The following is a 57,671-nucleotide window of genomic DNA, read 5'->3' as shown; positions in this document are numbered from 1 at the left end:
TGGGTTTTGTCAACGATATCGTCAATATAAGCAACACAGACATCTGTACGTGTGCGGCGGCCCACCTGGTGCATCTCATATTTCAGACCCGGATCGCGAATCCGTCTTCTGACCAGAGCGACGTTGCTCAGCAGCGTCTCTGTGAACCCGTCCCTCGCTCCGCGCACCACCCGTTCAATAGACGGCTCATCGGGACTTCGCGAGGGATAAGAACGGGTATCCATGATGATAACTTCGGTCTCGCCCTCCAGAAAAATAACGCTCATTCCCGAAAGGACCTTGTTGATGCTCTCGCTTAATAATTCCCCTTTCTCCACCTGCACGTGAGGAATGTACTCTGTCATAAAGCTGGCCAGGACATCCGCGGAAATATTCTCTGGAACAAGATACGTCAAGCGCTTAAGGATTTCATCGATGATCACATCCTTAGCGAAACCGCTGATGCACAGCATTGCCGCCTTACGGCCGCCGAAGGTCATCTCCCGGAACACCACATCAAAAGAGGAACCCAATCCCATTACTTCGGTAAGGGTGTTCTTGGTATCCTCCAGCTTATGCGGGATTTTATCATCCCCCTGCCAATATATGACGGACTGCTCGAGGGAATCGGATAACTCAGCATCCCGTTTCTCCTGACGGGGATCCTTGCTTTTCTTGTCCTCTGAATTGCCCTCATTATTCTTGCCTGCACTTTTTACTGTTTTGCCGGATGGGCTTGCCTGCACCTTCCCGGACGGCTGTTTCTCAGACGGTTTGTCACCAGCAGCCTCAGCCGGCTCGGTGTCTGAATCATCGTCCTCTGTCTCCTCTGTCTCCTCTTCATCTCCGAACAACCGGGCAAAAAAGCCCTTTTTACTGTTCTCCGGCTCCTGTGAGCCTAACTCCTCCGCTGCCTCAATGTCCTGTTCACCGTCCTTGAGTGAGCCCTTAGCAGCAGCGTCATTTAACGTTCCCTCTTGATCCGGTATGTCTGCCCCATCCGAAGGCTCGAGATCATCAGCTGAGTCAGATGAATTGTTAGCGGACGAATCATCTGTACCAAGCTCGCTAGAGACTTCGGTGTCCTGGTTCCCCGTCTCTTCGCCTTCCTTAGAAGCAACATCAGCAGGAGCTTCATTGTTTGCTTCCGCTCCGGAATCATTCTTTGCCGGGACAGCCGGGTCGGAACCTGCGGTTTCGGTGGTTTCAGCATTATCACCAGTTTCGCCAATTCCGGCGTCTTCGCCAGTTCCCGATTCCGCTTGGGATTCATCCGCTGTCCCTGCATCCAGAGGCATGCAGTCTTCAGGAGCAGCAATATCTCCGTCTTCCTTGTCATTATTAGCGGTTAATTCCGGTTTATCAGATGCCAAGTCTGGATCTTCCGCATCCGCTTGCGGGGAGTCTCCAGCCGTTGTGCCAAGCTCTGCGGACGCTTCAGTATCCGTCTCCCCTGCGTCCACGCGGTCCTTTTCATCCTCCTGTCCCTTGTCCTGTGGTTCTTTCATGTAATATCCGCTGTGAACATACTTAACCACATAATAACCTCCTTTTACTGTCGGTACACAAACCAATCGAACAAAGAACCCGCAACCTTGCCGCAGACCATAGCCATGAGCAGTCCGAAGAGCAGATGAGTCATGTGCAGACGTTTGGCCAGTATTGGCAGCACATTCAGTACCTCGGTCAGGGCCGCAGCCAGCATCCCGACAAATATTCCGTCAAACAGGCCAACCGCAAGCTCCACCAGCGGACCGGCGGCAATCCGCCAGTTCCAGAAATCAGACATGGTACCCAGCAGCGCCCCTCCCACCATCGCCCCTTCATACCAATGCACTTTATCGTAGGAGGAGGTGAGCTGGGCCAATCTGGGCACCATATCCAGCACAATGAAAAGAGCGATCACCCCGCCGCCCACCGCAATACCTCCGGCAATGCCCAGCAGCAGATTCAGCGCCAGCGTCAGCTGTGCGGTCATGTTCCTTCCCCCGAATGCCCGGAGGTTTCATCTCCACGGCGTTGTAATTTGCTGTACTCTTCGTTAACTACATAATGGTCGATATTTTTCTGATAGAGGAACATCTCCACTTCGAGCGGAGTCGGCTCCTCATTCCATTTTTTCTTAAAAAGATGATTGAAAAAAATCACCATGCCAAACCCGATGCCCAGCGAATAGGCAATTTGAAACACATACGGATGTTCATCCCGTCGTCCAGTCAGCATCTCGACAATCCTGACCTGCACTTCCAGCATGCTCACATCGGCATGGAAATTCATAATCGTCAGCGCCGAGCCGAAGAACAGCAGTAGCCAGACCAGGACAAACAAAGCAACGGACGGTTTGCGCGACTCGGCAGGCCCTTTAATCTGTACCAATGTCCGGCCCTCGCCAATCGGTTGAATATCCGCACCTGGCAGCAGGTTATGGATCTTCGGAATCACCGTCAGCAGATCAACCAGAATCAGATTCCCGTCACTTTGCACAGGATCCAGCAGCAGCAGCGAATATAGCGGTTCCCTCCACTCCGGATCGGTTATCAGGTAGGCCACATCCCGCAGCAGAACTGCTTTGCCTTTGGGGACTGTCACCCGGTTTTTGAGCTGTATGTAAATCGCTGGAGCCGGATGGGCAGTCATGCGCGGACACCTCCTGAAGGATCTGATGTGATGCGGCTTCGAGCAAGATTAAGGGTAGTATGGGAGAAAAGGTTTATTTTTACTCTTGTGTGTACATAATTTTGATTTCCAAAAGCGCACAAAAGAATATTATCAGCAACACCAAATCCGTTAGCGGAGGCAAAGGCATTGGCGTCTTCTATTGGGAGCCTGAATGTTACGGCACCTGGTACAACTATACGAAAGGCGCATTTGATTCCTACGGCAAACCTACAGTGGCACTGGATGCATTTCTAAACTAGGTTCCTCTAAAATCCAAGAAGTAAAAACGGCTGCGCGGTCTTTCACAAGACCGCACAGCCGTTATATTTTTTATTGGGAAGGGCGCCGGAAACGTAACGTCCCTTGCCTAGCTTCAACGTACGGTACCCTCGTCATCTTCTTCAGAATTGACACTGGCATACCATTCATTAACTTCTCGGGTAATCTGTGCACCGCCGCCCGCTTTCCAGGAGGCCACAAATTCATCAAAAGCGGCCAGCGGCTGTTCTCCGTATATAATCGCACTAAATGTCTCATTCTCCAGGCTGTTCAGATAGTCGAGTCTGGATTTCATGGTCTCAGTTGCGGGTCCGGTGAACATGTCCTTATAGGATTTGTCCTTCTGAAGTAAAAGCAATCTGGCTGCAGCCGGGGTGCTTTTGCCATAGTTGACCGAGATATCCTTCTCCAGCCGGGTAGATGGACTCTTGCCATCGGCAAGATTGAGCATCGCCTGGAGCTGGGCGTAAGGGACACGGGCTCCGTCGCGTACCAGCAGATAACGGATGCTGTTCACATAGCCTCCAGAAATCTTGTCACTGGGCAGCATCTTGCCGCTGGCGCTTAGCTCATAGTCATAGCCTGCGAACAACCCGTATTCAAGCCCGCTTCCCGGCTGCGGGGCCGCAAAGTTGTCGAACAAATAATTTTCATAAGTAAAAAAAGCTTCCGGGTGCTTCATGGTTTTGCTGATCAGTGTAACACCATTGGAGAAATGGGTCCCATGGCGCATGACCGTTCCATCCGGTCCTGCGGGAATAACCCCTGGCGTCCAAACCGCATCTGGCGCATTCTGCAGCGTATCCTGCAAAGGCCAGCCGCTCATCCAGTAAGGGCCTGGTATAATCCCTGCGGTGCCTGCAACAGCAGGCTCCGCAGTCTTGTTCTCATCCCAGAGCGCTGCCTCATGAGGAATATAGCCCTTGCTGTGCCACTCCTTCAGCTTCGCCAGCCCCTGCGCGATCGCCGGGTTCACCGAACCGTACTCCAGCTTGCCGCCTGGGCCGATATTCCATTGCTGCGGCAGAGCGCCATAAGCACCGAAGATCCAGGAGGGGTCGCCCATCCATGTGTTCATCGTAGACTTGAAGCCGATGCTCAGCGGAGTAACCTGATCCGGAGCTAAGCCATCCGGATTGTGGTTTTTGAACGCCTCCATTACCTTCTCAAGCTCATCCATGGTTGTGGGTACCTGCAGGTGCAGCTTGTCCAGCCAATCCTGGCGGTACCACATAATATAATCATGATTATAGGCGTAATCAAGAACAGGCAGACCCATTTTCCGGTCTCCGCGGCTGTAGGGATTCCACACAGCCGGGTCCTGGGCCATCGCTTCCTTCCACGTATCGGAGGCATAGGTATCGAAGAGTTCTCCCACCTCGGCATACAGCCCGGAATCAATCAGATCTTGGGCAATCGCGGTATCTGCCGTACCTATAGTCACAATATCGGGCATTTCCTGGCCCGAAGACAAAGCAAGGCGAAGCTTGGTCCCGAACGCCCCATTGGTGTCAGTGATGGACCAGAGGGTCTGGATATTAATGCCGAACATCTCCTTGGCCCAGCGGGTAGCTACATTGTGCTCAATGGATTCACCGTTCTTGAATTTCAGCTCCGGGTCTACACCCCAGGCGGTTGTGATCGTCACTTCAGGGTCATATTTGTCCTTGTAGGCATTCTCATTCACAGCTGCCGCAGGGGAGATGGGATCTGAATTAGGGTTATGCGGGATATCTCCGGTATCCTTGTCCTTACAGCCTGCGAGACTGACTGCCAGCATGACACTGACAAACCCTAGAAGCAACCTGGTTTTTCTGCCCGCCTTCATCCTTATCCCCTCTCCTTGATCCAGCTGATCCACTTTATCCTTCACGGAATTCATTGGGGGTCATCCCATAATGTTTTTTGAACATTTTACTGAAATACTGCGGGTTCTGATAGCCCAGCTCCGTCGTAATCTCATAGACCTTCTTGTTCGTATGCTTGAGCAGATACAGGGCACGCTCCATCCGCATGCGGATGATATAATCCCCAAGGGCTTCTCCAGTCTCGGCTTTATAGATTTTGGATAAATATACCGGATGGAGATAGACTTGGTCAGCTATCGTCTTAACGGACAACTCATGACCCGATGGACTTCCTACCAGCGAATGCACCTGTTTGATGATATAGCTTTTCGCGTATTGATCGCTCTCCGACAGTTCTGCCTGCAATCTGTCCAGCAGTTCAAACGCCCATCCCCGAAGCCTGCTGCCGGATGAACTCAGATCCTGGGCCAGAAGCGGATCAAAGACAAGCTGGTTCATCTGAAGCATGCTCTGGCCGCTCTTGTGGGCAATGTACATATATGCGTTGGTAATGGACAGGAATAACTCATACAAATGTTCCCTGGTAAAAGGCGTCTGCTCCATGTCGCGGAACACATCCTCAAGCTTGCCGCGGACAGCTTCCCATTGCTTCGATTCCAGTAAATGAATCAAGGTGGGCGGACGGTATAAGCTGTCCAGCGGCTTGTAAGCCATCGGCTCCGCCGCATGCTGTTCCTCAAGAAACACAACTGTACCGGACTCAGCAGGCGTTGATAACACCATGGATCCGAGTCCGCTACGGTACGAGGCCGTCATACCGTCCGGAAAAACAAACCACTCCGTAACGGTCAGTGAGATTTCTCCCTTCAGATAACTGCTGACCGCTCCCTGAAAACGCCTAATCGCCTCTTCTAACCATTCATGACGTATGGATTCATAAGGGTCTGTCCATAAAAATTCCCGCTGGGCTTCTTTATTAGGCTGCACCAGCAGCACCAGGCAATCATGGGGTGCTTTGCAGAACCATACACCGAAATGGCTGTGAAAGATCTCTTCGGCAATGTTGCCGATAGCATATTCCATCAGAGAGATGGAATCCGGGTCCATTGTCAAATAGTGCCTTCCAAGCTGAACAAGCAGCAGCGCAGACTCCGCACCAGACTCAATGCCGAGTTCATAGGCCCTCAGCTTCTGGACAAGTGCCTGTTCAGACATCTGCTTCCCAAGCAGCAGATCGTGCATCAGCTTGCCGCGGAGCACACTAAAATCCCCTTTACGGGTATACAGCAGCCGATGGTATTTATCATGAGCGTCCCATTCATCCCTCAAGGATTCTATGGCACTGGAGACACTGTGTATGAACTCCTCATCGCTTACCGGCTTAAGGATATAGTCAATGGCTTGAAGCTGAATCGCTTTCTTGGCATAGCCAAAGTCGGAATACCCGGTTAGAAGAATGCAGCGCAGATTCGTCCATCTGGCGGTCGCTGCCTCAATCAGCTGCAGCCCGTCCATCCCCGGCATGGAAATATCCGTAACCATAATATCAATCGATTGCCGCTCCAGAATCTCCAGTGCTTCCATTGCCGAAGCAGCCTGGTGCACCTCCTGCACTCCAAGCACATTCCAAGGGATGGTCCGGGCCAGACTTTCGGTTACATAGGATTCATCATCCACCAGCAACAGTTCAATCATTCTTGTCCCTCCCTATACGCATTCTCAGGCTGATCTGCGGGCAGAAGCCAGTAGAGTGTAGCCTGCAGCCCCCCCAGCGGTGAAGGTGCAAAGGCGATACCGGCCTCATCGCCAAAGCGCAGATGCATTCGCTGATGGATATTCCAGAGCCCGCAGCCCATTTCGTCGTCCATTGCCCGGTTCAGCCTTTGCTCCAGCATGGCGATCTGTTCCGGGGTCATGCCCTCCCCGTCATCTTCAACCTTCAACATCATCCTTCTGCCGTGGCAAGCACCGGTAATCCGTATCTGGCCTGCCCGTGCCACGGGCTCTATGCCATGCAGCACCGCATTCTCCACCAAGGGCTGAAGGATAAGCGGTGGAATGACCATTCTTCGCATTTGCGGCGGAATACTGATGGTATAGTTCAGCCGGCTCATTCTCATATTCTGAATCTCCAGATAATGCGTCACGAATTCCACCTCTTCGGGCAGCGGGACCATCTCCCGCTCCTGCCGGGTGGTGTACCTGTAATAACGGGACAAATGGTGGGACATGCCAACCACCGCTTTCATATTGTCCAGCTTCGCCATACTTGTAATGAAGGAGAAACAATTGTAGAAAAAATGCGGATTGATCTGTGACTGCAACTGCTTCAGCCGGGCTTCGCGGACATGAATCTTTTCCATCAGCACCTTTTCAATCAATTCCTGCATTTGCTCCACCATGCTGTTGAACCGGATCGAGAGGAAACTGAATTCGTTCCTGCCTCTGATCCCCACCCGTACCGAATAATCCCCCTGCTTCAGCCGCTGAAATCCGCCTACCAGCTGTCTGACAGGCACCTGCACCTGCACATACAATAAATAAGCCGTAAGACAGCTCATTAGCAGCAAGGCGCTGACTGAGAAATAAAACAGCCGGTTGGAGGTATGTATGGGCTGCAGAATCTCCGACAGCGGCATATAGTCGATCAGGGTCCAGCCCATTTTTGGAGAATAGGCGATATTGACACTGTAGGACTTCTGCCCAATCTTTAGTGTCCGGTTCCCGCTTCCAGTCAGCTCTGTCTGTTTCAGCTGTTTCACCAGCTGCTCTGCAACAACCCGGTCAGCACTGCGGTTAAAAATCAGTCCTGTACCCTGTTTATAATAGAATGGGTCTCTTCTGCCATCGCTCTTGAATTGATCCAGCATATCCTCGATATTCCGGCTGTTGAACTCTACCTTCATAATCGTCGCTGCGCTGCTTGGAGAGAACTGCGGCATAGATGGTGTATAGGAAAACCAGGAAAACAGAAAACGTTCTTCGCCCTGATCCTTGATTTTCTTCACCTGCCACCCAGATTTGACCTCTTCCCTAAGCTCTTCATCACGATACGGCAGCGCATCATTCTCTGTTACCATCCGGTGAACAGCCGGAGAATAAAGCGACAGCCTGCTGTTCCAATTGGAGGAGCTTTCCTGAATGCTGATTTTGGTCTGTATGCGCTTTACCAGCTGGATTGCCTTAAGATTCAAGTTATCTTGTTCCGGAGCCATATCCTTCAGCGTCAAAATATCAGGATCATGAATGAGCAGGATCGGCCAGGAGGACAGGAGCTCCATCTGGGTCTCCACCTGGTTCTGAAAAAAGCGGAGCTGGGTATTATTCGAGGTGTTCAGCTCACTGCGCAGCACATCGGTAGTTGTTTTGTTGGAGAAGAAATACAGAAGGGTGATCGGGATGAGCATAATGACCATGATCCCTACGATTTTGCTAAACAAATTATATTTGTACATCCGTTTCACACCCCGTGCCAGAGTCAGTAGCTCTTATTGTACAAAGTTTCTTCAAGGACGCAAAGGTAATCACTGGAATACGCATGTAATCACAGCCTTTGCGAAACTTTCCCGCAGTTCATGCCGTCTATATTAACAGATATTAACAAAAGGGGATGAAGCCGCAATGAAAAGAACTCTACAAATGACTATCCGCCTGGGAGCTACTGCTGCTATGCTTCTGGCTCTATCACTACCGCTTACAGCTCACGCTGCCGACAAGATCCAAGTCTATGAGACTTATCAGGATGAAGCGAAGGGAATCGAGCTGTACTCTGTCAGCCAGTTAAATGGTGATCATTTCGATTCTGCAGTTATTGCCAGACAGGCGGATGGGAGCTATGCCAAATGGCAGGAGCCTTTCCATTCTTTTATTCAGGATGGCAGCGGGCAACTCAGGCTGTCCGGTTATGATGATCCGGAGCAAAGCTATGTCTACGATGTGAAAAAAGAAACCATTATCCGCAAAACCCCCTACACGGTTTCTCCTGACGGCAAATGGGGATATCTTGAACGCTCCCGTTATCTCTTCGTCCCGGGGGTTAAGCCTTATAGCGGCCACGTTGCCAAGATCCGGGATTATTACCTTAAAAATATGGAAACCGGCGCCGTCACGATCTACAATTCCACCGAAAGAAGGTTTGACGCCTTCTGGCTGAATGGACATACCCTGCTGGAGAACGGATATCTTGAAGCTGCGAAGCAGAATGTGATCAGGACCTATAATCCAGTCACCGGTGAGCGCAAAGAACTGCTGAAAGGCACATTGTACAACTGGAACCTTGCAAAAGACATTCTGCTCTACGTCAAGAATGAGCCTCAGCGCCTGCCGTGGGTCTATGACTTAAAGACAGGTACCTCAAGACTGCTGAACGGCAATAATGAAATGAAGACTTTATTCCCGTACACCTCTCCACCGCCGGTATCGAAGCTTCCGCAAGAAATGACAGTGAATGAGCTGCCTGTAGTCCAGGTGCCGGTTGTGCAGGAGAATGAGTACTTCGTTAATGTGAATGGTACAAGTGTCGGGATCCCGGCAGCATTTGCCAAACAGGGGGTAACCTGGCTACCCGTTAAGCCACTAGCTGCAGCTCTCGGCTGGGATCTCCGGCTGCAGCCGCAAAAGTCATCCTATAAGGCAGCGGATTACCGGTATGAGCTAACTAGCAGCAGTGCCAGTCTGGCGCTTACACCCTCGAACAGCTTCATCACCGGGGGCAGATTGTATTTGACCCGCGAACAGCTGATGCAGTTAGGTTATAGCTCCATCGTACTCACTCCTAATATGGACTACTGATTGCTAATCGCCAGCAGGTTGAGTGATCATCTGACCCGGTCTGCTATCTCTGGTAAATTCAAACAAAGAGATGCCTCCCGGCCAAATGGCCAGAAGGCATCTCTTTGTTCATCAGTGCCCTGGGGTCACTCCCCTCAGGCGGTACGTTTTGCTAAGGACAGCTCAAGGCTTGCCGGTACTGCCTGCCGGCTCTGCTGGTTCGAGATGAAGAACAATGCCGTCCAGATCAGCGCAAAGCCGACAATCTGCGGTAATGTAACAAGCTGGTGATAGACAATCCAGTTAATCAGGATACCCGTCATTGGAAAGCTAAGCTCGGCAAGTGTAGCAAAGGAGGCTTTGGTGGTGTTGAGGCCTTTGTAATAGAGCAGCATACTGAGCAGTCCTGGCAGAAGCGCCTGCAGTAGCAGATTGACCGCAATCGCCGAAGATGTCCCCAGCCCGCCATGGATCTGCCAAGGGGCTCCCTCCATACTTGTAATGACGAACAGCAAAGGTAACGCCAGGATGAAGCGTAAGGATGTGACCGTTTCGTATTTCATCGAGCCCAGCAGATATCGTCCCATAACCGTTGATCCGCCCCATAAGGCGGCCGCTCCCAGCGCCATTAGACTGCTGACACCAATGAAGCTGTTCACATGGCCAAACGGAATCGTCCAGCCGAAGGTCAGCAGATAGGTGCCGACCAATGCGACGAGGATCAGCGGCCCGAAGTTTCTCGACAGGCGTTCCTTGAGAATAACAGCGGCCAGACCGATGGCGAACAGCGGCTGCAGCTTTTGCAGCAGGAGGACCGCATTAAGATCGCCTGTAGACAAGGCCTTGGTGAAGAGTATCGTAGCCACGGCTGACCCGCCCCAGGATACAATAAGCAGCGCTACGGCCTGACGCAGCCGGACCGACTTAAGTTCAGCACGGTGGCGCCACAGCACAGGTGAGGCGGCTAAAAAGAGCACGACATGCTCCAGCAGCACAATCTGTGAAGAGGTCAATGATTTGAGCAGAATAATGCGGAACAGCGGATCGACGCCCCATAGTGCAGCGCCCATAACAACCAGCCAGAATCCGCTCCGCAGTGGTGCTGTGCGGACTCCCGAAGATGAAGCAGTAGCTTGACTCATCATACATTCTCCTTGTCGATACAAACCCTCGATAAGAGACCAAAACCCCCAACAACGTCTGAAAAGGACGTCATTCGGGGGTTGTTTAGGGCAAAGACACAAGTAGAAATAAACCTGTCTTCTTTGTCTTATGATCCTCTCCCATCCGGACTTTACCGTCGGCTCTGGATTGTCACCAGATCAGTTCTTTCCTCCATTACAGAGAAGAGAAGTCGCGGGCTTAGTTCGCTTTGAACAACACCGCCGGTCAGGAATTTCACCTTTCCCCGAGAATCTTGTATTCCGTTATATTTTTCACAATCTCAGGATAACGCCGTTTGCCCGTTTCGTCCAGCCCTTTATGAAAATATTCACATTTTTTTCATTAACACAGCATTCCTGAAGCCTCACCACACTCTCATAATTTGGAAGAAATGAGGGGCTGAATCATATATAATATAAATGTGTTTATTTTATCCATATTTTCTCTGGGGAAAGAGAGGCCGCTGTGAAAAGACCCTTTGCATTAAATCTGCTCTACTCTGTACTGGCCCTGAGTGTCATAGCATTTGCCGGATTTATCGGCTATTTCTTTGCTGCTTTAATCCTTGGGCTGGCCTTTTACGCACCGCTTGTAGTAGTGGTTGGCTGCGGACTGGCTGTTTATTCGGTGATGTCTATTTTCGGGTTGCTGTCCAGCCGGGCTCGGAACCTGTCTCTTGCGGTCTTCGCCGGATTGTGCCTTCTGTCCACAGCCGGTTATGAGCTGAACAAAGCTTATGTGAACAGCTTGGCTGTGGTCGATGACCATGAGGTGATCCTCAATCAGTACGAACCTTTCGAGGTCAATACTAAGGCTGCCGCCCTGGATAAGCCCGCAACCTACCACATCACGACTCAACTTCCGCGTCTGGATGGGGCAACGGCTCTATTTCCGCTATATTCCGCTTTTGTACAGGCGGTGTATCCGGAAGATCATTACGACCCTTACGAAATTAATGATGATAATACCCTCCTGTGCTCCTCCACTGCCTTTGCTTATAAACGGCTGATTGCCGGGGAGAGCGACATTATTTTTGCTGCAGCCCCTTCACTCGCCCAGCAGAAAGAGGCCAAACGGGCGGGAAAAGAGCTGAAGCTTACGCCGATCGGACGTGAAGCATTTGTCTTTTTTGTCAACAAGCGGAATCCGGTGTCCTCACTAACTACTGAACAGATTAAGGACATCTATGCTGGCCAACTCAAGAACTGGAAAGAGGTTGGCGGCAAAAACGACCGGATCCGGGCCTTTCAGCGGGATGAGGGTAGCGGCAGCCAGACGATGCTTGAGAAGATCATGGATGACCGCCCCCTGATGACTCCGCCGCAGGAAGATGTAATGGATCTGATGAGCGGGATCATCAGCCAAACCTCAGACTACCGCAACTTCAAAAATGCGCTTGGCTTCAGCTTTCTGTTCTATACGACCAAGATGAACAAAAACGATCAGATCAAACTCCTTGCCATTGATGGTGTCCAGCCTGATCAAGAAAGCATCCGCAATGGAACGTATCCGATGACCTCAGAATTCTATGCTGTAACTGCCGGCAGTGTGAATCCTAATGTTAAACCGTTTCTGGACTGGATACAGTCGGCAGAGGGACAGGAACTGGTGGAGAAGACAGGGTATACCTCATTGAAGTAACTGGAGAGTTATCATGGCATGAAAAAAGAGCGGGGCCGCCAGCAAATGGACGCCCTGCTCTTTATTTTTCACAGCCGTAAATAACCAGGAACTTAGTATTTGTAACTCTTACTCATTGTGTTCCTGCAGAATAGACCTTCGGCCAATTAGCCTGTGCGGAAAATAACCGCTGGCGTTTCTCGGCATCCGGATCCAGCACCACCCGTGTCTCCCCGTCAAAAATAACAGTCGCGCGTGAGTCCGCACTATATTCCGGCCATTCCAGGCCGGGAATCGACGGATTCCCCCGGTGCGCGAATGCCGTCCAGGTCTTCTGCATGAGTTCGGACAGCTTCTCCATAGCTGGAGTAACCGTTAAGCCATATTGCTTCAACAGATGCAGGTTACCGAAGACATACAGAATTTCAGCTCCATGAACAGCCTTCTCCAGCAGCGGGTGACCCTGAACTGTCCAGTCAAAACGGTACATCCATACCGGTGCTGCCGCTGACTGGCTCTCCGCAAAGGCAATCGAGCTGCCCCAGAAAAAGAGGTCTGTCAGGAACTCCGCCTGCCCTTCCCATGACTTCGGATAATCGCCGGCAAGCTCCGCCAGATCGTCAATACCCATCAGCATTTCCAAGGCTTTCAGGGACTGCTCGAAGCTCTCACCGGGACGTTCCTCCCGGAAGAACAGATTCCCCTCATGTAGATTGGTGCCGATCAGCAGTGGAATTCCTTGTGCCGCCCCGGCTGCTATAGCTTCAGCAGGATCTGCAGGTACCGTGGAAGGCTCGATGACCGGCTGGAAAAACATGCTGAGCGCTTCACCGGACAGCTTGTAGGTCATTCGCGCGGCCGCTCCCAGAATCTGTTCCGCCGGAAGGGTATCCAGCACTGACAGGTCGCTGCCTGGCGCAAGTCCCAGTTCAGCGAGCAACGCTGCTGCAATCTCTTGACCCTGCTGCGGCTGGAGGGTCTGCGCGGCTCCGCTCTCCATAATTGCCCCGGCGAACAGACCTTTCGCCGCAGGCATCGCAAGTAAGGCAGCGATGCTCATGCTGCCCGCCGATTCTCCGAAAATAGTAACGCGCTGCGGATCACCGCCGAAAGCGTTAATATTGCCTTGCACCCATTCCAGGGCTGCAACCTGGTCCAGCAGACCCGCATTTGAAGCTAATCCATTGCCAAATGGGGACATATGTACAAATCCGAACGGTCCTAGACGGTAATTCACAGTGACCAGGACGACCTTGCCATTGCGGGCCATCCGGGCACCGTCGAACATCGGCTGACTGCCGGATCCGGTCACAAAGGTTCCTCCATGAATCCAGACCATCACCGGCAAGCTCTCCCCTTCTTCAGCAGGAGACCAGACATTCAGATATAGACAGTCTTCCGAATATTCAGGAGTCAATCCACCGAATCGTGTGCCGCTGGTACTTACAGGCTGATGGCTAACTGGACTGAAGGAAAGGGCCTGCCGCACATTATCCCATGGCTGTGGCGGCTGCGGGGCACGGAAGCGCAGCTTCCCGACGGGAGGCGCAGCAAAAGGAATCCCGCGCCATACCTTCACGCCCTCCTCCTCGGCTCCCTGAAGTTTTCCGTATAATGTAGTAACCAGTGATGCTGTCATATATTGATCTACCTCTTCCCGTTATTCCTTGTTTTCTTCAATCTGTTTATAGAGTCCGGAGCGGAAACGGAACCACTGGAAGACATGGGTAGCGACCACTTTCAGTACGGCATATCCCGGTACGGCCAGAATGATTCCGAGCACTCCGAACATTTTACCGGCAAATATAATCACAAAAATAATCGTAATCGGATGAATCTTCAGCGACTTACCCATGATCTGCGGGGAGATGAACTTGCCTTCAATCAGCTGAACAGCCGTCCATACGATCAACATTTTCAGCAGCATGAACGGAGAGGTCACGAGCGCAACGATCAGGGCCGGAGTAATAGCAATTGCCGGACCAAGATAAGGTACAACTGCTGTACAGGCAGCGGCAATCGCCAGAACCAGCGAATATTTAAGCCCGATAATCAAATATCCGATGTAAAGCAAGGCGCCGATGCAGCAGCTGACAATAATCTGCCCCCGGATATAGGAAGCTACCTGGCTATTCATCTCTGACATGACCATGCGTGTCTGCGGCTGCAGTGCTGTTGGAATAAATCTCATCAAATAATCCGGCAGCCTTTTACCGTCGCGCAGCAGATAAAACAAAATAAAGGGGGTGGTTACCAGTGCAAGCACAATCTCCGTCAGCGCTCCTACAAAGTTACCAACACCATTCACCGCATTGTTAAGGAAAGAAGTGCCCCAAGTTGTTACTTTGCTTGTAATGTCATTGACATCCGTCCCCACATTCTCCTGAATCTGTCCAAACAGCTTACTGCCGGTCAGGTCGATGAATTCCTGTTGGATCTGATCACTGTATTTAGGAAAATTATCAATGAGCTCAACCAGCTGGCTGCGGATCATCGGGATTACCGTAAGCAGAATCAGCGTTATAATTCCGGCAATGAGCAGATACAGAATAACGATACCATAGGGGCGTCTGATCTTGCTCCGCCGCTCCATCCGATCCACCAGCGGATTCAGCAGATAGTAAGCAATTCCTGATAACAACAGCGGTGCCGCCACTGTATGCAGCAAGACTGAAATCGGCTTGAAAATAAACGGGATTTTGGCGAATATCAATATATTTACCCCGATCAGCAGCAAGATCAGCAGAGTTACTACAAAACGGTTATTCAGAAAAAACTTCTTGAACTTTTCCGGCCATACCTGAATCCTCTCCATCACTCCCGTGCGCCCCCTTAACACCGTTGGTTAGATGTATGTGTGATTATTTACACTTTGTAATAGCATAGTCAACACGTGGGCAGCAAGTCAAATTTCCTATCCGTCAAACTTGAGGTCAGCAATTTGGCCGGCATGCAGGAACCCGATCGACTGGTAGACTTTATTGGAGTCGGGATTTTTGCCGTCCGCATATAGAACCGGGGTTACACCTGCCGTCAACAGTTGATCACAAAGGGCTGCAACCAGTGCGCTTGCATACCCTTGTTTTCGGTGACCTGCAGGAGTGTACACATCATTAATCCGTCCATGTCTTGCCGAGCGGTGCGTGATTTTGGCCATCGATACGGGAGCCTGATTTACCATCCACAGGTACAAGTCACCTGAAGCGGCATCTTCAGCAGCTATCGTCAAAAAGTCCTCAGCGTTCAGCATCTCGCCAAAGGCATCCTTCATGAATCCGGTCAAAAATTCAGCAATGACTGGAATATGTACAGCCTTAGCCTTCTCTAAGTGTCCATTGACCTGAGCGGGCTTCAGCACCTCCGGGCATTGATAAGCCTCAAGCATCATATTTGTATGATACAGCTTGCCCTTTCTGCCGCAATAAGCCTCCGCGAAGGCCTTCGCCGTCTCCGGATGCGCAGATATTCCAGGAAACTCATAGGCCTGCACCCGTTCTGCCAGCTGCTGCACAAGACGTTCCTGCTCCTCTATCTCAAGCGCTTCGGACACCCATAGCCAGGGGTTATGTGCTGGGGATTGTGTGAATATCAGCTTGTGGTCTGCCGTGGTCAGCCGGATTGCTTCAGGATATTCGGTAATCCGGTGGATTAGATTATACCGCACCTCCTCCTGTTTGAACGCTTCACTCTGCAGCACTTCGTCTCCGATCTCAAAGCTCTCAAACATTACACTTCCCCCTTGATTTTCCTTTTCATTCATTTCATCATAGACCTCCCCTCCGCAAAAATAAACAGCCCGCCGCCATTTTATTCTGGCAGCAGGCCGTTTCGTATTTGTAATGGTTAATCCAGCGGGATCACGAGACTCCGGCCGGAATGGGAGATCATTCTGATCTCGGATTCAGCCAGATGTACGCCGAGAAGCTGCAGAGGGTTCGTGGAAATCGCTGCCGCTCCTCCAGGCTCCCCATAATAAGCTGATATGAGCCAGTGTGTGCCGGGAGTAAGAGCCGCCAGCAGAGTGGGGAGGGCAGTCCGCGGCCGTAGAACATTCGTATTCGTATGCGGCAGGATCATCACAGCTTCACTGTAGCCCCTAAGCCCCATTACTCCGCTTGTGCCCTGGCTGCTCACAGCGGTCGCCGCTTTTCCGTCCGCGGAGAGAAATTCTTGAAATGCCGGTTCCAGGGCTACCGCAAAACCGCCCTCGGCTGCGTCCAAGGCCCGCCCCGTCTGCACCCGGTGAATGCGGATATGCCACGGAAGACCGGCAACTACCCAGGTTTGCACTTCGACATTGGCCCAAGGCTGCCAGCGGGAATAGAGGATATTGTCTTCAATCCGTGTCTCGATATTTTGCCGGCGCACCCGGTACAGATTATCTTCTGCTTCACTAAGCGCCAGCATGGAATCGAACGCACCCTGGGCAATTCCCCATTCCGAGCGGGGCACGCTGAATCCAAAAGCCGTAGAATATGCAAATTTCTCATATTTAGCGGAAGTGTGTGTATGCTCATTGGTCGAGAGATGACCGCTGTTGAAGGCCATCACATGGTCTGTCTCAGGCCGGCGGCAAATGACCAAATGCGCGGGCTGCTGAACAGCCAGTGCCTTCAGCTCAGGAAGCGCCAGCTCCTCAGCCAGCCAGAAGGGGTGGTTGTCCGCCAGCGCAAGCGGCATGAAAAACTTCAAGGACCAGTAAGGCGAGCCCGGTGAATTATAATTCTCGGCCATCACCAGGTTAGGGTAGGCATAGCCGATGGTCAGCACGCCTTCTTCATTCAGGATATCCTGCCTCAGCCACCAGCGCATGTTGCGCAGAATGAGTCCCTTGATCACCCCGTAGGGCAGCACCTCTACTTCTGCAAAAGCCAGCGCACCCCAGAAAGCGGACTGTGCGAAGCGGTACGCCAGACTTCTTCCATAAGGAAGAGCTGAACCGTCTTCAGCAAACCAATGGATGAACTCAGCAGCAAACTTCCCGGCCCGTTCTTTGAACAGACGGGAACGCTCAGGATCTTCATCACTCATCAGCTTGGCGTACAAAAGGCCGTAGAAGTGGATAGCAAATGGAACATAGTAATCACTATGTCCGCCGATACCATCGCTGTACCAGCCATCCGAGAGATAGAAGTCATCAATCCGGAGCAGATTATTCTCGAGCTGCTGCTCATCATAAGGCAGTCCTGCTGTGCGGAAGCCGAGGTTCACCAGCACGTTGAAGAAGAGCCAATTGCAATCGTAGCAGGGATGGGAATTCATCTGATTCAGCCAGGCGTACAGATTAGCACGTTCCTGGCTATTCAGCGGTACCCAGATCCGCTCCGGGATCAGCGACAGTGCGTAGCCGAATGCCGCCATTTCTACAAGACGCTGGTCGTAATCAGCGACCTCACCCCAATATTCCTTATGCCCCGGGTCAGTGCCGTTCCTGATGCCGTCCAGGATCAATGCCCACATGTCATCATCCCCGCCTCCGGCGAGAAAAGGCACGAATCCCCAAAGCACGCGGGAAAATCCCTCCATTTCGGCAATATCCGGACCGTAATGGACTCCGGTTACGCCCAGCTTCACTCGGGCATTCCCTTCGCTGTAGTGCGGCTTCAGCGGATAGGCAAGCTGCAGGAAGACTTCCTGCAGGTCCGCTTTGGTGATCAGCGGATTCGCTTTTATCTGCTCCTGTTGGCTGCTCATCATTACCACTCCCTAACTGTATCTTTTATTCCCAGTAGAAGGGTCCTTTGCCCGTCAACCGTGCCAGCCCTTCGACATAGAAGAAGTCGCCGTATATCAAAGGTATGTCAATATTCGTGCCAGCAGGATAGTTGCTGGTGCCATGGAGAATTAGGCCCTCTTCCGCATCATTGTCCCAGGTGCCGTAATTGCGGTATAACGATTCCAATATCCGGACCGCAGGCTCCCGGTATACCGGGGCATCGGCTTCGCCAACCATATCTGCGAGAAGGAGCAGACCGCTTGCGGCACAGGCTCCAGCGGATGAATCCCGGAAGTTCCGTGCTTCACCGGGAGCGCGGAAATCCCAATGCGGCACATTATCCTCCGGCAGACGCGCCAAGAAGAAATGAGCCACCTTCTGGGCGGTGTGAAGGTACTCCGTTTTGCCGGTGTGATGGTAAGCAAGCGTAAGTCCGTATATTGCCCAGGCCGTTCCCCTGGACCATGCAGATTCCGGCGCATAACCCTGGCCGCCGATGCCTTCGATAAACTCCCCGCTCTCCGGATCGAAACGGACAATATGATAGACGGAACCATCCGGGCGGATGAAATACTTCACCACCGTATCCATATGCGCTTCAGCGATATGCCGGTAGCGCGGGTCTCCGGTGGCCTCCGATGCCCAGAAGAGCAGTGGCATATTCATAGCGCAGTCGATAATCGCATACCCCCTGTTGTCTTCCCCTTCGTACCAGGGGTTCCAGGCACGGATATAACTGCCCTTCAGATTGAAGCGGGCCGCAAGGAAATTGGCCGCCTTCAGTGCTCTGATCCTGGACACCTCATTGCCGAGGAGCTTGTAGGAAGCTACGCTGGTCAAAGTCCACATGAAGCCTAGATCATGGTCTAGTCGGACATACTCATTCAGCACTTGGTCCAGCTGATCTTCGCATTGCTCGGCAAGCGCCCGCAGAGGCTCTTCCTTGCTGTCGTTATACAAAAGCCACAGCTGGCCAGGCCAGAAGCCTGCCGTCCACCAGTATGGCTGCTCCAGCACATATTGTCCGCCTTGACTCGCATGCGGGAAGCCGGCGCCGATCCGTAAGCTGTTCTTCCGTGTTTTCTCCAGCGCTTTATGCCATGCTTCTCCTGCCCACTCCAGCTTTGTTTCCTCTGTCATCTTTTGCCACCGCCATTCATTCATTTGGAAATGATCATATATCTTAAATGAACTGAAACTCGAATTCATAGCTGACCTGCCTGCCCGGGTTCCCGGAAGCGTGGAAATCCATTCCATACCAGGTCCTGTCCTTGCCAAAATGGTCGCTGTAGACATGCACCGAAATCTCCGGCCTCAGCGCACCGGAATTATAGTGGATACGCAGACCTTTTTCACCAGTTCCCCGCAGCAGGACACTGCCCTCCTCCAGCACAGGCCTGCAGAGAGTCACAAGCCGTTCAATCAATGCCGAAGGTGCTTCAGCAAATTGGAATTCGTCAGTCATCGCAAGGGTTGGAAGGTTGTCTTCCGTCTGCCATCTGAACGAACGCGTCAGCCGCTCCAGCGGTCCGTACCCGTAAGCACGGATTAAGTCCAGCTTCAGTACACTCTCATCCTCACCAGCATCAGCTTCCAGCACTCTGGCAAAGGCACCGGCTCCCGGTAATTGATGCTGCCCGTCAATAATAGGCACACTATGACCCTGGGAACCGTTGCAATCATAGGTATAACGCTCCTTACCAAAATATCCTGCCGTATACTCACCGCTGCCGAGATCTGAGAGATACACCGTTTCATCCCCCAGCAGAATAAAATGGCCAAGATCATTATGATTGTGCGGCTCGTCATTATTCCCGCCTTTGGCGGCAAAGCCGAATACCCCATCTGGCATAATCTTCCGGACTACCAGCCACTCTGCATCCGGTAAATAGCTGCTGCTGCTGGGCCACTCGCTCCTGCTCTCCGCCGGATTGCGCCAGATCAGGTTCCGAAGCGCCGGCGCCCAGCGGCTGCAGTGGTCTTCTGTATATGGAGCCCTTATCGCAACAGGAGGCGGCTCTACTTCAGGATAGACGGTACTCAGATAGTGGCTGAGTCCCAGAAAAACGCTGGTTCTCTGCTGCGAATCGGAGAAATTGGCCACAACGCTGCCGCCAAGATAACATTTCTGCTGGAAGGAAGCGATGCTCTTCACCTTGTCCAGCCGGAACCAATCCAGTTCTCCCCGGCTTCTGCTGCGAAGCAAATCAGCGTAATATACAAAATAGCCAAAACCATAATTCCAGTAACCCATCCCTTCCAGACAGGCACCGTCTTCGCCAAAGCCCTGCAAATAATATTCCATCGTCCCTTGTACCTTGAACAGAATGTCCGTAAGCTTCTCCGGGTCCTTCAGCAACAGCATGGCAGCCGCACCAACCGACCCCGCGCAGACTGCCGCCCAGTTATGCGTTGCCGTCTCCCAGTGATAAGGCCCTGAGTTCAGATAAGGTCCGAACAATCGCCTTTGAACCTCTTCCATGATCCTTGTCTGCAGTAATAAGGGCAGCCTATCCCCAAGCAGGCAACGGATCTCACTAAGCGCAAATCCGGTTTCTGCCGAGAACAGATCAATCGTCTCCGGAATACCGCTATTGCCGGTATGGGCCGGCAGACACCATGTATACTCATTGCAGATACCCCATACCATTTCACAGACCGCAAGGATATGCGTGTCCTGCTCCGGTTCCAGCAGAGACAGCAGCACTGACGTGTTCAGCATTCTTCTACGCTCAAAATAGGGCCGTTCATACTCCAGTCTGGACCCGGTGCGGGCAAAAACAGTAAACAAATCATAGGTAAGCTCAGGAGCAGCATTCCCTTTGAGCATGTCCCCTTCCGCCCGAATTTCCGCAACCTCCTCCGCATATAGCGGTGAATTTCTTACCCCCGACCAGAATCCGGCTGAATCCCCGCTCTGAACATATAGCCGGATATCGGCTGGCTCCATATTCTGTACCACCGCAAGCAATTCAGATCTTTGCATCTGATGTCGCCTCTCTCTGCGGTGCACGGGCTACCCGCGGTATTCTACGGGTGTAACTCCTGCATGCACCTTAAAAGTCTTTATAAAATAGCTCTGATTGTCATACCCGAGCTGTTCACAGATCTCTCCTACCGTCGAATGGGTCCCATCAAGCAGCTCTTTGGCTCTTTCCATCTTTAATTTAGTCACATATTCGATAAAAGTAGTCCCTGTCTCCTTCTTGAACAGCCTGCTGAAATAGCTGGCGTTCAAATGAAGATGGTCCGCTACCTCATCCAGGCTGATCCGGCTTCCCAGTCGGAGGGAAACATATCGGCAGGCCTCTGTGACCTCGGTCCTTTTACTGCCCCCGGCTCCCGTCCCTTTCCCCGCAACGATGGACTCTAGATGATGATCCAGCCATTCTTGAAGCGCTGGCAGCGAATCAATATCTACAATCTCTTTGTGCAGGGTATCGGCCGAATACGCCGGACGGATGAACTGGAGGGAATGCAGCTTCAGCTTCAGGTCAAGCAGCAGCTTCAGCGTCCAGTCCTTGACCGTCTCCGGCGGGTACTGTTCCTCACGAATCAGTGAGATCCACTTCCCGGACACGGTACGCGCCTGCCCAACATTTCGGCCAAGCAGCACCTCCCGCAGCTCAGCAGCAGCCAGATCATAATGTGCAAACAGATTGCTTACAGCAGCGGAACTGTGTGCTGTCTTACGCTTGACGATATCTCCCGGCATCAGATAGAAGCGCTGCTCTTCGCCATTCAGCAGCTCATTCAGCTGCTGCTTAAGACCTTCCGGTGTTCCGGTGCCTGCACCGATAATGAAGGACATGCGGACCTTCAGCACCTTCGCCAGGGTGGATTGGACTACCTTAAGCCCGGCGGCGGCATCCGCATAAATATTACTCTGCAGACCAGGCCTGTAGGAGAATAACAGGAACGATGACTTCACATTGTAGCCAATATATAGTCCGCGCGGCTTCATATCGTCCAGCACTTCATTCATCACATTGCTCACAGCAAAGTGCAGCGTCTGATCCGAGGAGAAGCGGTATTTCACATGCCGGTAATCTTCCAGGTAGGCAATGACAGGCAGGCAGAACTCCCCCTGCCGGAACAGTCCGTATTCGGCAGCCTCATCCAGCCATTTCTCCGGCGACAGCAACGGCTGATGGATGAAGTTCTTGATGCTCCGTTCCTTGCGCAGCTCCCTTGTTTCGCCGAACAGCTGCCGGATGCGGGAAGCCTCCCAGCCGGCACGGTTCTCTTCATCCATAGATTCCTTGAACCTGCACAACAGCTGTACCAGATCCTCCGGGTCCAGTGCATCCTTCAGCAAATAGTCCTGCACATTGAGGCGCATCGCCTGCTGAGCATATTGAAATTCATTATGGCAGGATAAAATAGCGATCCGCACTCCCGGCCTCAGCTCCTTGATACGTGCGGACAATTCCAGTCCATTCATCCGCGGCATGCCGATATCCGTAATCAGAATATCCGGCATCTCCTGCTGTGCATGCTCCCATGCGCTCTCTCCATTCTCATGCGTACCCATCAGGTGGAAGCCAAGCTCCCCCCAGCAGATACTTTCGGACAACAGTTCAATCACCGGATAATCATCATCCACGAGCATCACTTTATACATCCCGTATCTCCTCCCTGTGCGGAATATGCATGTCTATCGTGGTACCGCAGCCGACTTCACTATGGACATTGATGACAAAATCCTCACCGAACAGCATCCGCATCCGTTCCACCACATTATGCATACCCATCCCGGAGAAAGAGCCTTTGGACTCTTCTTCGCCAGCGTTCTTCGCCGTTTCAGACTGCATCTGTCCTCTTATACTCTCTAGACGGGCTTCATTCATCCCGCGGCCGTTATCACTGACTAACAGAACCACATAGCGCTCTTCCACAGCCGCACGGATGCTGATCACCCCTGGCTGCTGGCTGAGTCCATGAATGAGGGCGTTCTCAACCAGCGGCTGAAGGAAAAAGCGCGGCACCTTAATCAGAAACACCCTGGGGTCAATATCCAACTGCACCTTGGCTTCTTCCTTTTGGCGCAGATTCATCAGGCTGACATAATGCGAGACGAGATCTATTTCCTCATGCAGAAAAATCTCGTCCTCCTCACGGCTAATTGTCATCCGCAACAGCATCGACAGGGAGCCGATCATTTTGGCGCTGTCCGGATCACCGCGCTTCATGACTTTCATGCGGATTGAGTTCAGCACATTGAACAGAAAATGAGGGTTAATCTGGGCCTGGAGCATCTTCAGTTCCGCTTTTCGTTTGCGCGCCTGGGTATCCGACACCTCTGCGATCATTTCTTGAACCCGGTCCAGCATTTGGTCGAACATCAGCCCAAGCCGTCCGATTTCATCATTGCCCCTGACTCCGGAGCGCACCAGCAGATTGCCGCGCTGCACTGCAGTGGTTACTTTGCCGAGCCGTACCAGCGGTTTCGTAAAGGCGCGGACAAGTGTTATCAGCAGTAGCAGGAAGACGAAGAAGGAGATAAGCTGGATTACAAATACGCGATTGAAAATAGAACTGATATCCACGATGCTCTCCTTGTAAGGCTGCATCAGTACCAGCCTCCAACCGTTGAAGGACAGCTCCTGCTGAACGACAAGATAACGCTCCCCGGCAATGTCAGCAACTTCAGAAGCCTGCAAAGAATTCACGGCATCCGCGTACGGAAACAGTTTACCGATGCCCTCCGGGTCTCCCCCGGAGACAATATGGTCCTCTCCATCAAGCAAGACCACCTTCTGTCCAGCCGACAAATTCCCAAATATATCATGAAGCTGATCCTCCATAATGGTCACAACCGCATAACCATAGATTTCGGTGCTGTCCAGGCGTAGAGTACGGGCCACTGTCACCTGATACGGATGATCAAACTTGTCATAGGCTAATTCCGTTGGCTCTACACCAGCCCAGTAGGACTCGAGCCCCTTCAGCTCTGTCATCTTGCGGAACCAGGGCTTCTTCTTCAGCTCCAGCGGATTGTAATCGCTAACAGAATAATTCATATAATATTTATCGTTAGTCAACAGAATCGTTACATAACTGTTCTGCCCAACCACAGTAAGGGTATCAAGCTGCTCGAGCACCCGGTTCTGGTCCATAAACCGCTGATATTCGTTACCGCTTACATTATTGGCGGCTGCAAGCTTGAAATACGCTTTCAATCCGGGATTGGTCTGGACATAATTAGCGATGGTCAGCATCCCCTTCAGGCTGTTCGTCACCGAGCCGTTCACCAGCTGTAAGGAATCCTCCGCATTGGCAATAGCCTGACGCTTGACCGCCTCCTGGGTTAATGAATTGTAGATAAGCAGCGTGAGCGCGGCCGGAACCAGAATGCAGGCAATGGAAGCGATCATCAGCTTGTGCCGGATCGAAGTGGGGGCGAGCTCCCTGAGTCTGCTGAACATAGCTGTGTCCCCCTTGAATTAGTTGCCCTGAAACAAGCAGAAACGGCTTGGCCCTTTGGTAAGAAAGGACTTCCGTTTCTGCAGGAGATATCTACTTATCTTGCTTGTATACATTCTATGAAATGATTATAGCAAATTATTTTTTATTGGCCGCAATTATTTTATTCACCCGATCCTGGGAATTCTTGATGGTGGTGTCCACATCCTGTTCACCAAGGATCATCTTCTCATACTCCTCATTGATAGCTTTGTAGACCTCAGCCTGGTAGGTAGCCGGTGGAATGATAGCGGATGCTTTGGAAGCCACAAGCGTGTCCACCAGAGACTTCTTGTCGACCTTCTCCGGGTTCTTGGTGCCGGCCAGGATGGTATCGATAATCCCCTCCACCTGATCACTCGTTACTTTGCTCCAAGCTGGAATGTTCTTGCCTTGGACAAGCTGGCCTTCTGTTGTATACCAGCGGACAAATTTATAGGCAGCTTCCTTATTTTTGGATTTGGCGGCAACAGACACATAGTCCGTAGTTACCGGTGTCAGGCCATTTTCATCACCAGCATTATTCTTAGGGAATGGGGCTACGGCTACATTAAAGTTCAAAGGCACCTTCTCAGTACCGCCGATTTCTGTGTTCATCCAGCTTCCAATCAGAATCATACTGGCTGACTGGTTGAAGAACTGGGTGCGGTAAGCCAGCTTCTGGGAGATCATGTCCGAATAAGGGACAGCAGACTTGTCTTCTTTTTCCATTCGCAGTCTCAGCGCAAGCGTTGCCTTGAAGTTCGGATCATCCAGATTGGAGGTTCCGTCTGCCTTCAGGAACTCGGAGTTCTGCGGCTGGTTCTCCATCTTCAGCTTCAGGAATTCCATCCAGCCGCCTGCCTGCGGACCGTGGAAGTACGCACCGTAGCGCTTCTGGGCCCCTTCGCCTTTCGTCAACTTCTGGGCATAGTCGGCAAAATCATCCCAGGTCCAGTCGGTCGGAACAGTAAGCCCCGCTTCATCCAGATTATCCTTGTTCAACAGCACATACCATGGATTGAATTTGCCAGGCAGGGCATAGACCTTGCCATCCAGATGGGTATCGACTTTGTAATCCTCTTCCACCTTGAAACCGTCCTTGGCGATATAATCATCCAGCGGTTCAGCCATACCCAGCGCGATGCGCTGGGCATACCCGGCTGCATCACTGAACATCAGGATATCCATCTGCGCGGAGGAGGCTGCCTCCAGATCCAGCTTTTTGAAGGCTTCCTGTGTGTCCCCCTTTTCACTCAACTGCACCAGTTCAATGGTTACACCCGGATTTGCCGCTTCATAGGCTTCCAGAGTATGCTTCCAGTTGTACGCTTCCTCTGTCCCATACGTGTAGAGCCGCAGGTTGGTCTTCTCCGCACTTCCAGAAGCTGCCCCATTTGTTGCCTTACCCGCTTCCCCGTTCGCCCCGCCATTCGCACTATTATTGCCGGTATTGCCGCCGCAGCCTGCCAGCAGGCTTAACATCAGAACTCCTGCAACAGCCGCGGACCAACCTTTTCTTTTACCCATTATTGAACCCTCCCTTGAATAAATCAGTGACTCACAAATGAATTATAGAATACGCTTACATTTGGCACATGAAACAATATTTACTTTTATTGAATTATTTTTACTTCTATTTATATTGAATCTTTAACCTTTCACTCCGCCAAGAGCGATGCCCTCGATCACATTCTTTTGACCCAGAATAAAGATGATAATCAGTGGCAGGATAGCCGATACGGCCGCCGCCATAATTAGGGAGTAGAACTCACCGCTCATGGAAGTGAACTTCTGGATCGCAATCGGCAGGGTCAGCCATTTATCGCTCCGGATGAAGATCAGCGGATTCTGATAATCGTTCCAGGTCCAGATGAACCGGAGAATCGCATAGGTGGCTACCGCAGGCTTCACCAGCGGCATAGCGATCGACCAGAAAATACGCGGATGCCCGGCACCGTCGATTTTGGCCGATTCAATGAACTCCTGGTGCAAACCCATGAAAAACTGCCGTAGCATAAATGTACCCAGCACACTGAAGGTCCCGAGCAGCACCAGACCCAGATGGCTATCGAACAGTCCGATGTTGCGGTAAATAATAAACTGTGGAATCAGAATCGCCTGCCCTGGAATCATATACGTAACCAGTACAATCATAAACAGGAAATTGCTGGCCCGGAATTTAATTTTGGAGAACCCGTAGGCTGCCATGGCCGAGATTAGACAGGATGCTGCTGTAGTGATCACCGCAACCTTGATCGAATTCCAATAGTATAAGGTGAACGGGTAGTCGCCAAACCAGACCGCTTTGTAATTTTCAATCGCATTCCATTCCTTCGGAAGCCACTGGATGGGGTAGGCGAATACTTCCGACTCTACCTTGAAAGAGGTTACCAGCATCCATACAAAAGGTAACAGGAACAACACACTTCCGGCAAACATAACCACCGTAACTATGATTTTCAGCCAATCGACACCTGGACGTTTATCCATATGCTTTTCCCTCACTTCTCTGTCTAGTAATTGACCCATTTCTTCTCCGCCAGCCACTGCCCGAATGTAATCAGCATGACGAACAGGAACAGCACAACAGCAATCGCCGAGGCGTAGCCAACCTTAAGATTGACAAAGGCCGTATCATATAAGTACCAGACCATCATTGTTGTGGAGCCAATCGGACCGCCCTGGGTCAGCACTGCGATTACATCAAACACCTTAAACGTAGCAATAATGCCGGTTACAAGCAGGAAGAAAGTAGTCGGTGACAACAGTGGAAAGGTAATCCGTCTGAATTTGGTCCAGGTGTTGGCCCCGTCAATATCAGCCGCCTCATAGAGATCCTTCGGAATGGACTGCAGCCCGGCGATGTAGATAATCATGTTGAAGCCGATGGAGATCCAGACCGAGATCATCATGATAGAGATCAGGGCAAAATGCGGATCAGCAATCCACTTTGGCGGATCGGCTATCCCGATAGCCTTCAGCATTTCATTAATCGGTCCATATGAAGGCTGGAACAGCACCTGCCATACAATCGCTACCGCAACGGTCATGGACACATAAGGTACGAAATAGGCGATTTTAAAATAACCCTTCATATATACATAGCGGTCAATCAATATCGCCAGCACCATAGATACCAGCAAATATATAGGCACTGTCAGCAGAAAGATAAAGTTATTGCGCACTGAGCGGATGAACATGTCATCCTGCAGCAAATTGCTGAAGTTCCGCAGCCCCACCCAGCGGATGCCGTCAAAACCCTGTACAAAATTCCAGTCGGCAAAGCCGAGCACCAGCGTAGCAATGATCGGTATCAGCACCAGAACCGTTACCCCGATCAGCATCGGGCTTACAAAGAGCAGACCGGATAACGTCTCCCCTTTTTGCAGCGACCAGCCCTTATGCTTCTTCACGGCCGGCGGCTTTTGTGTTAAAGTCTCAATATTTTGCCCCATGTCATCACACCTCAATGGTTTGTTATAGGTCACTCCCTTGTCTCTGTTCTCATTATAAAAAAAATACCGTCAGCGATTTGACGGTATTTTGATCTTATTCAGTGTGATTTTTACTTTTTCTTCTTACCTTTGGTACCTTTCTCTGTATGTGCTTGCAGTCCGCCATCGTAGGTATAGAGGATATGGTCCTCCAGCTGTTCCCCTTGGAGCAGCTTACGCACCAGTTTTTTGCCTGCCTTAGGCGTCATCTCCCTGTACCAGACTCCCTCTGGATATGAGATCACAATACAGGCATCCGAGCATCTTCCGTTGCACTCGGTCACAGTGGTATGTATTTGGCTTGCCGCTCCCTGCTTGTCAATCTCGTCCTCAATCGCTTCAAACACTTCTTCGCCTTTATTCTTCCGGCAGCTGCTGCCCCCGCAGATCAGCAGATGGTTGACCGTGCCCTGCAGATTCCAGGTCGTCATGAATGCCACGCCCCCTTCTAAACACTAATACCCCGCTTTAGGATCATTCTAAACTCTAGCCATTCCCCGGATGCCCGTCAATAGTGTACCATCCGGATCTCTCGGAGAGTTGGGGTAAAATCTTGGTTACCAGCCTCATCAGAGGGGGATAATACCTTTAGCTTGACGGGTCTGCAAGACCCTGACAATGAAGAATGAAGGGGACAATTTTGATGAAAATTCTGTTTATTTACGCCGTTCTTGCCTTACTGGGGTTGAGTATTGCCATATCCGTGGATTGGTTAACCGGAACCCCATTATCCATGTCGTTCAACTTCCTTAACTCCATCTTCATCACTACTACCTTCGAGGAATTAGTCGTCATCATTTTATTCTTTTTCCTCCCGTTTATTCAGCAAGGCATGGATGCCTACAAAAGGAAAAAGAAAACCGGTCAATAAGGCTACCGGTACCAGCCGAACCGTTTGCGCACATGGTGGACAAGGAACAGCAGAATAGGAATAACCGCACAGAGGACCGGCAGAATATATTTCAGAAACACTCTCCCTTCATTCAAATGACTGGAGTAGTTCTCAGCACTCATAAATGAGCTGAACAACACAATGACACCAACAGGCACTACCAGTTTCCGGTAATCTTGAACCTTGAACAGATCCGCAGTGATGACTGTCGCCGCGTAACAATAGATCGACATTTTGAAGAAAACACCAATGATTAGAGTCAAAATAACTAACGCATCCAGACGCTGGATAAAATTCGCCACGTTCACCAGCGTGATCGTTGTAAAGATGGGGAATGCCGCTCTGCGGTATATATTTTCTCCAAGCACAGCAATTTCAATGGCATGGGTGAAGCAGAGCAGCAGTCCGCTTAGGATTACTGCCATGACGCCTGCTTTTTTGGCCTTCCGGGGTTTGTTGAAATGGGGCAGTATCGTTGTAATGCATACCAGTTCACCAAACGGGAAAATCCAGATACTGGGATAGGCGGAACTCAGGGCGTCCCACCAATCTTTGGCATGAAGCGGAAACAGATGCTTAAAGTCCACCAGCCCGGCAGCGATGACCACGAAATTACAGATAACTCCCATGATCATGATGATCCAGAAATAAATTTCCGCAGTCCTGGCGAATACCTCAATCCCCTTCGTCAGGATATACATTACTGCAATCACCATAATTGCATTGAGAACAAGGATCGGAGTCCGATCATAGGTTGACGAGATTAAGATATCCCCTGCTTCACGCAAATTCCGGGAGCCGTTGAACATCAGCACTGGAATGAACAACAGACTCAGCGGCCAACCAATGTACTTACCCAATATTTTCTGTGTATAGCCGCTGATGATCAGTCCCGGAAATTGACGATACAGATCGTTGTAGACTAGATACAGCAGCACTCCTCCAGGCAAGGCCATCAATATGGACAACCATACCGCATGGCCGCTTTCCAGACCTATCGGAACAACCAGGGCAGTCCCCAGCTCAAACAGCACAATCATGGCAAATAATTGACTGGGTCCGATGACTTCTTTTCTCATATGGCAGCATCACCTATCTTTTCATTAGGTCATCATTTCTCTTCAGAAGACATGAATGGAGCGAGCCGCATTCCGGTACCACGAATATACGCTTCAATCTTGAGATCAAGTGTCCCTTTGGTAAAGACCTGGTTCCATTCGTTCTCCACAGATTTCCAGGCGGCGGGGTTAGTGCGTTTTAATTCATTCCCAAAATTCAAATAATCAACACCTGCTTGCTGCGCGCCATGGAATGCCTGCTCGATCTCTTTCTTCGTCTGCTTCTCCATAGCCTCTTCCAGCTTGATGATCTCCTTAGGGTTACCCAGATCTACACTGACTTTTGTTTCATTAATATTCCCTTCCTCACTGACATTCACATGGAAAATAGGAATTCCTTCCCGTAATTCTACTGTGACCTTGGTTTTGGATAAGAGCACATTGACAGCAACTGCCTTTTGTTGTTCTCCTGAATCGATGTCCACATTCGTCTCGAGGATTTTATCCAGAATCCAGTCTGTTCCTCTGGCTTCAGGACCGTCGATCCATTTCACCAATTTTCCTTTGTTGAACACAGCCTGGCCTCCCATTGTGAGAATGGTCTCTGCTTCCGATTGGTCCAGGTTTGATTTCTTCTTGCCGGCTTCTACATTACCAATCATGCGAAGCCCGCTGATTGTGAAGCCTCCCACGCCTGTCATTTTGTTAATCAACTCAAAAACATTAATTTTCGGGTTCTCCCCCCATACACTGGAAGTATTCTGAATCTTTTTAACGAGACCGATGGAGGGAATGCTTTCCTGCGGTGTGAATACCTTAAGAATGGAAGCAGCGTCTGTATCCCTAGAGATCATAACTGCCGTGTTGAGCCTAAGCTCATGAGATCTTTCAAAGATGTCCAATACACCGTCGATCCCACTTTTTGCGATGGACTCCCCCAGGACTAACAATTGGGTGTGGGCAAAAAACAGCTGGCGGCTCGCCCGCTTCGAGGTTCTGCGCAGTGCACCGAACACAGTGTGGTCGGTTGACGTATAAATGGTTATTGCAGACGCCCCGCTGTTAGCTCCCTGGCTTGTAGCTGTAGCCGATGGGTTGATAACCTGGAATGTAACGCTGTATTCACCCGGCTTCGTTCCCTGGTCTATTCCGATGCCGCTGACTATGGCCAGTTCGTTCAACTCCCTGCTGTTCCAGCAGCCTGTCAGACTCAGAGCCAGCCCAATATATGCAATCAGGCAGACTTTCAGCTTAACTTTCATTGGAGTTCGCCCTTTTGCCCTTATCTGTTTTTTTGCGCACAGTGCTAATACTTTTCTCCAGTCGAGGCCGGATCTTCATAAAATGGATCGGTGAACGAATGAAGGTATCCTTCTGATCACTAGAGGAAAAAGGAGCCATAGGAGACATGTATGGCACTCCCAGCGAACGCAGGCTACATAAATGTGCAATCAGGATCAGAGCCAGAATAGCTATTCCATAAAGGCCCATAAAGGCCGCAACAAATACAATGGCAAAGCGCAGCAGTCTTACAGAGAGCGCCATGTTAAAGGCTGGTGTGGTGAAACTGCAGATCCCTGTTAATGAAACGACGATAACCATGGCCGGCGACACAATTCCCGCTTGGACGGCCGCCTGCCCGAGAACCAAACCTCCAATAATAGATACGGTCTGCCCGATCTGGGATGGCAACCGAATTCCTGCTTCACGGATAATTTCAAAGGTAACCTCCATCATCAACGCCTCCACAAAGGCCGGAAAAGGTACGCCTTCCCGCTGTGAGGCCAGATTAATGAGCAGCGGGGTCGGGATCATCTCCTGATGAAAGTTGAGTGCAGCAACAAAGATCGCGGGGCCGAACATCGATATCAACAGGCACATGAAACGCAGCAGACGAATCATTGTAGATATATCAAAACGCTGATAGTAATCCTCTACAGTATGAAAAAACATAAAAAACGTTGTAGGTGCAACCAGCACAAAAGGAGTTCCGTCTACAAAAACAGCAATTCTTCCATCCAGTATATTTCCGGCCACACTGTCAGGCCGTTCAGTATTGAATAGTGTTGGAAATGGGGAGTACCCTTTCTCCTCAATTAGCTGCTCAATATATCCCGACTCCAATACAGAATCCACCCGAATCTCTTGCAGTTTTTCTCTTAGTTTCTGCAAATTATCTTCGTTCACTATTCCATGGATATACATGAGGGCCACACTAGTCTGTGTTACAGCACCCAGTGTCATCGGCTCCACCCACAGATTGGGATTTTTTATTTTACGCCGGACCAGAGAAATGTTAACCCCTATCGTTTCCGTGAAGCTCTCCTTGGACCCCCGGATCGATACCTGCGTACCCGCTTCAGAAACAGGCCGAACCTCGCCTCCGCTGGTATTACCGCTTATTGCTTCTGCCATGTCTTCAATCAATACAATCGTATTTCCCGACAAAAGGGCCTCGAAAAGGCCGCTCATCGTGGTGACTGACTCTCCTTTACCGGGATTCAGCGCATTTTCTTTCATATATTTATAAACGTCCTGGCCCGTTGACAACTTCTGGTCTTCCTCGTGTACAGTCTGGAAGGACATGGCGTGGGAGAGGAACTGATTCACAATTTCTTTATCTGTAAGGCCATCTATATAAACGGCAGCAACCCGGGGACCGGCATTAACCGTCTGGAAATATCGTATAATCAGATCCAGGCTGTTCCCCAAGCTATCTCGGATCAGCTTCACATTGTCGTCAAGATTCTCTGTAAGCGGGGAGCTTTGACTGCTCCCATCCGCCGTTTGCGGTTGTTTCTGTTCGGTTGCTTGAGTAGCCATCATCAGCACCTCCTGCCCATACTATTCGCCCGCTACCCTTTTTTTATGCAGCATCTGGAATAGCCGCCCGCATGTACAGGTGGACAAAATGCAAGAATCCGCGCACACAAAAAGGCTCCCGGCACGATCATTCATGCGTACCGGAAGCCTTTATTTATATTCCTTCAGTGATTCCCTGATTTGCTAGTGTTCATCTACTATGCCAAGCGCCTTGTTCTTCTCCTTGAAGCGTTCGTTATGAGAGGAGACGAAAGCCGCCTTGGGGGCTTCAGGGTCCATATACAGCTTCGCGCTGTTCAGCGCTAGAACCGCATCGGTGAATGTTCCGGCAATCAGCCGGACCTTACTGCTGTAATCCACGAAATCTCCGGCGGCAAATACGCCAGGCAGGTTCGTTTCCAGCCGTCCACTGACATTGGCACACCAATCACCCATATCAATACCCCAATCCTTCAGCGGGCCAAAGTCGCTTTTCAGACCATGATTAACAATCACTGCATCCACTTCAAGCTGCTCGCATTCGCCGGACTCGATATGGCTGATCGTTACCTGGTCTATCTCCTCCCCATTACTGCTGTGCAGTTGGCTGACTGCATGGGGAACGAGTACTCGAACCGATGATGCTTTCATACGGGCAACATTCTTCTCATGGCCGCCGAACTGCTCACGCCGGTGAACAATGGTCACACTGCCGGCAACAGACTCCAGCTCATTGGCCCAGTCTACCGCCGAATCGCCACCGCCCGAGATCAGCACCCGCTTGCCGCGGAAGGGTTCCAGCTCCTGTACCGTATAATGAAGATTCGTCACTTCGTAGCGGTCGGCCCCCTCAATCTCCAGCTTCGCCATCTGCAGGATACCGTAGCCTATGGTCAGAATGATAGTCCGCGTCCAGTGCCGTTCGCCAGTTGCTGATGTCAAAATATATGTACCGTCCTCCTGCCGCTCCTGAGCAATAATCTGCTGGCCGAGTACGATGGTTGGGTCAAAGGTCCGGGCCTGTTCGGCCAGCTGATCTATCAATTTGCGGCAAAGTATTGGCGTCACGCCGCCCACATCCCAGATCATTTTCTCCGGGTAAATGAGCATTCTTCCGCCCAGCTCTTCCTTGGCTTCAATCAGCTTCGTCTTGAGGTCGCGCATTCCGCTATAGAATGCTGTATACATACCGGCAGGACCCCCGCCAATAATCGTCACATCGAATAATTCCAGCTCTTGGCTCATCTAATTCCCTCCGAAGGTGTATTCGTATCTCTTTATCACTGACATCTATTTATTGTGAAATTGATAATCATTATCACTATAACATTGTATAGGAAGGGGCCGTATTTTGGCAATGGACAAATATGAATTGCAGCCTTATGAAAAGTTAAAGCCCCCGGAAATCATCCTTTAGAAGCGATAATTTGACGGGGGTTTTGACGAAAACCTTCACATTTGCATCACCTTATTCGATCCACGTCCCTGCAATATACCTATACCGCTCCTACAGCAGCTTCGAAATCACCGTTCCCGACAAAAGCTGGCCCAGCGTCTGATCGAGCGGCAGCGGCTTATTGCCAAGACAGGTCCGCACAGCGGTCAGCAGAACACGTACGTCATATTTGCTCGGATGCACAGGAATCACTTCTTTTTCCAGTGCCAGCAGGCTGTATACGGCCATCATCGCCGATCTCACGGAATACTCCACGGTAAAGACACAATCGTCAGGCACTTCGGCAAATTGGCCAAGGAAGGCCAGATTCGTACTGCCCTGCGGAACAACCTGCGGACGGTCGCCCGCCACACGCGGCATAAACTGGGAAGTGATATACGGCATCATACAGGGAATGACGTTGGTCGTATGCTCCAGAATTTCCGGAATCCGTTCCTTCAGGCCGATATGGTAGCACAGCTCCTCCAGCAGCTCGCGTCCGGTACAATCGCTCATCTTCTTCTTAATATAGTTGCCTTCAGCATCCGGGAACAGGCCATACGCCCAGAGTACCTTCACATTCTCCGGTTGATTCATGAAATGCGGCTGCTTCGGTGCGGTCCAGGACATCATCCAGTTGGAATCCTTGATCGTCACAACACCGCCCATTCCCGGCAGGTCGCCGGTCAGCTCCAGCAGATAAGGGAAGACAATCTCATCACCCGTAAACGTCATCGTAAAAGAGAGCCATTTCGTCTTGTCGATGTCTCCGCAGAAGACTTCCGGATGGCCGAAATCGGGGGATTTGGCGGCAAGCTTTTCCCATAAGCTCCAGCATCCGCGCTCCGTAACCGAACGGTTGAGCACTGCAGGATGGTCCATGTCGCCAAGGGTCGAATTCTCCGTCATTGAGCCGTTTGTAACCATTACCAGATCGCTGCGCGAAGTAGAAATAGTCTTTGGCGTTCCGTTCACCAAGACATGAATCCCGGTAACCGTCTTTTCCCCGCCAGAGAAATCCACATCCAGATCAGTAACCTGATGCCCCTTGTCAAAATGAACACCTTCGCCCTCCAGCCACTTCATTAGCGGCAGAATCAGCGAATCGAATTGATTGTACTCCGTATGCAGAATTCCTTTCAATTGATTCATCCCGGAGATCAGATGCATGAAGCGCTCCATATAACGCTTGACCTCCACCACACTGTGCCAATTCTCGAACGCGAACATCGAACGCCAGAAATACCAGAAGTTCGTGTCCAGGAAGCTCGGGTCAAAAAACTGCTCAATCGTCACCGCGCCCAGCCTCTCTTCCGTCACCATCGCCAGCTTACCGAGCTGAAGCGCATGGGCCGTAGATAATCCCAGTGTGGAAAAATCCGCCTTCTGCCCTGCATGCTCTACCAGCCGGCAATGAGATTCGATCGGTTCAGCCAGATTCAGCTCGCGGAACTCATCCAGCACCGTCCGGTCAGGGTTGGATAGCGATGGAATGAAGCCGAACAGCTCCATAAAGCATTCAAAATGCTCCTCAATCTCGCGTCCGCCCCGGGCACTGTAGCCGTCCTTGGCATTCCCTGCCCCGTCCATCGAGCCGCCATAGACTGCAGACTGCTCCAGAATATGAATATTCCGTCCGGGCATATGCCCGTCACGGATCAGGAAAGCAGCCGCTGACAGCGAACCGATCCCCCCTCCTACGAGATAAGCTTTTTTCGAAGCAATTCCTTCCTGTACTAGCGGGTTAATTCGTTGATAGGTTCCCATTGGTCCTCTTCCTTTCATCGAATTGGATAAGTGGCTCTAGAACTGCCTTCACTATACCCAGCCGAATCTAAGAATTCTATGGACAGCTCGCCTTATCTGTACAGGGTTTACACATTTGCGGGAGATTGTGTCATTGAACAGGCCGGGTTTGATAGTTAGCCAGCCCCCGTGAGATGCTGCCGTCCATAATCCGGGCAACTTTGTCCACGATCTGCGCCGGGTCGGTGTTCGCTCCTGCTTTGAGCCAATGGATTACCTGCTCCAGAACCGCCAGGGAATAGAAATCAGAGATCTCTTTCTTAGCCTGCATAGACACCTGTTCCGGCTCCTGCATGTCCAGCTCCTCCACCACCTGGATCATCACCCCATAGATCACCCCGTACAAAAAAACCTCCAAATGTTCGCGCCCGAGGGAATGGAAGGTGTTCAGGCAAATGGTTTTATTGCTCTGTGTATAATACAAGACGCTCAGGAATCCCTGCTTCCAACCGGAGCAATTGCGGTACGGCTCAAGATCTTCGATAATTTCGGTCTGGTAGACCCAACCGAGCAGCTCATAAATATCCTGAAAATGATTGTAGAACGTATGCCGGGTCACCCCACAATCGGCGGTAAGCTGCTGAATGGTGATTTTGTGGAGCGGCTTCGTGAGCATCAGTTTTTTGAGTGAGCGGGCCAGTGCATTTTTCGTGACTTGTGAATAGGACATAGCTTCCTTCTGCCCCCCGGATCATTGATGGACCATAAGATTATCATACTATGTAAAATATTACTCTTCCTTCCATTCTGTATGCAAGAGGTATATCGTCTTAACCGGAATGCTAGGCTTCCCGGATTGCAACTTGCGGCTTGCAGGTCTACAATACGAGTCATAAACAAGAATTAGAACTCGCTTTACAGGGGATTTCATAATAATAGACAAGGAGCGGATTCGATTGCATACAAGAAGTTACGGCAGCACGGGGAAAAGGGTATCCGAAATCGGCTTTGGCGCTTGGCAGCTGGGAAATACGCAGGATTGGGAAGCCATGGAGGATGCGGCCGCCATCCGGCTGGTGCATGAGGCGCTGGAGAGGGGAATGAACTTTTTTGACACCGCTCCCAATTATGGACGGGGTGCCAGTGAAAAGCTGTTAGGGGCTGCCTTGTCCGGCAGACGCAGTGAAGCGGTCATCAACACCAAGTTCGGGCATCAGGCAGATGGAAGTACAGACTTTGGCGCCGGGAATATCAGAGCATCCGTGGAGGGCAGTCTGAAGCAGCTGCAGACCGACTACGTCGATTCAGTACTGATCCACAATCCTCCGTTCGACGTTCTTGACGGGAAATACGGGCATTATGAGGAATTGGAGAAACTGAAGATAGAAGGCAAAATTCTCACCTACGGTGTCTCCGTTGATTCCTCCAAGGATATGCAGGAGGCGGCAAAGCATTCGAATATTGGCGTGATGGAGGTGATGTTCAATATCTTCTATCAGGAGACAGCAGAAGCCTTCCAGCTTGCTCAGGACAAAGACATTGCCATCATCGTCAAAGTGCCGCTAGACTCGGGCTGGCTCTCTGGCAAATATAACAGCCAGAGTACCTTCGAAGGGGTAAGAAACCGCTGGTCCCCGGAGATCATCCGCAAGCGCGCTGCACTTCTGGAGCAGATCCGATTCATTACAGATGTGGACACCACAATGACCATGGCCGCGCTGCGCTTCATCCTCGCCTACCCGGCCGTAACGACCGTGATTCCGGGGGTACGCAGCAGTGCCCAACTGATTGGGAATATTGCAGCCAGTGATGCGGCCATGCCACAGGAACATGTGAAGAGACTTCAGGCGTTGTGGGAACAGGAAATCCGGGATCTGGAGCTGGGATGGTAAGCTGTGAATAAAAGCACAACAATGACGGGCAAACCTGTAACGTTTGTCCGTCATCTCCTTTGTCTTCTACGGAATTGCCCGAGGTTTAATGGAGTCTACTAGTTCATTAAGAAATCTAAAATATTCATTCCGCTGCCCGTATTAGCCTTATACAGCTCCGTATATCCGCATTCCCGGCAGCTGATGGTGATGAACTTTTTGTTCTGTACATCAAACAGCTTCGCAAAGTTGCCGCCGGTTGCCTGGAACTGGTCCACGGCATATTCTTTACATCCGCATTTATTGCAAATAAATTGTTTCTTAGCCATGGTGCTCTCTCCTCCAAAGGGTTTCTCTGTTTCGTCTAGGTATAGGCTGTTACTTATTACATCGGCTGAATATAGGCGAAAAATAATCATATTGCCTACATTGATGCTAAAGACACAGAGGCACCCTTTTATATACTTGGTGGTCTAGGCCGTTTTTCATTGGCAGACTGGAATCGCGTATCCCCATCATATCATCCATAATTTTCCTTATCCAGCCCATCTAATAAATAAGTAAAAAAGACCCACTAGGGGCTTATGCGTCATATACACCCGCCTATAGATATCTATAGACCAAACATTAATTATACTTCTATAATCCAGTTTTGTTCCGCACCGGCCTTCCGGTAGAGCGGTCCCAGCGCCAAGATACCTCATGCCCCCGCATATGCAGGCCACCATACCATTCATCGATTCCTTGCACCAGGACGCGATCCGCCGCTCCGTTCCGTATCTGCTTACCATCCCAGGTCAATGTAACGTGCCGGCTCAGAAACTCAGGAATCTGCCGGAACTCTACAAAACCCTGAGCCCCGTCGATGTGCAAAAGAGGATGATCGCCCGCGGTCATCGTACTCAGATATTTGAAGTATTCGAGATCCCCCATACCAAGGACATGCAGGATATCTGTAACCTGACGGAATAACTCCAGCGGCGTATGTGCCCCGGCTTCAATGGCTTCCAGTGTGGTCTGTTCCACAATCCCCAGACCATTCTCCACGGAAGGCAGCCGTGATTGATGGGCCATAAACGCTTCATAGGCAAAAGGCAGGCCGGACGCCGTCAGCTCTGACTTTTTCAGTTCAAGCAGATCAGCTAAATGGGTAGGATCAGAGGAAGCATAGGCCTGCCAAAGCTCACTGCCAAGCTCAATTTCCCGCTTTCCGATCGTCCGCCAGGTCCCGGATAGCGTTCCAAGCTGCGCCGGAGTAAGCTGTCCAAGACCATGGAACGGTTCAATTCCCGGATACTCCCCGATACAGAGCAGACTGAGCTTGGTTCGGCCTGGCATATTCCTCTTAAACGCATGCAGCAGATAGGCAAGCATACTCTGATCGAACAGGTCATGCTCAAACCATAATACAACTTCGTCATACCGGGTATAATCGCGCAGCTTGCTTTCCTGTTCCTCACAGGCTGCTATGTACGTATTGGCCGGAATACCAAGTGTCGACTCCAGCACCAGGGAGCGCTTAACACGTTCCTCCGTCCCGGTAAGGTCTTCAAATATTGGACCAGAAGAGTAAATCTCTCTCCATACCAGTACTTCCCCTTGTACAATTCCTTGCTTCAGCATGTTACCCACCGCATCTCCATTCACAATATGCAGCATATTAGCGCCCCCTTCATACAAATGATGGAACACGGAAGCCAGATCGGCTCGCTCAGCTTATGCAACGCCTCCTGAACCGCATCCTCCGCTAAATGGACATCCTTCAGCAAGTCGTAAGACACCGCGTACGCCATCCTGCCGGGAAGGAACATCCATAAATATCCTTATATTCAGTTTAATGAATACACGCAGGTGTCGCCACATATTATTGGTTTTAACAGACTACTTGCAGTCTGTAGGCCCGCACACCTCCTAATATCATCACAAAAAACCGCCCCTCCCGAGGCGGCTTCCAATCGTTCATTTCACCCGTCACATTCATTGCTCACACTCGAACCCTGGCGCTTGCTACTTACTTATTTTCCGCCTATTCTCTTGCTTGCTATCTTACCGCAACCCTACTGTGCAATCTGCTCGCGGATATTCGCGAGAATCTTCTTCTCCAGCCTCGACACCTGGACCTGCGAGATGCCGAGGCGGCTTGCGACTTCAGATTGGGTCTGGTCGCGGTAGTAGCGCAGGTAGACGATCAGGCGCTCACGCTCAGTCAAGGCCCCGATGGCCTCGTTCAGCGCAAGCTTGTCGAACCAGCGTTCCTGCGTCTCGTCAGCGATCTGATCGATCAGTGTGATCGGATCGCCATCATTCTCGAAGACGGTCTCATGGATCGAAGTCGGCGGCTTGTTGGCCTCCTGGGCGAACACGATTTCTTCGGGCGTTACTCCCAGTGCTTCTGCGACTTCACCTATGGTCGGCAAACGGTCCAGCGTTTTGGACATTTCGTCCTTCATTTTGCGTACCCTGTTGGCCATTTCCTTGAGGGAACGGCTGACCTTGAGGGTTCCATCATCCCGGAGGAAACGCTGGATCTCACCGATAATCATCGGCACGGCATAGGTGGAGAATTTGACCTCATAGCTGAGGTCGAATTTATCAACGGACTTCAGCAGTCCGATACAGCCGATCTGGAACAAATCGTCAGGCTCATATCCGCGGTTCATAAACCGCTGCACCACCGACCAGACGAGGCGTATATTACAGTTGACCAGCGTATCGCGAGCCAGATTATCTCCGGCTTGACTGAGTGCGATCAGACGTTTGACCTCCGCATCGTCCAAATAGGTCGGCGGAGCTTTTTTTGACTCTGCATCCATGGCTCCAACCCCTAATTGTATAAAGCTTTTTTCGAGACGATGGTTTTCTTCATTGAAATGGAGGTACCGCGCCCCGGTTCACTTGCAACTTCAAATTCATCCATGAAATTCTCCATAATCGTAAAGCCCATACCCGAGCGTTCCAGCTCCGGCTTGGAAGTATAAAGCGGCTGCTGGGCCAGCTCCAGATCTTCAATTCCCCGGCCTTTATCCTCAATGGTGAGATGCACGGTTTCATGCTCAATGGAGGCGGAGATGCTGACAATGCCTTCAGGATCACTATCATACCCGTGGATAATGCAGTTGGTAACAGCCTCTGAGACTACCGTCTTCAGGTCATTCAGCTCCTCCATCGTAGGATCGAGCCTGGAGACAAAAGCCGCTACCACCACGCGAGCGAACGATTCGTTCTCCGACAGTGCGGCGAACTGGACGCTCATGAAGTTAGCTGATTCACTCTTTGTCATAACGCAACCTCCAAATCCGAGAGTGCAGCGCTCTCGTCGTCATATAAGGGCATAATTTTGAACAAGCCCGACATTTCCAGCAGCCTTTTTACTGGGGCGGTGGCGTCACAGACGACCATTTTCCCACCTTTGCTGCGGATGAGCTTATACCGCCCGAGAATGACGCCCAAGCCCGAGCTGTCCATGAACTGCAGTTCCTTCAGACTGAGAATCAAATGCTCTACCTGACCCCGCATAATCGCTTCATCCATATCCATACGTACATACTCGGCTGCGTGATGATCCAGCTCTCCTGATAGCCGGACAATCAGCACACCCCGGTGATGCTCCATCTCCACATGAGAATTCATACTTGCCACTCTCCTCTTCGTTGCTTTGAGAAAACGTCCTGTACATCATTTCTTTCCCCTACAAGGACAAGGTTTTCTACGCGGGAAATCTATAATCCTGCCTCACGACAAAACTAGAAGAAAACCCCTACGAATCAACAGAAAGCCTGAGATCAATCTACAAAAAGCAAGAAATTAATCAGCTCTGAACAGGGAGCCCGTAGTCCGTTTGAACAGCCTCCACCACCCTGCCTTCGGCACATCCGTGTCCGCCTTCAGCTCATATTCCTTAATCATCGTTGTTCCTTGGTAGACAACCAGTTTGCCTACCGTTTGACCTGCTTTGACAGGGGCTTTAATACTGTCCGGCACGACCAGCTCATGACGGATACCCTCCTGGGTGATTCCCTTCTTCAAAAGCACACTGTAGGTCTCTTTGGCAGTCAGCGGAAGCTGAGTCTTCACGCCTTTCTCAATCTTCACGGTGCCGATGGCGTCTCCATCTTTGTGAATCGTATGGATTTTATACTGGGAAAAGAGGTAATCGAACATCCCCGATACTTCGCTATTGCGCGTTTTGGTGTTAGGTTCACCCATCACCACCGCGATAGCACGCAGTCCATCTCTGGCAGCTGTCGCGGAGAGGCAGAACTTAGCTTCAGACGTATAGCCTGTTTTCAGACCGTCAGCCCCTGTATAAAAGCGTACCAGCTTGTTCGTATTCACCAGCCAGAACGGCTTGGCCGAATCCTTGCGCAGATAATCCTGATAGGAGCCGGTGTATTTGATAATCCGGTCGTGCTTCAAAAGTTCCTGACTGATGACGGCAATGTCGTGGGCAGAGGAATAGTGGTTCTCGGCCGGCAGACCGTTGCAGTTGGCAAAATGCGTGTCCTTCAGGCCAAGCGCTTCGGCCTTTTGATTCATCTGATCAACAAAAGCACTCTCTGAACCAGCCAATTTCTCGGCCATTGCCACCGATGCGTCATTGCCTGAGGCCATGGCTATGCCTTTAAGCATTTCATCTACAGACATTTCTTCGCCGGGCTCCAGAAAAATCTGCGACCCGCCCATTGATGCGGCATATTCGCTAGTCCGGACCTTGTCGGTCAATTGCATTCTGCCTTCATCCAGGGCTTCGACAGTCAACAGCATAGTCATGATTTTGGTAATGCTTGCCGGCGGAAGCTTGTCATGACTGTTCTTTTCATAGATCACAGTGCCGGTGTTCGCGTCCATCAGAATGGCAGAGCGCGCTCCGGGTGCCAGATCCACAGCAGCAGCATTCTTGCCGGTGTCTTTAGCTTTGGCTTTTTCCTCTGCATACGCGCCTGAAGCTGATCCCAGAACCGAAGCAGCAACACATAGCACGAGCAGTACATAACGCATTTTTCTCACAGTGGTTCCCCTCCTGAACATTAACCTTCATATCACAGGTACTGTGTTCCAGTCTGGTCAGAAAGGGTGAAAATTATTCCATTTGTATCTAAAAAAACAGATTAGTCTCCATCAACGTAGCCGAATAAATAGTTTCTACAAGGAATTTACCTACCTTTTCAGCAGAGAGCATGATATCTTGAACTACGTATCAGATATGGAATTGAATCTAGCTCTATAGTTAGACACAAGTCAGCTTTCCGGCCGACAAGAACTATGATAGATCAGGAGGACAAAATCATGCTACAGGAACGACTTTGCAACACCATTCAATCCGAGGCTGAAGCTACAGGCTTTTCGGGTACCGTACTCGTCAAAAGCGCTGCAGTTGCTGCGGCCGCTGGTGCATACGGCTTTGCCGACAAAGCCGAACAAAGACTGAACCGTCTGGGCACACGATTTGGCAATGCCTCCGGCTCCAAGCTGTTCACAGCCATTGCCGTCTGTCAGCTAGTGGAGTCGGGAAAGCTTACGCTGGACAGCAGGGTCCTGGATATCCTGGGCCAGGCGGAGTTTCCCCAGTTCAGCGGTGACATCACCGTTCATCAGCTGCTGACCCATAGCTCAGGCATTCCAGATTATTTTGATGAAGAGACGATGGATGATTTCGCCTCCCTATGGTCGACCCAGCCCATGTATCAGTTAAGACAGCTCAAGGATTTCCTGCCCATGTTCCAAGGACTGCCCATGAAATTCGCGCCAGGCACCAGATTCCATTACAATAACGCGGGGTATATCCTGCTTGGATTACTTGTGGAAAAGATTAGCGGGATGGCATTCACTGATTATGTGGAACAGCATATTTTTGCAGTCTGCGAAATGGCGGACTCCGGTTATTTCTCTATAGATAATCTCCCCGCCAATACGGCACTTGGCTACATCGTGAACGAAGATGGAACCTATACCACCAACATCTACTCCATTCCTGTAAAAGGAGGTGCGGATGGCGGTGCATTCGTGACTGCACCTGATATGCTGCTGCTGTGGGAAGGGCTGCTTCAGCATAAGCTGCTGAGTCCGGAGCTGACCGCCCTGCTGCTTACCCCTCATATTCATGAGGACCAAGAGGAATTCTATGGCTACGGGGTGTGGATTACAAAACGCGGGGATAAGATCTATAAATATCATGTGATGGGCTACGACCCAGGTGTATCCTTCCATTCTGCACACTATCCTGCTAACGGTATTACAGCGTCTGCGCTCAGTAATCACAGCCAGGGGGCATACCGGATGATACGGGCTATTGAGGAGTGCCTGGACCCGCAGGCGGATGTATGAAGCTTTAGATTCTTACGGGTGCAAACGGACGGAAGAGTTCTATAGTGCGAATTGTTGTACGAAGTGCAGGATTTTTATAACTTTGGCCTTCTCAGGTGGCCCTTTGTTGTACAAACTGCAAGATTTTCGCCATTTATGTGAGCTCGGCACAAACATTGTTGTACAGCGTGCAAGATTCACACCATTTCAGATTGTTAGAGCGAGTATTGTTGCATAATGTGCAGTATCTCCAATGGTTAACGGATTAGGGGGGCTTCACCTTTCGAGGAGCCGGTTCCATACATCCATGCAAAAAAAGCCGTACGAAGTTTTCATTCGTACGGCTTTAATCGCTCATATAGGATTCTGCTATTAGGGTTACAATCCAACTCTAATCAATACCGGGTTACCCCATCCTTGGTAACCAAGGCGAACACCAGCGGCTGCGGGGGTACGGGCGCGGCGGAAATCAGGTAAGCTTCCAGCACCTTGGCTTCCGCTTCCTGCACCTTGTTCGCTCCGGCGTCGTTCACATGCAGCACGGCGAGCGTTTCACCTGCCGCTACAGCATCGCCGACTTTCTTGGACAGCTGGATTCCTACCGCCAGATCGATAACCGATTCCTTTGTTTCGCGTCCGGCACCAAGCAGCATGGCTGCGATGCCGATTTGCTCCGCTTGGATGCTCTCCACGTAACCAGTAGTTTTTGCCTTCACTTCGATGAAGGTCCGTGCGGACGGCAGAGTATCAGGCGACTCCACCTGGGTAACGTCTCCGCCCTGGGCCAGGGCGATCTGCTTGAACTTGGCCAGTGCACTACCATCCTCAATATGGGACTTCAGGATCGCACGTGCTTCGGTCTCATCCTTCGCTTTTCCCCCAAGAACAAGCATCTGGCTTCCAAGAATCAGGCAGACTTCTTCCAGATCCTTAGGACCATGCCCTTTCAGGGTTTCAATGCCTTCTTTGATTTCAAGTGCATTGCCGATGCCGTAACCCAGAGGCTGGTCCATGTCGCTGATGACCGCTACCGTGTTGCGCCCCAGATGCGTTCCAATATCGACCATCGCCTGGGCAAGAGCGATGGAATCATCAAGCGTCTTCATGAACGCCCCGCTGCCGGTTTTGACATCGAGTACGATGGCATCCGCGCCAGCGGCGATCTTTTTACTCATGACGGAACTCGCGATCAACGGAATGGATTCCACCGTCGCAGTCACATCACGCAGCGCATACAGTTTCTTGTCCGCAGGGGTGATATTACCCGACTGACCGATGACAGCCGCACCGATCTCGCCAACCTGGGTGAAGAACCGTTCCCGGTCCATTTCCACAGAGAAGCCGCTGATCGACTCCAGCTTGTCCAGTGTGCCACCGGTATGCCCCAGACCTCGGCCGGACATTTTGGCTACCGGTACTCCTGCGGAGGCTACAAGAGGAGCAAGCACCACAGTTGTTTTATCGCCTACCCCGCCTGTGGAATGCTTGTCTACCTTAATGCCCGCAATCGGACTAAGGTCAACCTGATCACCCGACATAGCCATTTCCAGGGTGAGATCACCGGTTTCACGAGCATTCATCCCCTGGAAGTAGACGGCCATCGCCCAAGCAGAGATTTGATAATCCGGAATCTCGCCTTTGCTGTAACCCTGGATCAGATAAGCGATTTCTTCACGACTCAATTCTCCACCGTCTCGTTTCTTCTGAATCAGATCCACTGCGCGCATTATACCTGCACCTCACGTACAAAAGCCCGAACCAGTCCAATAAATTTCGGCTTCGTCAGATTAGCTACCTTCACAACCTGCTCATGGGTCAGCGGCTCCAGCTCATCCCCAATGGCCATATCTGTAATACAAGTAATGCCGAGTACCCGAAGCTTGCTGTGGCTGGCAACGATCACTTCCGGCACAGTGGACATCCCGACGGCATCTCCGCCGAGGTAGGCAAGCATTTTCAGCTCAGCCGGTGTTTCGTAGGTAGGACCGCTAATTCCGGCATATACACCTTCCTGCAGCACCAGTGCTTCGCCGTCCACACCTTTGACTTCAGCGGACAGCTTTTTGGCCAGAGCTATATATTCGGGATCATAGGCACGGGACATATCCGGGAATCGCACGCCCAGCTCGGGATCATTGGGTCCGATCAGCGGGTTGTCGCCAGTCATGTTCAGATGGTCACTGATCAGCATCAGATCTCCGGCCTTGAATGAACGGTTCATTCCGCCGCCCGCATTGGTAATCACCAGAGTACCTACACCCAGCTTGGCCATTACATATACCGGCAGGACAACCTTCCGCATGGAATAACCTTCGTAGTAGTGGAAACGGCCTTGCATAATTATAACGCCTTTGCCTTCCAGCTTTCCGATGACGAAACGTCCGGCATGACCTTCCACCGTCGAACGCGGAAAGTGTGGGATCTCCTCGTAAGGCAAGTACACGGCATCCTCAATCTGATCGCCCAGATCGCCAAGACCCGAACCCAGAATCAGACCTATCTTTGGAGCATAGGCACCCAATTTGGATTGAATATACTCAGCGGCTTCTTTGACCTGCATGCCGTAAGGAGTATTTGCGTGTTGTGTCATATGTGTAACGTCCTCCCATTATCGATTGTGTATTGTGTAAGGTCCGTCCAACTGAGGTTTCAGCCTACATCTTCGGAATAAACGCCAGAACCAGCTTCAAAAAGTGCTCGCGCACACGGTCCGCTGTCTCCATAACCTCCGCATGGTTCAGCGGCTGATCCAGAATGCCTGCGGCCATGTTGGTAATGCAGGAAATGCCCAGCACTTCTATGCCGGCATGACGGGCAACGATCGTCTCCGAAACGGTAGACATCCCGACTGCATCCGCACCCTGGCGGCGCAGCATCACGATTTCAGCCGGTGTTTCATAATTCGGTCCAAGCAGCCCGGCATAGACGCCTTCCCTGAATTCAAAACCCTGTGCTGCAGCAGCTTCTCTGGCCACTGCTATCAGACGGGGGCTGTAGGCTGTAGACATATCCGGGAACCGTACACCCAGCGCATTATCATTAGGACCAGTCAGCGGATTGCGTCCGGTCAGGTTCAGATGATCGGTGATCAGCATCAGATCTCCTGGTTTGAAGCCCGTGTTCACACCTCCGGCGGCATTGGTTACCAGCAGGCTGGCAACACCCAGCTCCTTCATCACACGAACAGGAAAGGCCGTTGTTTCCGGACCATAGCCCTCATACATGTGAAAGCGGCCCTTCATCATGACCACACGGCGTCCTTCGATCATACCGATCAGCAGTTCACCCTCATGCCCTTCCACCGTTGACACCGGAAAATGGGGAATTTCATGATAGGGAATGACCACCTCATCAGTGATCAGATCCGCCAGCACGCCAAGACCGGAACCGAGGATCAGACCGATCTCCGGGGCAACCGGACATTTATCTTTGATATAGATCGCGGCTTCCTGAATATTAATCTGGGTTACTGCGTGCATATGTTATTTTGCCTCCTAAAGAGTGTGTGAGGATTATTTCAATTCCGCCAAAAAGCTTGTCCCGTACTGTGGGGCTTTCGCCCCAAAGTTGTCGGCAATCGTCGCTGCCACATCCGAAAAGGTCTGGCGGATACCCAGGCTGCCCGGATTCTTAAACCGCGGGCTGTAGACCAGCAGCGGCACATATTCACGCGTATGATCGGTTCCGCTGTGGACCGGATCATTCCCGTGGTCTGCCGAGATGATCAAAAGGTCGTCTTCTGTTAACGTGGAGAGCAGCTCCGGCAGCGCCTGGTCAAATACCTCCAGGGCATGTCCATATCCCTCGGGATCACGCCGGTGGCCGTACAGGGAGTCGAAGTCTACCAGATTCGTGAACAGAAAGCCGTCAAATGGCTTGCGCAGTTCCGCAATCGTAATTTCAATACCATGCTCATTGCTTTTGGTCGGATAGGAGGCCGTAACCCCTTCACCCGTAAAAATATCATTAATCTTACCGACAGCAATCACGTCTTTGCCGATATCCTGCAGCGTGTTCATAATAGTTGGCTCCGGTGGCTTCACTGCGTAGTCGTGACGGTTCGGCGTGCGTACGAAATTCCCCGGTTCGCCCACATACGGGCGGGCGATGACGCGCCCTACCGAGAATTCTGGAGCCATCGTCAGCTCACGGGCAATAGCACAGGCACTATATAGCTCTTCCAGCGGGATAATACCCTCATGTGCGGCAAGCTGGAATACACTGTCTGCGGATGTATATACAATCCAGGCGCCAGTCTTCATCTGCTCCTCACCGTACTCCACCAGGATTTCGGTGCCTGAAGCCGGTTTGTTGCCAATCACTTTTCGGCCGGTAGCGGCTTCAAACTTCTCGATCAGTTCAGCCGGGAACCCGTCAGGGTAAGTATTGAAGGGAATCTCAATTTTGAGTCCCATCAGCTCCCAGTGGCCAGTCATCGTATCTTTGCCAACCGAAACCTCCTGCATTTTACCGTAATATCCGGTTGGGGCAGCTACAGGTTCCAGCGGCGGCAGAGGTGCGATATTCGCAAGACCGAGCTGCTGCAGGTTAGGGAGCTTAAGACCCGGCACCCGTTCCAGAATATGACCCAGCGTATGGGCCCCTTTATCTCCAAAACTCTCGGCATCCGGCGCTTCACCGATACCTACACTATCCAGTACAATAAATCCGATTCGTTTAAATGAGGACATTGCCGTCTTCACTCCTTTAGTAGTATGCATTTCTCCGGGACGCTGATCTTTCATAAGAGTTCCACCAGGTGGAGCCATAGTTTTCAGTATGATTCCATCATAGCGATCTTACTCACAAAAAGCACCTTTTGCCGGCAGTCCCTTAATTCTGGTAGTTACACCTTCAGATAGGGTACTTCTTGGTTACCTAGCCCGCGGATGATGGCTCTCATAGACTTCCTTCATATTCTTGCGGGCAATCCCGCTATAAATCTGTGTGGTCGAAATATCAGAATGTCCAAGCATCTGCTGAACGGAACGCAGATCAGCCCCACCTTCCAGCAGGTGTGCCGCAAAAGAATGCCTTAAGGTATGCGGTGTAATGTCCTGCTCTATTTGGGCCTCGCGGGCGTATTTTTTAATGATTTTCCAGAATCCCTGACGGGTCAGCCTTCCTCCCAGACTGTTCAGGAACAAGGCGGGCTCATCCGAATTGCCGCGCAGGAGCTTGTCCCGCATGCCGCCAGTGTACTGGGCTACACATTCAGCAGCCATCGCCCCCATAGGAATGATCCTCTCCTTGCCGGAAGAACCGGTGCAGCGCACATACTTCATTTCTGTATGAACATCCTCTACATTCAGCGAGATCAGCTCGGACACACGGATTCCTGTAGCATAGAGTAACTCCAGCATCGCCTTATCGCGTTTGCCAGGGGGGGTATCATCACCAGGTGCATCCAGCAACCGCTCCATCTCTTCCACACTCAATATCATCGGCGGCTTGTTGCTTGGCTTGATTTTGTCCATATCCAGCGTCGGGTCCTGCCCGATCATACGCTTCTTCAGTAAATAATGAAAAAAAGCCCGGAGTGACACCGTATTCCGGTTCACCGTTGCGGCTGCACGCCCTGCTCCCCGTTGTTCCGCCAGGTAGAGCATAATATGTGATCTTTTGATCTCATCAGGCGAGGCTATGCCCCGTTCTTCCGCAAATTCCATAAACTGTGAAATATCCCGTCCGTAGGACTCAAGTGTGCTTGGCGACAAGCCTTTGTCTTCGGACAAATACTGCATAAACGGCTGCAAATGTGACTTCATCAATCCACGCTCCTGTCTAACTCAGGCTGCTCTTCACGATTCTGCAGCATTCTAGGCATAAGGCTTACGGCAGGCTTATAAGGGCAGGCCCTGTCCGGTCCCACCCTTGTCTTTTTCGACAGACTCTCAGCTATTTCCTGCTTATGAAGTAGTGCTCACTCCCCATACCAGTAATAAAACCGCAATCTCTCCCCCGCGCCAAGCGCTTCGGGACTGTGCGGAACCTCCTGAAATGCCCGGACAGCCGTGCCTTCGGGAATTTCATTATATTCATAAGGGTTGATCCAACTGCTGATCCAGTTCAAAGCATAATAGGCAAGGCAGCTCATGGCTACCAGCAGCGTCATAAAATACAAACGGCGCATGGTCTTGGGTACAGAGACAATCATCAGGACTCCTCCTAAAAGTTATATGAAGCAAATTAGCCCCACCGACTCGTCCTACACTGTATGCGCCGCTGACTTCTATTATGTATGAAGCTTCTGTAAATCATTTAAAAAGCCCCCTCCGGTACATCGTACCGGTGAGAGCTTATGTGGTAAATCCTCATCTATAAGCTTATTCGGAAGGGCTGCTGTCCGTGTTGTTCTTGTCCTTGCAGCGGTAGCAGATTCCGTGAAAATCAAGTCTATGATCAAGCACGGTAAAATTATATTCATTCTCCAGCCGCTCTTCCAGCGGTCCGAGCCAATCTTCGCGGATCTCATCCATCGTTCCACACTGCACGCAGATCAGATGGTGGTGGTGATGCTTCGCTGTATCCGTACGCAGATCGTAACGGGCAACGCCATCGCCAAAATTAATCTTCTCCACGACATGAAGCTCGCTTAGCAGCTCCAAGGTACGATAGACAGTGGCGAGACCAATCTCAGGGGCCTTCTCTTTAACCAGCATGAACACATCTTCTGCGCTTAAGTGGTCTTCCTCATTCTCCAGCAGTACTCTTAAAGTCGCTTCCCGTTGGGGTGTGAGCTTGTATCCTTGGGATTGTAGTTGTTGCTTAATCTTATCTATCCGGGCTTCCATTGTCTGCCTCCCCCTTGGAAAATTACCGCACCGGGCTTCAAATCACTTCTTCCATTATAGGGGGAGTCGGTTTGAGAAGTCAAACGCTTTTGGAACAGAGTGATCCGACGAAGAAGCCGATAATCCCTGTTATCCTTTGGGAACCAGCATAGGTGTAACCCAGCGCATCATTGATGGGGTGACCCAGGCTTCGAAGCCGGACACGCCCAGCACCAGAACTGCCAGTCCGAGGGAGAGCAGTGTGTACATAGCGAATGGCCGGGTTACCGGAGAACGCCGCTGGCCCAGCACCCGGCTGCGGATCATCAGCAGGGAAAATGCAATCGCTGCCGCGCTGCCAACAAGCAGCACCGGAATCAGCACGAGATTATGCGGCGCAACCGAGACCAGCGCGAACAGCATTCCGTGCCAGGAATATTCGCTGACCAGGCAGCCAACGGTGAATCCGATCAGTACGCCTTTGAGAAAATCAAGGATCAGTATGCCGGGCAGTCCGATCACAGACAATCCGAGAATCCAGATCAGACCGATCCATTTCAGATTCAGCGCGGCAATATCCCAGTAAGAATCCGGAGCCGCAGGAAGCCCGTGTTGATCAACGGTGACGAAGAAATTCCCCAGATAGTCCCCAAGCTCCTGCTGCTGATCCAGCGTTAGTGCACTCACAATCAAAGCCCCGAAAACGACCCCAACCAAAAACAATACCGCGACAAAAATATAAAGAGGCGCCTGTTCCTTCATCATCAGCCGTAGACTACGCATCGGGACGTTCTCCTTTCCGGTCATATGTTACACCATATGAGGAAACGTCCCGCTCTATGACTTGTCCTTGAAGGCTGAGGGACTACTTTCAGCCGCATGTACACGTTGAAATCAATAAAGCTGTCTCATCAGCAGTTAGTGTACTCTGCTGTGACAGCCTTCGCCGTTAGCTTTTCACTACCTTGCCGTAAGTCCCCCCGCCGCCGGACGACAGCTCCAGCGTGCCGGAACGGGCTTTCACAATCTGCGCGGCCAATTCCGCTCCGGCTACAGCGGCCAATTCCGCCTCACCGGCAGTATGCAGAATCCTCATCTCAGTACCAAAAGCCTGCAGCAATAGCTCCAGCTTGCGCTTGCCTAGCCCCGGAATAAACTCCAAGGGCACCTGATAATGGTATGGCGGCCGATGTAAAGGAATCACAGGCTCCTTGCGGTCAGCTATGGCCAGAATCCGGTCTAATACGCCCTGGACCAATTTTTGGCTTCCGCAATACGGACAACGCTCCAAGGTCGCATATGCCTCGTCTACAATGCTGCCACAGCCCGCACAATAAGTGCGGTGGTACTTGCCAAGCCGCGGATTCAATCCATAGTTAGCGCTGACCCTGCGCCCTTCCTGACGTGCCAGCGCGAGCCGCAGCTCAGCGAAAGAGGGCTTTTCCATTTCGATCACATTATACTCGCGGCCGATTTTACCAAGTGAGTGGGCATCAGAATTGGTCAGGAAGGTGTAAGGGTCAAGCTCGGAAATATAACCCGCCATTTCGGAATCGGCGCTTAGCCCAAGCTCCACCGCAGCGATCCTGTCCAGATCAAACAGCTCGGCCATCCGTTCAGCGGCACACCCGTACAGTCCTTTGTGTGGGGTGAAAATATGTGCCGGAATGAGTATCCCGCCCCGTCCGCAGATTTCATCCTGCAGCTCCCGGGCCGGCACATATAGCCGCTGAGAGCTTAGATTGATGTTACGCATATGCTTGCTCATCCAGCTGCTGAATTCTTCCATCGCCGCAAGGTCTGGCAGGAAGGCGAGGACATGGCACTCTTTTCGCCCGGGCTCACGAATTTCGATTTCCGTTCCCAGCACAATCGTCGTCCCCTGGTAGGCAATTCCGCCTCCATCCGCTTCGCTCATCTCGCCGGAAGTAAGCAGTGTGCGGATATCCGCCTGAACTCCTGGCGCATGACTGTCAATAATGCCGATCAGTTCCATGCCTTTGCGCTGCGCGGCCTCTTTGGCGATATTGGCAAAAGTAAGGCTGCTGCTGCCGCTGATTTTAACAGCGTGCCCTTCAGAGGTCCGCCCGATATGCACATGGAGGTCACAATAAAAGCTCTGTAGCTTAGCTTCTAATGCCATTGGCCTGTAAGTGTAAATAAGTGCCAGGCGTAGACAGCCATCATCGTCTTGGCGTCGGCAATGCGCCCGTCCGCGATGTATTGATACGCTTCCTCCAGAGTCAGCTCCGAAACCTCCAGGAACTCGTCTTCATCCAGAGCCATATCTCCCGGCTGGGCATTGTCGGTGACATACAAGTGGATGATCTCATCTGCAAAACCGGGTGAAGTATAGAACGACTTCAGCAGCTTTAGCTTTCCGCTGTGAAAACCCGTTTCTTCCTGAAGCTCGCGTCCGGCTGCAGCCAGGGGATCTTCGCCTTTATCCAGCTTGCCTGCAGGAATTTCCACTTCGGTGCGGTGCATAGGCTGACGATACTGCTCAACCACAAGCATTTTGCCCTTGTTCAGTGCCAGCACAGCTACAGCCCCCGGATGCTTCACAACCTCACGTGTGGCGGTATTGCCATCAGGCAGCTTAACGGTATCCACCTGGAGCGTAATGATTTTACCTTCAAAAATCGGTTGTGTGGACAGGGTTTCTTCATCCAGAGCGGGATTGCGGTTGATTTCATCTTTTTTCATAGGTTAATGGTCTCCTTTGGCTTCAATATGCATAGGGTGTATTATAGCAAACTTACGAGGAAAGAAGGAATGCAGGCATGAATGATATCCTTGTCCGTACAAGCTCATCCGCCGTCACAATGGTAGGCAGACCCGAGCATATTAAGGCTGTGATCGCCAGGTGGATGAAGCAATATGGACGTGATATGCCTCTGGCTTATATCCTGATGCTGCATTCCGAAGGACAGAAAAACAATGTGAACAAGGCCGGTTAATCTTTCTTGCATACTTCCCTGGTGTTCGACCAGGCGAGTAAACATAAGGAGCTGTTCCCGGGGAAGACCGGAGACAGCTCCTTCATGTATTTACTGCTGAATCCTAGCCGCTCGTGACTGGTTTATCCCTGTACACTTTCCTTGACTATAGCCACAACGAGTTCAGCTACCTTAACGATATCCGCGGCTTTGATCCGTTCTTTGGTGGTATGAATATGCTCATAGCCTACGGCCAGATTTACTGTTGGAACCTTCAGCCCATTGAATACGTTGGCATCGCTGCCGCCGCCGGACGCGAACAATCTCGGGGTCAGCCCAAGCGAGGTAATCGCACGTTCCGCCAGCTTCACCACAGGATCATGCTCATTGAAGCTGAACGCCGGATAAATGATTTCACTGCGGAACTCACTTTCCGCACCGTATTCACGGGCCGTAGTCTCCAGCGCTTCACGCATGGAAGCAATCTGCCGCTCTACTTTTTCCTGTACAATACTGCGCGCTTCCGCATCCAGCTGCACATGGTCACAGACCACATTCGTCGGACCGCCTCCGGCAAATTTGCCGATATTCGCTGTCGTCTCATTGTCGATGCGTCCAAGCTTCATCGCGGATATGGCTTTGCTGGCGACTTGAATCGCGCTGATTCCATCCTCCGGATTCACTCCGGCATGAGCGGATCTGCCAAAAATCTGCATAGTCACTTTAGCCTGGGTCGGCGCAGCCACAGCTATAGCTCCCACTTCACCGTTGGAATCCAGCGCAAACCCGAACTCGGCATCCAGATGGCTCGGGTCCATATTCCGGGCACCCAATAGTCCTGATTCTTCACCTGCAGTGATGACAAACTGAATCTGTCCATGGGCCAGATTGTCCTCCTGAATTACGCGAATGGCTTCGAACAGAGCGGCGAGTCCAGCCTTGTCATCCGAGCCAAGTATCGTGCTGCCGTCACTGGTAATCCAGCCGTCTGCGCCCAGGGTAGGCTGAATATTTTGACCGGGAACTACGGTATCCATATGGCAGGTGAACAGCATCTTCGGTGCTGAAACCCCCTCTACAGCTGGCCAAGTTACGAACAAATTGCCCGCTCCATGACCTGTACGTTCCTTGGAATCATCTTCAATGACGGTAAGGCCTAGGGCGCTGAATTTATCTTTGAGGACATCGGCAATCTGCCGTTCATTTCCTGTTTCACTATCTACACGGACAAGCTCCATGAATTCCTGAATCAAGCGTTCTTGTGAGATCATCGGACTTCCCTCTCTTTCACGGATACGTTACAATAGTAGTATTGTGCTGAACATTCCATATGCTTTTAACTTAAACTAATTTCAAAGGAGTCACTCATGCAACGTCAAAAATGGTTCCGCATCGTTATCTATGTTATGTTGATCGCCATGATCGCATCTACTGTGCTCTTCGTTCTAGAGCCTTTCCTGGCTGGTTAAGTCCCGCCTTAGCCCCGTTAATAATAGCGTCCGGATATCCGGGCGCTATTTGACTTAAATGTACCTGTGAATCTTCAGCTTAATCGGTCAGCAGCGATTCCGGCTGTATTACAGCACCAGACGTTTCATAAGGAAAATGCTTCAGGAAATAAGGAATCAGTTCCCCGGCTACTTCTTCTAGCTCAAAGGTTCGTCCTGTACATTCCTCCAGCGAAGTGACCCCGTATTCGGCAATCCCGCACGGAATAATGCCCTGAAAGCCCTGTTCTCCAATCCCTGCAGAGATGTTGAAAGCAAAACCGTGGCTGGTGATAAAACCTTTGCGGAATTTGCTCTTATTGAACTTTACCCCAATGGCACAGATCTTCTCATCACCAACCCACACACCGGTATATTCCGGTTTGCGGCTGCCTTCAATCCCGTAATCAGCCAAATAATCAATAATTACAGACTCCAGACGGCGCAGATAACCGTGCAAATCCACCTTGCCATCCACCCCAAGCTTCAGCAGAGGATACCCGACCAGTTGGCCGGGACCATGATATGTAATATCTCCTCCCCGGTCGATTTCAAACAGCGAAATACCTTTTTGCTTAAGCTGCTCGGCACTGAGGAGAAGATGTTCAGGATGGTGCTGGGAGCCGATGGTATACGTAGGCGGATGTTGCAAAAGAATGAGCCGCTCCGGCCCTGTTCCGGCATCAATCGCCTGAACAGCCTCTTTCTGCAGATTCCAGGCGGCCCCGTATTCCATCAGCGGGAGATATGAAACATCCAGTAAGCTTAAATCCTTGCTGCTCATACGCTCAGGTCCCCTTTGTACTACAGTCTCCTGTTACTGGGTAATACCATTAGTTAATACAGCTTCGAGTCTGGTGTATAACCTTCCACATTATCCTTGACACGCTGCAGGAAACGTCCGCAAATGACACCGTCCAGAATCCGGTGGTCCAGCGACAGACAGATATTGGCCATAGAACGCACTGCAATCATATCGTTGATCACTACAGGCTTTTTGACGATAGATTCAAAGGTGAGAATAGCTGCCTGCGGATAGTTAATGATCGGATAAGACAGAATAGAGCCGAATGATCCGGTATTGTTGACGGTAAAGGTGCCGCCCTGCATATCCTCCAGGCGCAGCTTGCCTTCACGGGTCTTCAAGGCCAGTTCGTCGATTTCTCGGGCAAGCCCGGCAACATTCTTCTGATCCGCCTTTTTGATGACCGGTGTCATCACTGAATCCTCGGTACCTACAGCCAGCGAGATGTTGATGTCGCGTTTGACGATAATTTTATCAACCGCCCAGACCGAGTTCATGATCGGATAATCCTTAATGGCACTAACCACAGCCTTCATTAGAAAAGCCAGATAAGTCAGGTTAATACCTTCCTTGCGCTTGAACTCATCCTTCAGCTTGTTGCGCAGCACCACCAGATTGGTTACATCGACTTCGATCATCGTCCAGGCATGCGGAATCTCGGAGACACTCTGACGCATTCTTGTCGCAATCGTATTGCGGATTGGGGTTACATCGATCAGATACTCCGAACTGCTGCCCCGTCCACCCTCTACTTCAATTGTAGGAATACGCGGTGTTTCACTAAGATGAAGCCCGGAATGGCGGACCGGCTCCGGGGCTTCCTGCATGTCGTCGTTATAAACCTGTGGCACAGGCTGTTGTGCACCTTCAGGTGCATGCTGCCCCACAGAAGCTGCTGCAGCCGGTAAGCCGGTAGCTGATGCGCCGCCGTTATCAAGGAACGTGAGCACGTCCTTGCGCGTAATGCGGCCGCCAAGGCCGGTCCCCGGCACAGCCGTGAGATCAATGCCATGCTCTGCGGCGAGAGTCTGCACGGCCGGGGAATACCGGGAGCGCATCGGTGCGGATGCATCTATGGCAACGGCAGGGACAGATGACCTGTTCGCTGCCGGAGCTTGTTTGGGTGCGGCAGGACGGGACGCAGCTTGTGCTTGCGGCGCAGCGCTCACAGAAGGAGCCGCCGCTGGAGCCGCCGGCGCACTTGACGCGGCTGGCGCTGCTACGGCTATGCGCGCAATTACCTCGCCTACGCTCACGGTCTGTCCTTCTTCAGCAAGCAGCTCCACCAGCGTACCATCCACGGTAGCAGGCAGCTCCGCATTGACTTTATCCGTAATCAGATCACAGAGCGGTTCGTACTGCTCGATGGGATCCCCAGGCTGCTTCAACCATTTACCGATCGTCGCCGACACCAGCGACTCCGCCAGCTGCGGCATAATCACATCGGTCAGCTTTGTGTTGTCAGACATAATGTCACTCCTTAAAGTTTTGTAAGCATTTGCTTACAGATATTACTTCGTACAAAACTTACTTCGGAAGCATAAACTTAGTTTTGTAAGCATTTGCTTACAGATATTACTTCGTACAAAACTTACTTCGGAAGCATAAACTTAGTTTTGTAAGCA

General features: G+C 51.2%; 52 protein-coding genes and 1 riboswitch (1 of these 53 running past the window's edge). Of the genes, 8 read left to right on the top strand and 44 right to left on the bottom strand.

Annotation, left to right across the window (positions count from 1 at the left end; genetic code table 11):
* From AC0MA3_RS18365 to AC0MA3_RS18355, 3 genes are all read right to left on the bottom strand, one after another.
* A protein-coding gene (locus AC0MA3_RS18365) for a spore germination protein (RefSeq protein WP_474657301.1) crosses the window boundary here: on the bottom strand, positions 1-725 show its 5' portion. It extends 907 nt beyond the left edge of the window; the window shows 725 of its 1,632 coding nt (coding positions 1-725); it begins with the start codon at positions 723-725; its stop codon lies beyond the left edge, outside the window.
* A gap of 806 nt (positions 726-1,531) precedes the next feature.
* Positions 1,532-1,957 carry a stage V sporulation protein AB gene (locus AC0MA3_RS18360; RefSeq protein ID WP_379162177.1) on the bottom strand — a complete coding sequence of 142 codons (426 nt, stop codon included), beginning with the start codon at positions 1,955-1,957 and terminating at the stop codon, positions 1,532-1,534.
* Complete coding sequence (locus AC0MA3_RS18355) at positions 1,954-2,616, bottom strand: stage V sporulation protein AA (protein WP_474657251.1); 663 nt, start codon at positions 2,614-2,616, stop codon at positions 1,954-1,956. Before AC0MA3_RS18355 ends, AC0MA3_RS18360 begins: the two co-directional genes overlap by 4 nt.
* A gap of 101 nt (positions 2,617-2,717) precedes the next feature.
* Between AC0MA3_RS18355 and AC0MA3_RS18350 the strand changes: the two genes are divergently transcribed.
* The gene (locus AC0MA3_RS18350; RefSeq protein WP_379162170.1) at positions 2,718-2,897 is read left to right on the top strand and encodes a hypothetical protein; all 180 of its coding nucleotides are present in this window, start codon (positions 2,718-2,720) and stop codon (positions 2,895-2,897) included.
* Between the two features lie 113 nt (positions 2,898-3,010).
* On the opposite strand, the gene AC0MA3_RS18345 is transcribed toward AC0MA3_RS18350, so the two are convergent.
* The 3 genes from AC0MA3_RS18345 to AC0MA3_RS18335 are packed head-to-tail and all read right to left on the bottom strand — an operon-like array spanning position 3,011 to position 8,179.
* The gene (locus AC0MA3_RS18345) at positions 3,011-4,744 is read right to left on the bottom strand and encodes a type 2 periplasmic-binding domain-containing protein (RefSeq protein WP_474657300.1); all 1,734 of its coding nucleotides are present in this window, start codon (positions 4,742-4,744) and stop codon (positions 3,011-3,013) included.
* A 34-nt stretch (positions 4,745-4,778) separates the two neighbouring features.
* Positions 4,779-6,419 carry a response regulator gene (locus AC0MA3_RS18340; protein ID WP_474657250.1) on the bottom strand — a complete coding sequence of 547 codons (1,641 nt, stop codon included), beginning with the start codon at positions 6,417-6,419 and terminating at the stop codon, positions 4,779-4,781.
* Positions 6,416-8,179, bottom strand: a complete 1,764-nt coding sequence (locus AC0MA3_RS18335; RefSeq protein ID WP_474657249.1) for a sensor histidine kinase — start codon at positions 8,177-8,179, stop codon at positions 6,416-6,418. Before AC0MA3_RS18335 ends, AC0MA3_RS18340 begins: the two co-directional genes overlap by 4 nt.
* A gap of 166 nt (positions 8,180-8,345) precedes the next feature.
* Here AC0MA3_RS18335 and AC0MA3_RS18330 point away from each other — a divergent pair, with 166 nt between their 5' ends.
* Positions 8,346-9,515 carry a hypothetical protein gene (locus tag AC0MA3_RS18330; protein WP_474657248.1) on the top strand — a complete coding sequence of 390 codons (1,170 nt, stop codon included), beginning with the start codon at positions 8,346-8,348 and terminating at the stop codon, positions 9,513-9,515.
* A 134-nt stretch (positions 9,516-9,649) separates the two neighbouring features.
* On the opposite strand, the gene AC0MA3_RS18325 is transcribed toward AC0MA3_RS18330, so the two are convergent.
* Positions 9,650-10,636, bottom strand: a complete 987-nt coding sequence (locus tag AC0MA3_RS18325; RefSeq protein WP_474657247.1) for a DMT family transporter — start codon at positions 10,634-10,636, stop codon at positions 9,650-9,652.
* A gap of 129 nt (positions 10,637-10,765) precedes the next feature.
* Positions 10,766-10,914: riboswitch (FMN riboswitch) on the bottom strand.
* A 209-nt stretch (positions 10,915-11,123) separates the two neighbouring features.
* On the opposite strand from AC0MA3_RS18325, the gene AC0MA3_RS18320 reads away from it, so the two are divergent.
* Positions 11,124-12,299, top strand: coding sequence for a PstS family phosphate ABC transporter substrate-binding protein (locus AC0MA3_RS18320; protein WP_474657246.1), 1,176 nt, complete (start codon positions 11,124-11,126; stop codon positions 12,297-12,299).
* Between the two features lie 112 nt (positions 12,300-12,411).
* On the opposite strand, the gene AC0MA3_RS18315 is transcribed toward AC0MA3_RS18320, so the two are convergent.
* The 12 genes from AC0MA3_RS18315 to AC0MA3_RS18260 form a co-directional block, all read right to left on the bottom strand.
* A complete protein-coding gene (locus tag AC0MA3_RS18315) occupies positions 12,412-13,917 on the bottom strand; it encodes a carboxylesterase/lipase family protein (protein WP_474657245.1) in 1,506 nt (501 codons plus the stop codon).
* A 21-nt stretch (positions 13,918-13,938) separates the two neighbouring features.
* The gene (locus AC0MA3_RS18310) at positions 13,939-15,093 is read right to left on the bottom strand and encodes an AI-2E family transporter (protein ID WP_379162540.1); all 1,155 of its coding nucleotides are present in this window, start codon (positions 15,091-15,093) and stop codon (positions 13,939-13,941) included.
* Positions 15,094-15,192: 99 nt separating this feature from the next.
* Positions 15,193-16,038 (bottom strand): GNAT family N-acetyltransferase, encoded by an 846-nt coding sequence (locus tag AC0MA3_RS18305; RefSeq protein ID WP_474657244.1) that lies wholly within the window; start codon positions 16,036-16,038, stop codon positions 15,193-15,195.
* Positions 16,039-16,121: 83 nt separating this feature from the next.
* Positions 16,122-17,972 (bottom strand): DUF2264 domain-containing protein, encoded by a 1,851-nt coding sequence (locus AC0MA3_RS18300; RefSeq protein WP_474657243.1) that lies wholly within the window; start codon positions 17,970-17,972, stop codon positions 16,122-16,124.
* A gap of 25 nt (positions 17,973-17,997) precedes the next feature.
* Entirely contained in the window at positions 17,998-19,134 is a 1,137-nt protein-coding gene (locus AC0MA3_RS18295) for a glycoside hydrolase family 88 protein (protein ID WP_474657242.1), read from the bottom strand.
* A gap of 43 nt (positions 19,135-19,177) precedes the next feature.
* Positions 19,178-20,980 (bottom strand): heparinase II/III family protein, encoded by a 1,803-nt coding sequence (locus AC0MA3_RS18290; protein WP_474657241.1) that lies wholly within the window; start codon positions 20,978-20,980, stop codon positions 19,178-19,180.
* Positions 20,981-21,010: 30 nt separating this feature from the next.
* Positions 21,011-22,618, bottom strand: coding sequence for a response regulator transcription factor (locus AC0MA3_RS18285; protein WP_474657240.1), 1,608 nt, complete (start codon positions 22,616-22,618; stop codon positions 21,011-21,013).
* The gene (locus tag AC0MA3_RS18280) at positions 22,611-24,422 is read right to left on the bottom strand and encodes a cache domain-containing sensor histidine kinase (RefSeq protein WP_474657239.1); all 1,812 of its coding nucleotides are present in this window, start codon (positions 24,420-24,422) and stop codon (positions 22,611-22,613) included. Before AC0MA3_RS18280 ends, AC0MA3_RS18285 begins: the two co-directional genes overlap by 8 nt.
* A gap of 136 nt (positions 24,423-24,558) precedes the next feature.
* Positions 24,559-25,968: an ABC transporter substrate-binding protein gene (locus tag AC0MA3_RS18275; RefSeq protein WP_474657238.1), complete on the bottom strand. Its 1,410-nt coding sequence runs from the start codon at positions 25,966-25,968 to the stop codon at positions 24,559-24,561.
* A gap of 123 nt (positions 25,969-26,091) precedes the next feature.
* Positions 26,092-26,931 carry a carbohydrate ABC transporter permease gene (locus AC0MA3_RS18270; protein WP_379162130.1) on the bottom strand — a complete coding sequence of 280 codons (840 nt, stop codon included), beginning with the start codon at positions 26,929-26,931 and terminating at the stop codon, positions 26,092-26,094.
* A 23-nt stretch (positions 26,932-26,954) separates the two neighbouring features.
* Positions 26,955-27,896 carry a carbohydrate ABC transporter permease gene (locus AC0MA3_RS18265; protein ID WP_474657237.1) on the bottom strand — a complete coding sequence of 314 codons (942 nt, stop codon included), beginning with the start codon at positions 27,894-27,896 and terminating at the stop codon, positions 26,955-26,957.
* Between the two features lie 110 nt (positions 27,897-28,006).
* Complete coding sequence (locus AC0MA3_RS18260; RefSeq protein WP_474657236.1) at positions 28,007-28,366, bottom strand: (2Fe-2S) ferredoxin domain-containing protein; 360 nt, start codon at positions 28,364-28,366, stop codon at positions 28,007-28,009.
* A gap of 212 nt (positions 28,367-28,578) precedes the next feature.
* Here AC0MA3_RS18260 and AC0MA3_RS18255 point away from each other — a divergent pair, with 212 nt between their 5' ends.
* Positions 28,579-28,806, top strand: a complete 228-nt coding sequence (locus tag AC0MA3_RS18255) for a YczF family membrane protein (protein ID WP_379162121.1) — start codon at positions 28,579-28,581, stop codon at positions 28,804-28,806.
* Between the two features lie 2 nt (positions 28,807-28,808).
* On the opposite strand, the gene AC0MA3_RS18250 is transcribed toward AC0MA3_RS18255, so the two are convergent.
* The 6 genes from AC0MA3_RS18250 to AC0MA3_RS18225 all read right to left on the bottom strand — a co-directional run bounded on the left by AC0MA3_RS18250 (position 28,809) and on the right by AC0MA3_RS18225 (position 36,598).
* Positions 28,809-29,906, bottom strand: a complete 1,098-nt coding sequence (locus AC0MA3_RS18250; protein ID WP_379162118.1) for a GerAB/ArcD/ProY family transporter — start codon at positions 29,904-29,906, stop codon at positions 28,809-28,811.
* Between the two features lie 32 nt (positions 29,907-29,938).
* On the bottom strand, positions 29,939-31,147 hold the full coding sequence (locus tag AC0MA3_RS18245) for a Ger(x)C family spore germination protein (RefSeq protein ID WP_474657235.1): 1,209 nt from the start codon (positions 31,145-31,147) through the stop codon (positions 29,939-29,941).
* Complete coding sequence (locus AC0MA3_RS18240) at positions 31,137-32,708, bottom strand: spore germination protein (RefSeq protein WP_474657234.1); 1,572 nt, start codon at positions 32,706-32,708, stop codon at positions 31,137-31,139. Before AC0MA3_RS18240 ends, AC0MA3_RS18245 begins: the two co-directional genes overlap by 11 nt.
* 183 nt (positions 32,709-32,891) lie before the next feature.
* The gene (locus AC0MA3_RS18235; protein ID WP_474657233.1) at positions 32,892-33,932 is read right to left on the bottom strand and encodes an NAD(P)/FAD-dependent oxidoreductase; all 1,041 of its coding nucleotides are present in this window, start codon (positions 33,930-33,932) and stop codon (positions 32,892-32,894) included.
* A 262-nt stretch (positions 33,933-34,194) separates the two neighbouring features.
* Positions 34,195-35,889, bottom strand: coding sequence for an oleate hydratase (locus tag AC0MA3_RS18230; RefSeq protein WP_474657232.1), 1,695 nt, complete (start codon positions 35,887-35,889; stop codon positions 34,195-34,197).
* Between the two features lie 130 nt (positions 35,890-36,019).
* Positions 36,020-36,598: a TetR/AcrR family transcriptional regulator C-terminal domain-containing protein gene (locus AC0MA3_RS18225; protein ID WP_474657231.1), complete on the bottom strand. Its 579-nt coding sequence runs from the start codon at positions 36,596-36,598 to the stop codon at positions 36,020-36,022.
* 226 nt (positions 36,599-36,824) lie between these two features.
* Here AC0MA3_RS18225 and AC0MA3_RS18220 point away from each other — a divergent pair, with 226 nt between their 5' ends.
* Positions 36,825-37,760, top strand: a complete 936-nt coding sequence (locus AC0MA3_RS18220; RefSeq protein WP_474657230.1) for an aldo/keto reductase — start codon at positions 36,825-36,827, stop codon at positions 37,758-37,760.
* Positions 37,761-37,858: 98 nt separating this feature from the next.
* Here AC0MA3_RS18220 and AC0MA3_RS18215 read toward each other — a convergent pair whose 3' ends face one another.
* The 6 genes from AC0MA3_RS18215 to AC0MA3_RS18190 form a co-directional block, all read right to left on the bottom strand.
* The gene (locus AC0MA3_RS18215) at positions 37,859-38,068 is read right to left on the bottom strand and encodes a zinc ribbon domain-containing protein (RefSeq protein ID WP_074113796.1); all 210 of its coding nucleotides are present in this window, start codon (positions 38,066-38,068) and stop codon (positions 37,859-37,861) included.
* A 310-nt stretch (positions 38,069-38,378) separates the two neighbouring features.
* Entirely contained in the window at positions 38,379-39,398 is a 1,020-nt protein-coding gene (locus AC0MA3_RS18210) for a DUF1835 domain-containing protein (protein WP_474657229.1), read from the bottom strand.
* A gap of 398 nt (positions 39,399-39,796) precedes the next feature.
* Positions 39,797-40,552: an RNA polymerase sporulation sigma factor SigF gene (gene sigF, locus AC0MA3_RS18205; protein WP_025704171.1), complete on the bottom strand. Its 756-nt coding sequence runs from the start codon at positions 40,550-40,552 to the stop codon at positions 39,797-39,799.
* 11 nt (positions 40,553-40,563) lie between these two features.
* Positions 40,564-41,019: an anti-sigma F factor gene (gene spoIIAB / locus AC0MA3_RS18200; RefSeq protein WP_379162085.1), complete on the bottom strand. Its 456-nt coding sequence runs from the start codon at positions 41,017-41,019 to the stop codon at positions 40,564-40,566.
* The gene (spoIIAA, locus tag AC0MA3_RS18195) at positions 41,016-41,369 is read right to left on the bottom strand and encodes an anti-sigma F factor antagonist (protein ID WP_062522208.1); all 354 of its coding nucleotides are present in this window, start codon (positions 41,367-41,369) and stop codon (positions 41,016-41,018) included. Before spoIIAA ends, spoIIAB begins: the two co-directional genes overlap by 4 nt.
* Positions 41,370-41,543: 174 nt before the next feature.
* Positions 41,544-42,737 (bottom strand): D-alanyl-D-alanine carboxypeptidase family protein, encoded by a 1,194-nt coding sequence (locus AC0MA3_RS18190; RefSeq protein ID WP_474657299.1) that lies wholly within the window; start codon positions 42,735-42,737, stop codon positions 41,544-41,546.
* Between the two features lie 288 nt (positions 42,738-43,025).
* Between AC0MA3_RS18190 and AC0MA3_RS18185 the strand changes: the two genes are divergently transcribed.
* Positions 43,026-44,063, top strand: coding sequence for a serine hydrolase domain-containing protein (locus AC0MA3_RS18185; RefSeq protein ID WP_474657228.1), 1,038 nt, complete (start codon positions 43,026-43,028; stop codon positions 44,061-44,063).
* A 374-nt stretch (positions 44,064-44,437) separates the two neighbouring features.
* On the opposite strand, the gene AC0MA3_RS18180 is transcribed toward AC0MA3_RS18185, so the two are convergent.
* From AC0MA3_RS18180 to AC0MA3_RS18135, 10 genes are all read right to left on the bottom strand, one after another.
* Positions 44,438-45,769 carry a pyrimidine-nucleoside phosphorylase gene (locus AC0MA3_RS18180; RefSeq protein WP_474657227.1) on the bottom strand — a complete coding sequence of 444 codons (1,332 nt, stop codon included), beginning with the start codon at positions 45,767-45,769 and terminating at the stop codon, positions 44,438-44,440.
* Positions 45,769-46,632, bottom strand: a complete 864-nt coding sequence (locus AC0MA3_RS18175; RefSeq protein ID WP_474657226.1) for a purine-nucleoside phosphorylase — start codon at positions 46,630-46,632, stop codon at positions 45,769-45,771. Before AC0MA3_RS18175 ends, AC0MA3_RS18180 begins: the two co-directional genes overlap by 1 nt.
* Positions 46,633-46,696: 64 nt before the next feature.
* Positions 46,697-47,521 carry a purine-nucleoside phosphorylase gene (locus AC0MA3_RS18170; RefSeq protein WP_474657225.1) on the bottom strand — a complete coding sequence of 275 codons (825 nt, stop codon included), beginning with the start codon at positions 47,519-47,521 and terminating at the stop codon, positions 46,697-46,699.
* 33 nt (positions 47,522-47,554) lie between these two features.
* Positions 47,555-48,733 carry a phosphopentomutase gene (gene deoB / locus AC0MA3_RS18165; RefSeq protein ID WP_474657298.1) on the bottom strand — a complete coding sequence of 393 codons (1,179 nt, stop codon included), beginning with the start codon at positions 48,731-48,733 and terminating at the stop codon, positions 47,555-47,557.
* 183 nt (positions 48,734-48,916) lie between these two features.
* The gene (gene xerD / locus AC0MA3_RS18160) at positions 48,917-49,810 is read right to left on the bottom strand and encodes a site-specific tyrosine recombinase XerD (RefSeq protein WP_474657224.1); all 894 of its coding nucleotides are present in this window, start codon (positions 49,808-49,810) and stop codon (positions 48,917-48,919) included.
* Positions 49,811-49,965: 155 nt separating this feature from the next.
* A complete protein-coding gene (locus AC0MA3_RS18155) occupies positions 49,966-50,199 on the bottom strand; it encodes a DUF4227 family protein (protein ID WP_379162067.1) in 234 nt (77 codons plus the stop codon).
* A 169-nt stretch (positions 50,200-50,368) separates the two neighbouring features.
* Complete coding sequence (gene fur, locus AC0MA3_RS18150; RefSeq protein ID WP_379162065.1) at positions 50,369-50,836, bottom strand: ferric iron uptake transcriptional regulator; 468 nt, start codon at positions 50,834-50,836, stop codon at positions 50,369-50,371.
* A gap of 129 nt (positions 50,837-50,965) precedes the next feature.
* Positions 50,966-51,598 carry a stage II sporulation protein M gene (spoIIM, locus tag AC0MA3_RS18145; protein ID WP_474657223.1) on the bottom strand — a complete coding sequence of 211 codons (633 nt, stop codon included), beginning with the start codon at positions 51,596-51,598 and terminating at the stop codon, positions 50,966-50,968.
* A gap of 166 nt (positions 51,599-51,764) precedes the next feature.
* Complete coding sequence (locus AC0MA3_RS18140) at positions 51,765-52,958, bottom strand: endonuclease Q family protein (RefSeq protein WP_474657222.1); 1,194 nt, start codon at positions 52,956-52,958, stop codon at positions 51,765-51,767.
* A complete protein-coding gene (locus AC0MA3_RS18135) occupies positions 52,949-53,521 on the bottom strand; it encodes an NUDIX hydrolase (protein WP_474657221.1) in 573 nt (190 codons plus the stop codon). Before AC0MA3_RS18135 ends, AC0MA3_RS18140 begins: the two co-directional genes overlap by 10 nt.
* Before the next feature lie 77 nt (positions 53,522-53,598).
* On the opposite strand from AC0MA3_RS18135, the gene AC0MA3_RS18130 reads away from it, so the two are divergent.
* A complete protein-coding gene (locus AC0MA3_RS18130; protein WP_474657220.1) occupies positions 53,599-53,775 on the top strand; it encodes a hypothetical protein in 177 nt (58 codons plus the stop codon).
* A 122-nt stretch (positions 53,776-53,897) separates the two neighbouring features.
* Here AC0MA3_RS18130 and AC0MA3_RS18125 read toward each other — a convergent pair whose 3' ends face one another.
* A complete protein-coding gene (locus AC0MA3_RS18125; RefSeq protein WP_474657219.1) occupies positions 53,898-55,025 on the bottom strand; it encodes a M20/M25/M40 family metallo-hydrolase in 1,128 nt (375 codons plus the stop codon).
* A 96-nt stretch (positions 55,026-55,121) separates the two neighbouring features.
* Here AC0MA3_RS18125 and prli42 point away from each other — a divergent pair, with 96 nt between their 5' ends.
* Positions 55,122-55,223: a stressosome-associated protein Prli42 gene (prli42, locus tag AC0MA3_RS18120; RefSeq protein WP_143186211.1), complete on the top strand. Its 102-nt coding sequence runs from the start codon at positions 55,122-55,124 to the stop codon at positions 55,221-55,223.
* Positions 55,224-55,302: 79 nt separating this feature from the next.
* On the opposite strand, the gene lipB is transcribed toward prli42, so the two are convergent.
* Positions 55,303-56,025 (bottom strand): lipoyl(octanoyl) transferase LipB, encoded by a 723-nt coding sequence (lipB, locus tag AC0MA3_RS18115; protein ID WP_474657218.1) that lies wholly within the window; start codon positions 56,023-56,025, stop codon positions 55,303-55,305.
* A gap of 53 nt (positions 56,026-56,078) precedes the next feature.
* Positions 56,079-57,515, bottom strand: coding sequence for a dihydrolipoamide acetyltransferase family protein (locus AC0MA3_RS18110; protein WP_474657217.1), 1,437 nt, complete (start codon positions 57,513-57,515; stop codon positions 56,079-56,081).
* Positions 57,516-57,671 lie beyond the last annotated feature (156 nt).

This window comes from Paenibacillus sp. LS-5, from assembly GCF_056121505.1.
This window is presented reverse-complemented; position numbering and strand designations above follow the sequence as displayed.

Excerpts from the sequence above, each read along its gene's own strand:
- AC0MA3_RS18270 (WP_379162130.1), bottom strand. The coding sequence starts at position 26,931 with ATGGATAAACGTCCAGGTGTCGATTGGCTGAAAATCATAGTTACGGTG.
- AC0MA3_RS18155 (WP_379162067.1), bottom strand. The coding sequence starts at position 50,199 with ATGATTGTCTCTGTACCCAAGACCATGCGCCGTTTGTATTTTATGACG.
- AC0MA3_RS18210 (WP_474657229.1), bottom strand. The coding sequence starts at position 39,398 with ATGCTGCATATTGTGAATGGAGATGCGGTGGGTAACATGCTGAAGCAA.
- AC0MA3_RS18140 (WP_474657222.1), bottom strand. The coding sequence starts at position 52,958 with ATGGCATTAGAAGCTAAGCTACAGAGCTTTTATTGTGACCTCCATGTG.
- AC0MA3_RS18225 (WP_474657231.1), bottom strand. The coding sequence starts at position 36,598 with ATGTCCTATTCACAAGTCACGAAAAATGCACTGGCCCGCTCACTCAAA.
- AC0MA3_RS18135 (WP_474657221.1), bottom strand. The coding sequence starts at position 53,521 with ATGAAAAAAGATGAAATCAACCGCAATCCCGCTCTGGATGAAGAAACC.
- AC0MA3_RS18325 (WP_474657247.1), bottom strand. The coding sequence starts at position 10,636 with ATGAGTCAAGCTACTGCTTCATCTTCGGGAGTCCGCACAGCACCACTG.
- lipB (WP_474657218.1), bottom strand. The coding sequence starts at position 56,025 with ATGAGCAGCAAGGATTTAAGCTTACTGGATGTTTCATATCTCCCGCTG.
- AC0MA3_RS18265 (WP_474657237.1), bottom strand. The coding sequence starts at position 27,896 with ATGGGGCAAAATATTGAGACTTTAACACAAAAGCCGCCGGCCGTGAAG.
- AC0MA3_RS18125 (WP_474657219.1), bottom strand. The coding sequence starts at position 55,025 with ATGATCTCACAAGAACGCTTGATTCAGGAATTCATGGAGCTTGTCCGT.
- AC0MA3_RS18180 (WP_474657227.1), bottom strand. The coding sequence starts at position 45,769 with ATGCGCGCAGTGGATCTGATTCAGAAGAAACGAGACGGTGGAGAATTG.
- AC0MA3_RS18290 (WP_474657241.1), bottom strand. The coding sequence starts at position 20,980 with ATGCAAAGATCTGAATTGCTTGCGGTGGTACAGAATATGGAGCCAGCC.
- AC0MA3_RS18275 (WP_474657238.1), bottom strand. The coding sequence starts at position 25,968 with ATGGGTAAAAGAAAAGGTTGGTCCGCGGCTGTTGCAGGAGTTCTGATG.
- AC0MA3_RS18355 (WP_474657251.1), bottom strand. The coding sequence starts at position 2,616 with ATGACTGCCCATCCGGCTCCAGCGATTTACATACAGCTCAAAAACCGG.
- AC0MA3_RS18260 (WP_474657236.1), bottom strand. The coding sequence starts at position 28,366 with ATGACGACCTGGAATCTGCAGGGCACGGTCAACCATCTGCTGATCTGC.
- prli42 (WP_143186211.1), top strand. The coding sequence starts at position 55,122 with ATGCAACGTCAAAAATGGTTCCGCATCGTTATCTATGTTATGTTGATC.
- AC0MA3_RS18295 (WP_474657242.1), bottom strand. The coding sequence starts at position 19,134 with ATGACAGAGGAAACAAAGCTGGAGTGGGCAGGAGAAGCATGGCATAAA.
- AC0MA3_RS18170 (WP_474657225.1), bottom strand. The coding sequence starts at position 47,521 with ATGCACGCAGTAACCCAGATTAATATTCAGGAAGCCGCGATCTATATC.
- deoB (WP_474657298.1), bottom strand. The coding sequence starts at position 48,733 with ATGTCCTCATTTAAACGAATCGGATTTATTGTACTGGATAGTGTAGGT.
- AC0MA3_RS18335 (WP_474657249.1), bottom strand. The coding sequence starts at position 8,179 with ATGTACAAATATAATTTGTTTAGCAAAATCGTAGGGATCATGGTCATT.
- AC0MA3_RS18300 (WP_474657243.1), bottom strand. The coding sequence starts at position 17,972 with ATGAGCAGCCAACAGGAGCAGATAAAAGCGAATCCGCTGATCACCAAA.
- AC0MA3_RS18315 (WP_474657245.1), bottom strand. The coding sequence starts at position 13,917 with ATGACAGCATCACTGGTTACTACATTATACGGAAAACTTCAGGGAGCC.
- AC0MA3_RS18255 (WP_379162121.1), top strand. The coding sequence starts at position 28,579 with ATGAAAATTCTGTTTATTTACGCCGTTCTTGCCTTACTGGGGTTGAGT.
- AC0MA3_RS18305 (WP_474657244.1), bottom strand. The coding sequence starts at position 16,038 with ATGAATGAAAAGGAAAATCAAGGGGGAAGTGTAATGTTTGAGAGCTTT.
- AC0MA3_RS18360 (WP_379162177.1), bottom strand. The coding sequence starts at position 1,957 with ATGACCGCACAGCTGACGCTGGCGCTGAATCTGCTGCTGGGCATTGCC.
- AC0MA3_RS18175 (WP_474657226.1), bottom strand. The coding sequence starts at position 46,632 with ATGACACAACACGCAAATACTCCTTACGGCATGCAGGTCAAAGAAGCC.
- AC0MA3_RS18340 (WP_474657250.1), bottom strand. The coding sequence starts at position 6,419 with ATGATTGAACTGTTGCTGGTGGATGATGAATCCTATGTAACCGAAAGT.
- AC0MA3_RS18345 (WP_474657300.1), bottom strand. The coding sequence starts at position 4,744 with ATGAAGGCGGGCAGAAAAACCAGGTTGCTTCTAGGGTTTGTCAGTGTC.
- AC0MA3_RS18235 (WP_474657233.1), bottom strand. The coding sequence starts at position 33,932 with ATGAGCCAAGAGCTGGAATTATTCGATGTGACGATTATTGGCGGGGGT.
- AC0MA3_RS18285 (WP_474657240.1), bottom strand. The coding sequence starts at position 22,618 with ATGTATAAAGTGATGCTCGTGGATGATGATTATCCGGTGATTGAACTG.
- AC0MA3_RS18215 (WP_074113796.1), bottom strand. The coding sequence starts at position 38,068 with ATGGCTAAGAAACAATTTATTTGCAATAAATGCGGATGTAAAGAATAT.
- AC0MA3_RS18185 (WP_474657228.1), top strand. The coding sequence starts at position 43,026 with ATGCTACAGGAACGACTTTGCAACACCATTCAATCCGAGGCTGAAGCT.
- AC0MA3_RS18130 (WP_474657220.1), top strand. The coding sequence starts at position 53,599 with ATGAATGATATCCTTGTCCGTACAAGCTCATCCGCCGTCACAATGGTA.
- AC0MA3_RS18230 (WP_474657232.1), bottom strand. The coding sequence starts at position 35,889 with ATGGGAACCTATCAACGAATTAACCCGCTAGTACAGGAAGGAATTGCT.
- AC0MA3_RS18190 (WP_474657299.1), bottom strand. The coding sequence starts at position 42,737 with ATGCGTTATGTACTGCTCGTGCTATGTGTTGCTGCTTCGGTTCTGGGA.
- AC0MA3_RS18250 (WP_379162118.1), bottom strand. The coding sequence starts at position 29,906 with ATGAGAAAAGAAGTCATCGGACCCAGTCAATTATTTGCCATGATTGTG.
- AC0MA3_RS18330 (WP_474657248.1), top strand. The coding sequence starts at position 8,346 with ATGAAAAGAACTCTACAAATGACTATCCGCCTGGGAGCTACTGCTGCT.
- AC0MA3_RS18240 (WP_474657234.1), bottom strand. The coding sequence starts at position 32,708 with ATGGCTACTCAAGCAACCGAACAGAAACAACCGCAAACGGCGGATGGG.
- AC0MA3_RS18245 (WP_474657235.1), bottom strand. The coding sequence starts at position 31,147 with ATGAAAGTTAAGCTGAAAGTCTGCCTGATTGCATATATTGGGCTGGCT.
- sigF (WP_025704171.1), bottom strand. The coding sequence starts at position 40,552 with ATGGATGCAGAGTCAAAAAAAGCTCCGCCGACCTATTTGGACGATGCG.
- AC0MA3_RS18280 (WP_474657239.1), bottom strand. The coding sequence starts at position 24,422 with ATGTTCAGCAGACTCAGGGAGCTCGCCCCCACTTCGATCCGGCACAAG.
- xerD (WP_474657224.1), bottom strand. The coding sequence starts at position 49,810 with ATGAAGTCACATTTGCAGCCGTTTATGCAGTATTTGTCCGAAGACAAA.
- fur (WP_379162065.1), bottom strand. The coding sequence starts at position 50,836 with ATGGAAGCCCGGATAGATAAGATTAAGCAACAACTACAATCCCAAGGA.
- AC0MA3_RS18110 (WP_474657217.1), bottom strand. The coding sequence starts at position 57,515 with ATGTCTGACAACACAAAGCTGACCGATGTGATTATGCCGCAGCTGGCG.
- AC0MA3_RS18310 (WP_379162540.1), bottom strand. The coding sequence starts at position 15,093 with ATGGAGAGGATTCAGGTATGGCCGGAAAAGTTCAAGAAGTTTTTTCTG.
- spoIIAA (WP_062522208.1), bottom strand. The coding sequence starts at position 41,369 with ATGAATTCTCATGTGGAGATGGAGCATCACCGGGGTGTGCTGATTGTC.
- spoIIM (WP_474657223.1), bottom strand. The coding sequence starts at position 51,598 with ATGCGTAGTCTACGGCTGATGATGAAGGAACAGGCGCCTCTTTATATT.
- spoIIAB (WP_379162085.1), bottom strand. The coding sequence starts at position 41,019 with ATGACAAAGAGTGAATCAGCTAACTTCATGAGCGTCCAGTTCGCCGCA.